We start from the raw sequence: 56,129 nt of genomic DNA on the forward strand, positions 1-56,129 counted from the left end.
CCCCTTGCGCTACGCCGTCGGCGGCGTGGCCCTGGCCATCGTCCTGAACTTGCTGTTGCGCAGCTTCGTCAAGATCGGCGGCATCTTCGCCACCCTGCTGATCGCCGCCGCCACGGCCGCCCTGCTGGCCCTGGCCTTCCGCTTCATCCAGCGCCGCGCACCGCAGTCGGGCGAGCGCTGGCGCATCGTCCTCGGTTACGGCGGCCTGCTCGGGCTGCTCTACCTCGGCCTGCTGGCGATGATGACTCTGCAGGACACCCCCAGCCCCATGGGCGTCCTGCTGTTCCTGGTGCATTACCTCTGCTATCCGCTGATGGCTGCGGTGCTGCTGTCGGAACGGGTGTTCGCCAGATTCCGCTGACGCCACCGCCCCTTCGCGGACCGGTTCATGCACGGCCCGTCGTGGCAGCCGCAGGCAGGGCCGGCCTGGGCTTGCGGAACACCAGGACGTTGCCGGCCATCACCAGGGCCAGGCCGAACAGCGCCGGCAGAGTCCACTGGTAGCCCTCGACGAAAGCCGAGATGTTCAGCGCCACCACCGGGAACAGCACGGTGCAGTAGGCCGCGCGTTCCGGCCCCATGCGGCCGACCAGGGTCAGGTAGGCGGTGAAGCCGATCACCGAACCGGGAATCGCCAGGTAGAGCAGCGAACCGATGTAGCGGGTGTTCCATTCCATGCCGAACGGCGTGCCGCTGACCAGGCACCAGGCGCTGAGCATCAGGGCGCCGTAGAGCATGCCCCAGGCATTGGTGGTCAGCGGCTTGAGGCCGACCTTCTGTTGCAGGCTGGAAAGCATGTTGCCAGCGGAAAAGCACAGGGTGCCGAGCAGGGCCAGTCCCAGGCCGATGAGGGTTTCGCGGCTGGCGCTGTGGTGCGAGAGCTCCGGCCAGAACAGCAGCCCCAGGCCGAGAAGGCCGAGGCCGCCACCGGCGAGCACGTTGGGCGCGATGCGCTGGCCGAAGAGGATCCGTGCATTGAGGGCGTTCCACAGGGTGGCGGTGGAAAACACCACGGCGATCAGGCCGCTGGGGATCCACTGGCTGGCGGTGTAGAAGCACATGAAGTTGACGCAGAACAGGCACAGGCCCTGGGCCAGGCAGATCATCTGGGCGCGGCCGTCGAGCTTCTGCAGGCGGCGGCTGAGCAAGAGGATGGCGAAAAGCACGGCGGCGGCCAGGGCAAAGCGGTAGGCGATGGACGCGGGGATGGCGACGCTGCCCATCTGCAGCTTGATGGCAATCCAGGTGGTACCCCAGATCAGGACGGTGAGCAGGTAGAGGGACAGGTTCATCAGGGTGACTCCGGTTTCGATGCAGCCAGTCTCCGCCCGCCGCCTCTGCCCCGCTTGCACAAACTTGCGCTTATCTCGTCGGGAGACTGCCCGCGTCCGTCCGCGCGCGTTAGCATGAACTCCATTCGCCAACCGGCCGGCCCTGCCCATGTCGCTACTCGATCAGCACCAGGTCTTCCAGTCCCTCAGCAGTTCGCCCAACGCTCGCCTGGAGCATTGCGCGGAGCTGGGCGACGGCCTGGGCGCGGCGCTCTGGAGCAATCATCACGACGCCCGCGACTACCAGGGACCGAAGGTGCACACGCTGTCCTGCTACCTGGCCGGCGGCACCGGCACCTTCCGCCGCGAACGTCCGGATACCAAGGGTGCGCCGGACAAGCTGTGCATCCTGCCTGCCGGGCATGAATCCTCATGGGTGATCAACGGCGAAATCCGCCTGGCCCACCTCTACTTCAGCGCCGAGCATTTCGCCCAGGCCGCGGTCACCCTGCTGGATCGGGAGCCCCGTGAGTTGCAGCTGCGCGAACGTACCTTCCTCGACGATCCGCAGCAGGCGCGGAATTTCCACCAGCTGATCGCCCTGGACTGGGACGAACCCGCCGAACGCCTGCGCGCAACCAGCCTGGCCCACGAGATGATCCACCACAGCCTGCTGACCCAGGCCGGGATACGTGACGGGCTGCGCCTCAAAGGGGGACTGGCGCCGGTGCTGCGCCGGCGCCTCATGGAGTACATCGACAATCGCCTGGCCGAACCCATCAGCCTGGGCGAACTGGCGGCCTACGCGGCGCTGTCGGAATATCACTTCGCGCGGATGTTCCGCGAGAGCTTCGGCATGCCGCCGCACCAGTACGTGCTGGCACGCCGACTGGAACTGGCGCGCAAGCTGCTGCGCGATGGCGAGTTGCCGCTTGGGGAGATTGCCCTGGCGTGCGGCTTCGCCAGTGCCAGTCACTTCAGCAATCGCTTCCGCGCGGCGGTTGGCGCGACGCCGGGAGCCTACCGCGCGGCGTTTCGCTGATCAGAACACCAGGTCGGAAAGGCGCCAGACCTCGAAGGCCGGAGTCTCGTATGGGTGAGCCTTCTTCAGCGCCTTGACCGCGTCGTGGATCAGTTCGTCGGCGACGACCATTTCCACCTTCCATTCGGCTACATGCTCGACGGTTCCGGTCTGGCCCAGATACGGACTGCTGCCCTCGAGCGGACGGAACTGCCCCTGTCCGAGCGCCTGCCAACAGCAGCTGTCATAGCCACCGATGCGCCCCCCGCCGGCTGCGAAAATGGCTTTTTTCACAGGTTCCAGATGGCTTTCCGGAACGTAGAAACACAGCTTGTACATCGGGTTCTCCGCGTGGTTCCAACGAGGGGTTCGTACTCGGCAATGATGGCACTATGACCTCACTTTACCGAGGCGCTGTTCACATACGGCGAGTTGGACCCATGGTGCGCAAAAGCGTTCTCCACGGGAAAGTGCATCTGGCGATAAAGGTGAAGCCATACTCACCTTTCCAGAAACGCCACAGCGTTGTCCGAAGCTGGCGTCGGCGAGCGGCCTTTACATAGGATCTACAGGAAACGAAAAAGGCGGGAGAAGAGTGCCTTCTCCCGCCTTTTTCTGTCGATGTCCGAGCGGGCCAATTACTAGGAGCTGGCTGAAACAACCCTCTCCCGCCCTTCGGGCACCCTCTCCCTGAAGGGAGAGGGTCATCAGATGGCCTGCGGCCTTTTAATCCACCCAGACGCGGGCGTTGCGGAACATGCGCATCCAGCCGCCGTCTTCCTGCCACTCATCCGGGCGCCAGGAGTTCTGCACGGCGCGGAATACGCGTTCCGGGTGCGGCATCATGATGGTCACGCGGCCGTCGCGGCTGGTGAGGCCGGTGATGCCACGGGGCGAGCCGTTGGGGTTGGCCGGGTAGGTCTCGGTGACCTTGCCGTGGGTATCGACGAAGCGCAGGGACACGCAACCAGACAGGTCCGCTTCCAGCAGCGCCTCTTCGCTTTCGAATTCGGCATGGCCTTCGCCGTGGGCGATGGCGATCGGCATGCGCGAACCGGCCATGCCACGCAGGAAGATCGAGGACGACTCCTGGACCTGGACCATGGCCACGCGGGCTTCGAACTGCTCCGAGCGGTTGCGCACGAAGTGCGGCCAGAACTCGGTGCCGGGAATCAGCTCGTGCAGGTTGGACATCATCTGGCAACCGTTGCACACGCCCAGGGCGAAGCTGTCCTTGCGCTCGAAGAAGGCCTGGAAGCCTTCACGGGCACGGCTGTTGAACAGGATCGACTTGGCCCAGCCTTCACCAGCGCCGAGCACGTCGCCGTAGGAGAAGCCGCCGCAGGCCACCAGGCCCTTGAAGTCTTCCAGGCTGACGCGACCGGCGAGGATGTCGCTCATGTGCACGTCGATGGCGGAGAAGCCGGCGCGGTCGAAGGCGGCAGCCATTTCCACCTGGCCGTTGACGCCCTGCTCGCGGAGGATCGCCACCTGCGGACGCACGCCTTTCTTGATGTAGGGCGCAGCGATGTCCTGGTTGACGTCGAAGCTGAGCTTGACCGACAGGCCGGGGTTGTCTTCTTCCAGCAGTGCGTCGAACTCCTGGTCGGCGCAATCGGCGTTGTCACGCAGACGCTGGACACGATAGCTGGTCTCGGACCACTGGCGCTGCAGCATGCGGCGCTCGCCGCCGAACACGGCTTCGCCATTGAAGCTGATGGAAACGTTGGCGCCGTTGAACGGCTGGCCGATGACGGCAACACAATCACCGAGGCCGGCGGCGCTGAACTGGGCCAGCACTTCCGGCGTGGCGTCCTGGCGAACCTGGATGACCGCGCCCAGTTCTTCGTTGAACAGGACGGCGGCCAGGCCTTCACGGTTGTCGGCCAGGGCGTCGAGGTAGAGGTCCAGGCCGCAGTGGCCGGCGAAGGCCATTTCCAGCACGGTGGCCAGCAGGCCGCCGTCGGAGCGGTCGTGATAGGCCAGCAGGTGGCCATCGGCGTTCAGCCCCTGGATCACGGCGAAGAAGGCTTTCAGGTCTTCGGCATCGTCGACGTCCGGTACCTGCTGGCCGATCTTGCTGTAGACCTGGGCGAGGATGGAGCCGCCCATGCGGTTCTGGCCACGGCCGAGGTCGACCAGGATCAGGTCGGTTTCGCCCTTGTCCAGGCGCAGCTGCGGGGTCAGGGTCTTGCGCACATCGGTGACCGGCGCGAAACCGGTGACGATCAGCGACAGCGGCGAGGTGACGGACTTGTCCGCGCCTTCATCCTGCCAGCGGGTCTTCATGGACATGGAGTCCTTGCCCACCGGGATGGTGATGCCCAGCGCCGGGCACAGTTCCATACCCACGGCCTTGACGGTGTCGTACAGGCGCGCGTCTTCGCCCGGGTGGCCGGCAGCGGCCATCCAGTTGGCGGAGAGCTTGATGTCGCCCAGTTTTCCGATCTTCGCGGCCGCCAGGTTGGTGATGGTTTCACCCACGGCCATGCGGCCGGATGCCGGGGCATTCAGCAGGGCCAGCGGAGTGCGCTCGCCCATGGCCATGGCTTCGCCGGTGTAGACGTCGAAGCTGGTGGCGGTGACGGCGCAATCGGCCACCGGGACCTGCCAGGGGCCGACCATCTGATCGCGGGCCACCAGGCCGCTGATGGTGCGGTCACCGATGGTGATCAGGAAGTTCTTGCTGGCCACGGCCGGGTGGTGCAGCACGCGGCTGACCGCTTCCTCGATGTCCAGTTCGGCGGCGGCGAAGTCATCACCCAGCTCGGCCTCGCGGCTGACCGAACGGTGCATGCGCGGCGGCTTGCCGAGCAGGACTTCCAGCGGCATGTCCACCGGCTTGTTGCCGAAGTGGCTGTCGGCCACGGTCAGGTGACGCTCCTGGGTCGCTTCGCCGACCACGGCAAAGGGGCAGCGCTCGCGCTCGCAGATAGCCTTGAAGCGCTCGAAGTCGGCGGCGTCCACGGAGAGCACGTAGCGCTCCTGGGACTCGTTGCACCAGATTTCCAGCGGGCTCATGCCCGGCTCATCGTTGGGCACGGCGCGCAGTTCGAAGCGGCCGCCGCGGCCACCGTCGTTGATCAGTTCCGGCAGGGCGTTGGAGATGCCGCCGGCACCCACGTCGTGGATGAACTTGATGGGGTTTTCCGAGCCCAGCTGCCAGCAGCGGTCGATCACTTCCTGGCAGCGACGCTCCATTTCCGGGTTGTCGCGCTGTACCGAGGCGAAGTCCAGGTCGGCGGAGCTGGCGCCGGTGGCCATGGAGGAAGCCGCGCCACCGCCGAGGCCGATGAGCATGGCCGGGCCGCCGAGGACGATCAGCTTGGCGCCGACGGAAATCTCGCCCTTTTGCACGTGTTCGGCGCGGATGTTGCCCATGCCGCCGGCGAGCATGATCGGCTTGTGATAGCCGCGCACTTCCTCACCGTGGGGGGTGTCGATGGCCTGCTCGAAGGTACGGAAGTAGCCGGTCAGGGCCGGACGGCCGAACTCGTTGTTGAACGCGGCGCCGCCCAGCGGGCCTTCGATCATGATGTCCAGCGGGGTGACAATGCGCTCGGGCTTGCCGTAGGGCTTTTCCCAGGGCTGTTCGAAACCAGGGATCTGCAGGTTGGAAACGGTGAAACCGGTCAGGCCGGCCTTGGGCTTGGCGCCGCGGCCGGTGGCGCCTTCATCGCGAATCTCACCACCGGAGCCGGTGGAAGCGCCGGGGAACGGGGCGATGGCGGTCGGGTGGTTGTGGGTTTCCACCTTCATCAGGATGTGCACCGGCTCCTGGGTGGCGCCGTACTGGCGGGTCACCGGGTCAGGGAAGAAGCGGCCGGCGGTGAAGCCCTCGATCACCGAAGCGTTGTCCTTGTAGGCGGACAGCACGCCTTCGCGGTGCATTTCGTAGGTGTTCTTGATCATGCCGAACAGGCTCTTCTCCTGCGCCTGGCCGTCGATGTCCCAGCTGGCGTTGAAGATCTTGTGGCGGCAGTGCTCGGAGTTCGCCTGGGCGAACATCATCAGCTCGACGTCGTGGGGGTTGCGACCCAGGTCGTTGAAGCTCTTCACCAGGTAGTCGATTTCGTCTTCGGCAAGCGCCAGGCCCAGTTCGACGTTGGCCTTCTCCAGGGCAGCGCGGCCGCCACCGAGGATGTCCACGGCGGTCAGCGGCTTGGGCTGGGCGTGGCTGAACAGGCCGGCGGCCTCTTCCTGGCCGGCCAGCACCAGCTGGGTCATGCGGTCATGCAGGGTGCTGGCGACGAGTTGCGCTTCGGCGTCGCTGAGCTCACCGGCCACGTAGTAGGCGATGCCGCGCTCCAGGCGCTCGATCTTGGCCAGGCCGCAGTTGCGGGCGATGTCGGTGGCCTTGCTCGACCAGGGCGAGATGGTGCCGAAACGCGGTACCACCAGGAACAGGCGGCCGCTTGGCTCCTGTACCGGGACGCTGGGGCCGTATTTGAGCAGGCGGGCCAGAACTTGCTCTTCCTCCCCGCTGAGTACGCCAGTCACTTCGGCGAAGTGGGTGAACTCGGCGTAGAGTCCGCTGACGGCGGGGACCTTTTGGGTCAATTGCTCGAGCAGTTTGCCGTGGCGAAAAGCGGAAAGGGCGGGAGCACCGCGCAGGATCAACATCTTCGGGACAGCCTCTGGGGAAGGGGGTGTGCTTGGAGGCCGTGCATTCTAGCGCAAAGCGCCGCATTCCGGCACCTCTGAAGGTGCCTCGTGTCGCCCGGCAGCTAGCAGAGAAGATGCCCCCTGTCGAGATATGGCGCCCGCCAGGCTTTGCGTATACTCCGTGGATGCTAAATCGACACGTGTTCGGCACACGTCGGGCTTTCTGGGCCCTGGCTACCGGATTCTTCCTGATGCTCGTCGGCTGCAAGCAGCCCACCACCCTCGAGCGCGTACAGGAGGAGGGTGTGCTACGCGTGATCACCCGAAACAGCCCGGCCACCTACTTCGAGGACCGCAACGGCGAGACCGGCTTCGAGTACGAACTGGTCAAGCGCTTCGCCGACGATCTGGGCGTCGAGCTGAAGATCGAGACCGCCGACAAGCTGGACGACCTCTACTTCCGCCTGGGCCAGGCCAACGGTCCGGTGCTCGCAGCCGCCGGGCTGGTGGCCAGCGATGCGCGCAAGCAGGACGTGCGCTTCTCCCATTCCTACCTGGACGTCACCCCCCAGGTCATCTACCGCAACGGTGAACGCCGCCCTACCCGCCCCAACGATCTGGTCGGCCGCCGCATCCTGGTGCTCAAGGGCAGCAGCCACGCCGAACAGCTGGCGGCCCTGAAGGCCACCCTGCCGGGGCTGAAGTACGAGGAATCCGACGAAGTGGAAGTGGTCGACCTGCTGCGCATGGTCGACGAAGGCCAGATCGACCTGACCCTGGTGGACTCCAACGAACTGGCGATGAACCAGGTCTACTTCCCCAACGTGCGAGTGGCCTTCGACCTGGGCGACGCCACCAGCCTGGCCTGGGCCATGGCGCCGGGCGAGGACGACAGCCTCTACAACGAGATCAATGCCTTCCTCGACAAGGCCCGCAAGGATGGCACCCTGCAGCGCCTGAAGGACCGCTATTACGGCCACGTCGACGTACTCGGCTATGTCGGCGCCTACACCTTCGCCAAACACCTGCAGCAGCGCCTGCCCAAGTACGAGCAGCACTTCCGCCAGGCTTCACAGAAGAACGAGGTGGACTGGCGCCTGCTGGCGGCCATCGGCTACCAGGAATCCCTCTGGCAGCCCACCGCCACCTCCAAGACCGGCGTGCGCGGCCTGATGATGCTGACCGAGGGCACAGCCAAGGCCATGGGCGTATCCAACCGTTTGAACGCCAAACAGAGCATCCACGGCGGCGGCAAGTACTTCACCATGATCAAGGACGGTCTCTCCGACGACCTCAAGGACCCCGACCGCACCTGGTTCGCCCTGGCTGCCTACAACATCGGCATCGCCCACCTGGGCGACGCGCGCAAGCTGGCCAAGGCCGAGGGCCTGAACCCGAACAAGTGGCTGGACGTGAAGAAGATGCTGCCGCGCCTGTCGCAGAAGCAGTGGTACCGCAAGACCCGCTACGGCTACGCCCGCGGCGGCGAGACGGTGCACTTCGTGCAGAACGTCCGCCGCTACTACGACATCCTCACCTGGGTGACCCAGCCGCAGATGGAAGGCAGCCAACTGGCCGAGAACGCCAGCCACCTGCCGGGCATCAACAAGACCCGCCCGCAGGAAGACCGGCAGGACGAGAAGCTCTGAGCCCGCCCCTCGGGCTGGTGCCGAGCGAAACCTGAACGCCCGTCCTACTCCTTGCGCGCCGCGCGCCGCGCCTGGAAGAACCCCGACAGCATCTCGCTGCATTCCTGCGCCAGCACCCCGCCCTCCACCAGCACCCGGTGGTTGAGGAATTCCTGCTCGAAGAACTGGCCACGGCTGACCGCCACGCCGGCCTTGGGTTCGGTGGCGCCGTAGACCACGCGGGTGATCCGCGAGTGGACGATGAGCCCGGCGCACATGCTGCAGGGCTCCAGGGTGACGTACAGGGTGCTGCCCACCAGCCGGTAGTTCTCCAGGCGGCTGGCGGCATCGCGCACCGCCACCATTTCCGCATGGGCACTGGGGTCGTGACCGGAGATGGGGCAGTTGAAGCCGCGCCCGACTATCTCGCCATCCTTGACCAGCACCGCGCCCACCGGCACCTCGCCCAGCGCCGCCCCCTGCCGGGCCAGGGCAATGGCCTCGCGCATGAAGTGCTCGTCGCGGCTGCGGTCGATGATCCGGGGTTGGCGCATGGTTGGCTCAGGCTACTTCGATGGCGGCCATCAGGCCGGTTTCCATATGGTCGATGACGTGGCAGTGGAACATCCAGATCCCCGGGTTTTCCGCGACCAGCGCGATGCGCGCGGTCTCGTTCTTGCCCAGCAGATAGGTGTCGGTGAAATAGGGGACGATGGACTTGCGGTCCGAGTCCAGCACCTTGAACGCCATGCCGTGCAGATGGATGGGGTGCAGGTACTGGGCCATGTTGCGCAGCTCGAAGATGTAGTGGCCATCCTTCTTCAGCCGGGCGATGGGACGGTCCGCGCAGGTCTTGTCGTTGATGTCCCAGGCCTTGCCGTTGATCTGCCAGTAGTTGTTCGGCTGCCCGGCCGCGCTGACCAGGGTGGCGGCCCATTCGAAATTGAAGCGCAGCACCTCGGCCTTCTCCAGGTCGGGCTCCGGCACCGGGTTGGCCGGCAACGCCGCTGGCCAGTCGCCGGGCGCCTCGCTGCTGGCCACGCTCTTCAGGGTCGCCAGGCGCAGCGGACCATTGCGCAGGGGCAGCTCGGTACCCTCAGCCGGCACCTTGATGGCCAGTTCGATGCGCATGCCCGGCCCCAGCCAGTACTCCTTGCCCAGGTCACGGGGCTCCACGGGGTGGCCGTCCAGGGAATAGATGCGCACCTCGGCCCCCGGCAGGTTGAGCCGGTAGGTGACGGTGTTGTCCAGGTTCAGGATGCGCAGGCGCACCACCTGGCCCGCCGGCAGGTCCACAGTGGGCAGCGGCTTGCCGTTGATGGTGGTGAGACGGCCACGGGTGCCTTCGCGAGCAGCCTCGCGGGGTACGCTGAAGGCGGTGAAGGCCCCTTCCTGGTCCACGTGCCAGGTCTTCAGGCTGAGCACCTTCTCGTGCCTGAAACCTGTGGGCTCGCGTTCCTCGACGATCAACGGGCCGACCAGGCCGCGCCCCAGCTGTTGGGCGCTGGACAGGTGCGGGTGATACCAGAAACTGCCGGCGTCGTCGGTCTTGAAGCGGTAGTCGAAATATTCGCCAGGCAGCACCGGCAGCTGCGACACATAGGGCACGCCGTCCATTTCCAGCGGCACGCGGATGCCGTGCCAGTGGATGGTGGTGGGTTCGTCGAGCTTGTTGATGAAGCGCACCCGCAACCAGTCGCCCTGGCGGGAACGGAGTTCGACACCCGGCGCCTGGCCGCCATAGCCCCAGGCAGGGGTGTTGTGGCCGGCGACCAGTTCGAGGTCCAGCGGCGCGGCGATCAGTTCGTAGTCGTGGGTCTTGGCATCCAGGCTGCGGCCCAGCCAGTAGCGGGCACCGCCGGCACCCAGGCCGACCACGCCGAGGCCGGCCAGGCCACCGAGAATCTGTCTGCGAGTGAATGACATGGGGGTCAGGCTCCTCTGGGGAAGAACAGGGCTGTCCCATCGGCTAATCGAACCAGCCTCTGCCGGGCCGGCTTTCGGGCGCACAAGATACACCCCGGGACTGCGAAAGATAAGTGAAAGCATCCGTATCAACCGCGACCGATGGGCGCAGCCGCCCTGCCCTGCCGGGCGTAGGATGGGGAAATCGGCCAGAAAGGAGCGCAACCATGCCCCCCACCCGCCGCGAAATGATGCAGTTCTGCCTGGGAGGCTTCGTGCTGCTGAACTGGCCTCGACCGGGTCGTGCCGAAAGCACCGGAGTCTGCCACCTGAGCCCGGAGCAGACAGCCGGGCCCTTCTATCTGGAAGATGCGTTGCTGCGCCAGGACATCACCGACGGCAAGCCGGGCACGCTGCTGAGACTGCAGTTTGAAGTGCTGCAGGCGGACGGTTGTCGCCCCCTGGGCGATGCCGCGCTGGAGATCTGGCACTGCGACGCCCAGGGCGCGTACTCCGGCGTCGGCGCCGATCCGGCGAGCCGCTTCCTGCGTGGCGTGCAGATCACCGACGACGCTGGCCGTGCGGAATTCCGCAGCATCCTCCCCGGCTACTACCCGGGGCGCACCAACCACGTGCACCTGAAGGTGCATCTGGGCGAGCAGGATATCCACACCGGCCAGCTGTACTTCCCGGAAGCGGTGATTCGCCCAGCCATGGCGAGACCGCCATACGCACATCCCGGCCAGGACTGGACGCCGCTGGAGCAGGATTACCTCTATCGCCGCCAGGGCGGGGAACAGTCGGTGGCGGAGCTGGTGGAAGATGAGGAAGGATTCATTGCGCGGCTGACGCTGGTGGTGGATACCCGCGCCAATGCCTGAGCGGAGGTGATGGCTGTGGGGGCGACTTCAGTCGCCGAGCAGGCCGAAGGTCTGCGACGGGAGCATTGGGGCAGCTGCGCTACCCTTGGCGAATGAATTCGCCCCCACAAAGAGCCAACCCGACAAAGACTCGCCCAAAACAAAACCGGCCAGGTTTTGAGGCCTGGCCGGTTCCGTTTCGCTAGCGCTTGCGCACTCGCATCATTCCCACTCGATGGTCGCCGGCGGTTTGCTCGACACGTCGTAGGTGACGCGGGAGATGCCTTCGATTTCGTTGATGATGCGGTTGGAGACGGTCTCCAGCAGCTCATAGGGCAGGTGCGCCCAGCGGGCGGTCATGAAGTCGATGGTTTCCACCGCGCGCAGGGCGACGACCCAGGCGTAGCGACGGCCGTCGCCGACCACGCCGACGGATTTCACCGGCTGGAACACCACGAAGGCCTGGCTGGTCTTGTGGTACCAGTCCGCCTTGTGCAGTTCTTCGATGAAGATGTGGTCGGCAAGACGCAGCAGGTCGGCGTATTCCTTCTTCACTTCGCCGAGGATGCGCACGCCCAGGCCCGGCCCCGGGAACGGGTGGCGGTAGACCATGCTGTAGGGCAGGCCCAGCTCCAGGCCGATCTTGCGCACCTCGTCCTTGAACAGTTCGCGCAGCGGCTCGACCAGCTCGAACTGCATGTCTTCCGGCAGGCCGCCGACGTTGTGGTGCGACTTGATCACATGGGCCTTGCCGGTCTTGGCGCCGGCCGATTCGATCACGTCGGGGTAGATGGTGCCCTGGGCGAGGAACTTCACGTCCTTCAGCTTGGTGGCTTCTTCGTCGAAGACTTCGATGAAAGTGCGGCCAATGATCTTGCGCTTCTCTTCCGGGTCGGAGACGCCGGCCAGGCGAGAGAGGAACTTGTCTTCGGCGTTGGCGCGGATCACGCGTACGCCCATGTTCTCGGCGAACATGGCCATCACGTGGTCGCCCTCGTGCAGGCGTAGCAGGCCGTTGTCGACGAAGACGCAGGTCAGCTGGTCGCCGATGGCCTTGTGCAGCAGGGCCGCAACCACCGAGGAGTCAACGCCGCCGGACAGGCCCAGCAACACCTTGGACGAGCCCACCTGGGCACGTACGGTGGCGATGGCGTCTTCGACGATATTGGACGGGGTCCAGAGGGCGGCGCAGCCGCAGATCTCCAGCACGAAGCGGGAGAGGATGCGCAGGCCCTGCTTGGTGTGGGTCACTTCCGGGTGGAACTGCACGCCGTAGTAGGCGCGGTGATCGTCGGCCATGGCGGCGATCGGGCAGCTCGGGGTGCTGGCCAGGATGTGGAAGCCGGCGGGCATGTCGGTGACCTTGTCGCCGTGGCTCATCCACACGTCGAGGCCGAGGACGCCATCGTCGTCCACATGGTCTTCGATACCGTCCAGCAGGCGGGCCTTGCCCACCACGTCGACGCGGGCATAGCCAAATTCGCGCAGGTCGGAGCCCTGTACCTTGCCGCCCAGTTGCTCGGCCATGGTCTGCATGCCGTAGCAGATGCCGAACAGCGGCACCTTGAGCTCGAACACGGCCTGCGGTGCGCGCGGGCTGTTGGCTTCGTGAACCGACTCCGGACCACCGGCAAGGATGATGCCGCGCGGGGCGAAGGCGCGGATCGCCTCGTTACTCATGTCGAACGGGTGGATCTCGCAGTACACGCCGATCTCGCGCACGCGGCGGGCGATCAGCTGGGTGTACTGGGAACCGAAATCGAGGATCAGGATTCGGTGGGCGTGAATGTCTTGGGACATGGCCATCTCTCGTTACGGAATTCACAAACGACACGGGGCTGAATCGAACAGCCCCGTGACGCACCTGTTTTCAGTCAGCCTCAACCGACGCGATAGTTCGGGGCTTCCTTGGTGATCTGTACGTCGTGGACGTGGGACTCGGCCATGCCGGCGCCGGTGATGCGCACGAACTGCGGCTTGGTGCGCATTTCCTCGATGGTCGAGCAGCCGGTGTAGCCCATGGAAGCGCGCAGGCCGCCCATCAGCTGGTGAACGATGGCGGTCAGGGTGCCCTTGTAGGGAACACGGCCTTCGATGCCTTCCGGAACCAGCTTCTCGGCACCGGCCGAGGAGTCCTGGAAGTAACGGTCGGACGAGCCCTGGGACTGCGACATCGCGCCCAGCGAGCCCATGCCGCGGTAGGCCTTGTAGGAACGGCCCTGGAACAGTTCGACTTCGCCCGGAGCCTCTTCGGTGCCGGCGAACATGGAACCCATCATCACGCAGGAAGCGCCGGCCACGATGGCCTTGGACAGGTCGCCGGAGAAGCGAATGCCGCCGTCCGCGATCAGCGGAATGCCGGAGCCGGCCAGGGCCGCGGCGACGTTGGCGATGGCGGAAATCTGCGGCACGCCAACGCCGGCAACGATACGGGTGGTGCAGATGGAGCCCGGGCCGATGCCGACCTTGACCGCGTCAGCGCCAGCCTCGGCCAGGGCCTTGGCAGCTTCGCCGGTAGCGATGTTGCCGCCGATCACCTGCACCTGCGGGAAGGTGTCCTTGACCCAGCGAACGCGCTCGATCACGCCTTTGGAGTGGCCGTGGGCAGTGTCTACCACCACCACGTCGACACCAGCGGCAACCAGGGCGGCAACGCGCTCGCCGGTGTCGGCGCCGGTGCCCACTGCCGCGCCGACGCGCAGGCGGCCCTGGTCGTCCTTGGACGCCAGCGGGTAGGTCTTGGCCTTCTCGATGTCGCGGAAGGTCACCAGGCCACGCAGGTAGAAGTTCTCGTCGACCACCAGCATCTTCTCGATGCGGTTCTCGTAGAGCTTGGCCTTCATTTCTTCCAGCGGGGTGCCTTCACGGGCTGTGACCAGCTTGTCCTTGGGAGTCATGATCGCGGCAACGGAGTCGCCGACGTTCGGACGGAAGCGCAGGTCGCGGCCGGTCACGATGCCGACCAGCTCGCCCTCTTCCACCACCGGGAAGCCGGAGAAGCCGTATTCACGGGCGATCTGCAGCAGTTCAATGATCTTGGTGGAGGGGGTGACGGTCACCGGGTCACGGACGATGGCGGTCTCGTGACGCTTGACCTTGCGCACTTCGGCAGCCTGCTGCTCGATGGTCATGTTCTTGTGGATGATGCCGATGCCGCCTTCCTGGGCCATGGCGATGGCCAGGCGGGCTTCGGTCACGGTGTCCATCGCTGCGGACACCAGCGGGATGTTCAGTTCGATGCCGCGGGTCAGGCGGGTCTTGAGGCTGACATCCTTGGGCAGAACCTCGGTATAACCCGGGATCAGGAGAACGTCGTCGAAGGTCAGGGCTTCTTGGCTGATGCGCAGCATGGCGGGAGCTCCCAGGCGGGAAAATTGGAAGCGCGCCATTATAACGGGGCCATGGCCGCGGCTCAACGCGACCGAAGGGCTACAGATCGGGTTTCTGGTCGCGGAAGCGATTTAAATCCTCGATGCGCCCCCGTAAAAGACGAAGTGCCGTGATCCCTCCCGTTCAGCGACGGAATTCGCCCTCCCGGTCACCCGTCCGTCCGAACCTGGCGCACCGAGTATCCGAGCCGCTCGCCGAAGGCGTCGAGGAAGGCCCGGGTGAAGCGGGTTTCGCCCCAGCCATTGAAGATGAAACCAAGGTTGGAAAAGCCGCAGGGCTGCAGGAAGAGGAAGCCGTTGATGTCGTCCTCGAAGCCGCATTCCGGGCAGATGAAGTTGTCGGTATGCCCCGGCCACCACTCTTCCAGGCTCTCGAACAGGGGTTCGCCGACTTCCTGGCGGCACTCTGGGCAGCCCGCTTCATTAAAGAAGTCGCGCGTGGGCGTATAGATGCAGCGCTTGTCCACCAGCTCCAGGCCGTTCACCGGCTGGCCATATGGCAGGCGCTCCGGGTGCTCCACCACATCCCGCGCGCCCGGTGCGATGGCGTAGGCCATGCGGTTGCCGCGCAGCCCACAGGTGCTCGGCAGCGCTTCGACCACCTCGCGCTGGGCCAGCCAGCGCAGCATGCGCCCGACCAGGGCCTGGTGCCCGGGAACGGTGGAGATCTGCGGCACGATGATCAACTGGCTCGATTCCATTTCTGACTCCTGCTGCAGTGGGAAGGGCGCGCAGCTTAACCATCGCCCTTTACCCGTCAACTATGGCGCATGGCGGCAAAGCCATTATCATTTCCGCCCATGCTCAAAGACCCCTTCCAACGGCTCGGCCTCGACCGCGAGGTGCTGACCGTCAGCCAGCTCAACCAGCGCGCCCGCCATCTACTGGAGGACGTGTTCCCACAGGTCTGGGTGGAAGGCGAGATCTCCAACCTCGCCCGCCCCGCTTCCGGCCATCTCTATTTCACCCTCAAGGATGCCCAGGCCCAGGTCCGCTGCGCGCTGTTCCGACAGAACGCCCTGCGCGTGCGCCAGGCCCTGCGCGACGGCCTGGCGGTGCGGGTACGCGGCAAAGTCTCGTTGTTCGAGGGCCGTGGCGATTACCAGCTGATCGCCGACGCCGTCGAACCAGCCGGCGACGGCGCCCTGCGCCTGGCCTTCGAAGCCCTGAAGGAAAAGCTGGCCGCCGAAGGGCTGTTCGCCGCCGAGCGCAAGCGCCCGCTGCCCGCTCACCCGCAGCGCATCGGCATCGTCAGCTCGCCCACCGGTGCTGTGATCCGCGACATCATCAGCGTGTTCCGCCGCCGCGCGCCCCAGGTACAGCTGACCCTGATCCCCACCGCGGTGCAGGGCTTTGATGCCACCGCCCAGATCGTCCGCGCCCTGGCGCTGGCCGATGCGCAGGGCTTCGATGCCCTGATCCTGGCCCGGGGCGGCGGCTCGCTGGAGGACCTCTGGTGCTTCAACGAGGAAGCCGTGGCCCGTGCGGTGGCCGCCTGCCGGACGCCCATCGTCAGCGCCGTTGGCCACGAGACGGACGTATCCATCAGCGATTTCGTCGCCGACGTGCGCGCGCCGACTCCCTCCGCCGCCGCCGAACTGCTGGCCCCGGACGCCAGTGACCTGCAGCAGCGCCTGGACGGCCTGCGTCGGCGCCTGGTCCTGCGCATGCGCGAGCACCTGACCCGCGAGCGCCTGCGCCTGGACGGCCTGTTCCGACGCCTGCGCCACCCCGGCGAGCGGCTGCGCCAGCAGGCCCAGCGCCTGGATGACCTGGACATGCGCCTGCGCCGGGCCTTCGAGCGCCAGCTGCAGGTTCGCCACGAACGCCTGGCGCGCCTCGATACCCGCCTTGCCGCGCAGCATCCGGGACGCACCCTGGCACTGTTGCGGCAGCGGCTGGAGAGTCTGGCCGAGCGCCTGCCCCGCGCCGCGCGTAACGCCATCAAGGAGCGTCGGCAGAAGCTCGACGCCCTGGCCCAGACCCTGCACGTGGTCAGTCCCCTTGCCACCCTCGGCCGCGGCTACAGCATCCTGCTGGACGAACGCGGCCAGGCCATCCGCGCCGCCAGCCAGACGCGCCCCGGCCAGCGCCTGAAGGCCCGCCTCGCCGAAGGTGAGCTGGACGTGCGCGTCGAAGACAACCACCTCACTCCCGTGAACCTTTCCCTGCTGGATTGACCATGCGCCTGCTCGCCGCCCTGCTCCTCTGCCTCGCCCTGCCCGCCCATGCCGAAGGCTTCATCACCCGCCTGCTGAACAAGCCGGTACCGGGCGGCGTCGCGGTGATCCAGCTCGGCGCCGCCGCCCAGGCGCCCACCGCGCGCTACCGGGGCAAACCGATACTGGTGATCAAGGAAGACGGCCGCGACTGGATCGCCATCGTCGGCATTCCGCTGGGCACCAAGGCGGGCCCACAGCAGATCGAGGTGAGCGATGGGCGCAAGCTGAGTTTCAGCGTCGGCCCGCGCAGCTATCGCGAGCAGCACATCAAACTGGCCAACCAGCGCCAGGTAAATCCGCTACCGGAAGACCTCAAGCGCATCGAGCGCGAGCTGGCCGAGCAGACTGCCGCCTACCGCCGCTTCAGCCCCGGAACGCCGAGCAACCTGCTGTTCGACAAGCCGGTGAACGGCCCGCTTTCCAGCCCCTTCGGCCTGCGCCGCTTCTTCAATGGCGAGGAACGTAACCCGCATTCCGGCCTGGACTTCGCCGTGGGCGCCGGCACGCCGATCAAGGCACCGGCAGCGGGCAAGGTGATCCTCATCGGCGACTACTTCTTCAACGGCAGGACGGTGTTCGTCGACCACGGCCAGGGCCTGATCAGCATGTTCTGTCACATGTCGAAGGTAGAGGTGAAGCTCGACCAACAGGTGCCACGCGGTGGCGTGGTGGGCCGCGTCGGAGCCACCGGACGCGCCACCGGCCCGCACATGCACTGGAACGTCAGCCTCAACGACGTGCGCGTGGACCCAGCCATTTTCATCGGTGCCTACAAGCCCTGACCGACATCTGCGCTTACAGCACGGATCTGGGGCGGCCCCGGTGGATTTGCTAAGGTCCGGAGCTTTCCGGGGCCCGCCCCGCTCACCAGACTCTGCAAGGGAACGCCGATGCTGAAAGAAGTCACCCCCTGGCTCGCCTGGCTGCGGCAGCATGAAGAGCTGCACACCATCGTCACCACCGTAGTCCTCATCCTCCTCGCGTGGGTATCCAACTGGATCGTCAAGCGCATCCTGATCCGCGGCCTGTTCCGCGTCACCGGAGCGCAAATCCAGGACCACGGCCTGATCAGACGACTCGCCAACATCGTGCCGGCCCTGGTGCTCGCCGGCGGCGTGCGGATAGTGCCGAACCTGCCGCACGTGCTGGTGGAGGTGATCAGCAACGTTTGCGCGGCGTTCATCGTGCTTACCATCGCCCTGGCCCTGAGCGCCGTGCTGGATATCACCAACAGCCTGTACCAGCGGCGCAAGAACGCGCACCTGCGGCCCATCAAGGGTTATGTACAGGTGCTGAAGATCGCCATCTTCGCCATCGCCAGCATCCTGATGATCGCCAGCTTGATCGATCGCTCGCCGCTGATCCTGCTGTCGGGCCTGGGTGCCATGGCCGCGGTGCTGATGCTGATCTTCCAGGACACCCTGCTGTCCCTGGTGGCCAGCGTGCAGATCACCTCCAACGACATCATCCGTGTCGGCGACTGGGTGGAAATGCCGCAGCTCAACGCCGATGGCGACGTCATCGATATCGCCCTGCACACGGTCAAGGTGCAGAACTGGGACAAGACCATCACCACCATTCCCACCAAGCGCTTCATCACCGACGCGTTCAAGAACTGGCGCGGCATGCAGGAGTCGGGCGGCCGGCGGATCAAGCGTTGCCTGTACCTGGACCAGAACAGCGTGCGCTTCCTCAGCCAGGAGGACATCGAGCGACTGCACAAATTCCGCCTGCTGGACAGCTACCTCACCGCCAAGCAGAGCGAGCTGCTGTCCTGGAACAGCCAGCTGGACGAAGAACAGCGGCTGCCGGTCAACAGCCGCCAGCTGACCAACCTCGGCACCTTCCGCGCCTACGTGGAGCACTACCTGCGGGAAAACCATGACATCCGCAAGGACATGACCCTGCTCGTGCGGCAGATGGCCCCCACCGCCGACGGACTGCCCCTGGAGCTGTACTGCTTCACCAACACCACCGCCTGGGCCCGCTACGAGGCCATCCAGTCCGACATCTTCGACCACCTGCTGGCGATCCTTCCGGAATTCGGCCTGCGGGTCTTCCAGCACCCCAGCGGTGCGGACATGCGCGCACTACGCCTGCCACCGACGCAATGAACCGGGCGCTGCCCGCGAATTGCCCGCCAAGGGGCCTTTCGCGGGCCGGCTGCCTCGCACCCAAAAAGCTGCGCAATCATTCACATAATCTCGCCGCACTCACGCAATAATTCATCTACCTACGAATTCCTGCGCTCTTTTTCACCATTTTTTCCGCGATGCTTGCCATATTCACTCACGATGAATAGGGTTAGCCCCTATGAAAACCGCACACACTCTCATCCTTCTGCGTCAACACGCCTGCCTGCGACTGGTCAGCCCCCGACTGCGTGGCTGAATCCCACCTTCGCCGCACCCGCCGATTCCCAATGCCTGGCCGACCATCACGCGGCCCGCAGTAAAAAGGATTTGCCCCATGAGCATGCTGAAAGACCCGTCCAACAAGTACCGTCCGTTCCCGGCCATCAACCTGCCTGACCGTACCTGGCCGTCGAAGACCATCACCGAGGTACCGATCTGGTGCAGCTCCGACCTGCGCGACGGCAACCAGTCGCTGATCGAGCCGATGGACGCGCAGAAGAAGATGCGTTTCTTCAAGACCCTGGTGCAGGTGGGCCTGAAGGAAATCGAGGTGGCCTTCCCGTCCGCCTCGGACACCGATTTCAACTTCGTCCGCGAGCTGATCGAAGGCGGCCACATTCCGGATGACGTGACCATCCAGGTACTGACCCAGGCCCGCGAAGACCTGATCACCCGCACCTTCGAGTCCCTGAAGGGCGCGAAGAAGGCCATCGTCCACGTCTACAACGCCACCGCACCGTCCTTCCGCCGCATCGTCTTCAACCAGGACAAGGCCGGCGTGGTCGACATCGCCGTGAAGGCCGCCACCCTGATCAAGGAACTGGCCGCCAAACAGCCGGAAACCGAATGGACCTTCCAGTACTCCCCGGAAATCTTCAGCTCCACCGAGCTGGAGTTCGCAGTGGAAGTCTGCGACGCAGTGATCAACGTCTGGCAGCCGACGCCCGAGAAGAAGATCATCCTCAACCTGCCGGCCACCGTGGAATGCGCCACGCCGAACGTGTACGCCGACCAGATCGAATGGTTCGGTCGCCACATCAGCCGTCGTGATTCGGTGATCATCAGTCTGCATACCCACAACGACCGCGGTACCGGCGTGGCCGCCACCGAACTGGGCCTGATGGCCGGCGCCGACCGCGTGGAAGGCTGCCTGTTCGGCAACGGCGAGCGCACCGGCAACGTCGACCTGGTGACCCTGGCGCTGAACATGTACACCCAGGGCCTGCACCCGCAGCTGGACTTCTCCGACATCGACGCCGTGCGCAAGGTGGTCGAGGAATGCAACCAGCTGCCGGTCCACCCGCGTCACCCCTACGTGGGCGACCTGGTGCACACCGCCTTCTCCGGCTCCCACCAGGACGCCATCCGCAAGGGCTTCGCCCAGCAGAAGGAAGACGCCATCTGGGAAGTACCCTACCTGCCGATCGACCCGGCCGACATCGGCCGCAGCTACGAGGCGGTGATCCGCGTGAACAGCCAGTCCGGCAAGGGTGGCATCACCTTCCTGCTGGAGCAGGAGTACGGCATCAGCCTGCCGCGCCGCATGCAGATCGAATTCAGCCAGGTGGTGCAGAAGGAGACCGATCGCCTGGGCCTGGAAATGACCGCCGAGCAGATCTACAAGCTGCTGGACGCCGAGTACCTGCAGGCCAACACTCCGTTCGCCCTGAAGGGCCATCGCCTGCAGGAAGAGAACGGCACCAGCGCCGTGGATATCGAAGTCCAGGTCAAGGGTGAGACCCAGCACCTGCGCGGTATGGGCAAGGGCCCGCTGGAAGCCCTGGTGGCCAGCCTGCCGGTGAAGGTGGAGATCATGGACTATTCCGAGCACGCCATCGGCGCCGGCACCAACGCCAAGGCCGCGGCCTACATCGAGCTGCGCGTCAACGGCGGTCGTGCCCTGCACGGTATCGGCATCGACGAGAATCTCACCACCGCCAGCTTCCGCGCCCTGTTCAGCGCCCTCAACCGCGCCCTGAGCCAGGCCGAGGCTGAAGCGGCCTGAGGCTGAGGCTGCAATGAATAACCCCGCCGTCCGGCGGGGTTTTCTTTTGTGGCAACATTGTGAGAGCGAATTCTTTCGCGAATAGATTCGCTAAAACAGACAGAGCTTCAGATCCGGGAAGAAGGCTATCCCTGCTGCTGCCAGTGGCACTTGCCCCAGGCGCACATGGAATCCAGTACCGGCTTCAGGCTGCTGCCGTGCTCCGTCAGGCGGTATTCGACCCGCGGCGGCACTTCGGCATAGACGGTGCGCGAAACGATGCCGTCGCGCTCCAGCTCGCGCAGTTGCTGGGTCAGCATTTTCTCGGTGATGCCAGGCACCAGCCGCTTGAGCTCGGAGAAGCGCCGCGACTCGGGGATCAGGTGATAGACCAGCAGCGACTTCCACTTGCCGCCGATCACCGCCAGGGTGACTTCCACCGGCGTGTTGTAGACCTTCTCCCCCGCCACCAGCAGGTTGCCGTCGGCCGGTAGCGGCTTGTGTTCGCTCATGGTCGCTCCGGGCTCAGAGGTGCAAGTCGAAGGCGTCCGCGTCGCGCATCGCCGGGAAGCGCTCGCGGTATGCCGCCAGTTGCGAAGCGGACAGGCTGGCAAAGAACACGCCGTCGCCATCGCCGGCGTTCAGCAGACTCTCGCCCTGGAAATCCAGCACCTGACTGTCGCCGCTGTAGCCGTGGCCCTTGCCATCGGTCCCCACGCGGTTCACCGCCGCGACAAAGCACAGGTTCTCGATGGCGCGCGCCGGCAGCAGGCGGTTCCAGTGATGGCGACGGGCCGCTGGCCAGTTGGCGGTGTAGAGCAGCAGGTCAGTGTCGTGCGGATCGCGGCTCCACACCGGGAAGCGCAGGTCGTAGCAGATCAGCGGACGCACCCGCCAGCCCTTGAGCTCGAACAGCGCCTGGGTTTCGCCCGGCGTGTAGTGCTTGTGTTCGCCGGCCATGCGGAACAGGTGGCGCTTGTCGTAATGCAGGACTTCGCCGTCCGGGCGGGCCCAGAGCAGGCGGTTGCGATGGCTGCCGTCGGCGGCCTGGATGATGAGGCTGCCGGTGATCACCGCATCCAGGCGCCTGGCCTGCTCACGCAGCCAGGCATGGGTCGGGCCCTGCTCGGGCTCGGCGAGAGCCGCCGAATCCATGGAAAAGCCGGTGGTGAACATCTCCGGCAGGACGATCAGGTCCGCCCCCTTCGCCTGCTCCAGCAAGGCTTCGAAGTGCGCGTGGTTGGCGGAGCAGTCGTGCCAGGCCAGGGCGGTCTGCACCAAGGCCAGCTTGAGGTCGGGCAAGGTGGTCAGATCGCGCATAGCTTTTCCGCCGCCTGACGCAGCGTCTCCTCACGTTTGGCGAAGCAGAAGCGCACCAGACGCAGGTCCTTGGGCGCCTGCTGGTAGAACACCGAAACCGGGATGGCGGCGACGCCATGCTCGCGGGTCAGCCACTCGGACATGGCCACGTCATCCAGGTCGTCGCGGATGGCGCTGTAGTCCACCAGTTGGAAGTAGGTGCCGGCGGCACGGGTGAAGCCGAAGCGCGAGCCGGCCAGCAGGTCGCAGAACAGGTCGCGCTTGGCCTGGTAGAAGGCCGGCAGCTCGGCCAGGTGCTCCGGATGCGCCGCCATGAAGTCGGCCAGCGCCCACTGCAGCGGCGTAACGCCACAGAAGTTCACGTACTGGTGGACCTTGCGCAGCTCGGCAGAGAGCGCCGGCGGGGCGACCACGTAGCCGGTCTTCCAGCCGGTGACGTGATAGGTCTTGCCGAAGGAGCTGACCACGAAGGCGCGGGCGTAGAGCTCGTCATGGGCGAGCACGCTGACGTGGCTGACGCCGTCGAACACCAGATGCTCGTAGACCTCGTCCGACACCAAGTAGATATCGCGATCACGGATCAGCTCGGCCAACTGGTCCAGTTCGGCGCGGGAAATCAGCGCGCCGCTGGGGTTGTGCGGGCTGTTGAGGATGATCATGCGGGTGCGCGGGCTGAGGGCGTCGCGCATGCGCTGCCAGTCGATGGAGAAGCCCGGCAGTGCCAACGGCACATGCACGCAGCGGCCACCGGCCAGCTCCACGGACGGCTCGTAGCTGTCGTAGCAGGGATCGAGGACGATCACCTCGTCGCCGGCGCGGACCACCGCCTGGATGGCGCAGAAGATGGCTTCGGTGGCGCCGGGAGTGATGGTCACTTCGGCATCGGCGCTGACCGCACGGCCATAGAAAGTGGCCACCTTGGCTGCCACCTGTTCGCGCAGCGCAGGCAGGCCGGTCATCGGGGCGTATTGGTTATGTCCGGCGGCGATGTGCCGACCGACCGCATCGCACAGGGCGGCTGGCGCGGAGAAATCCGGGAAGCCCTGGGACAGGTTGATGGCGCCGACTTCTGCGGCGAGCTGGGACATTTGGGTGAAGATGGTGGTGCCGACGTTGGGCAGCTTGCTGGTGATCATTGCAATCCGGCTAATGGCGACTGGGAAGTGGGCCATAGCTTAAGCCCTGAGGGATTTCGCCACCACAGGAATGCCCCTTGCCGGAGCGCGCTCTGCCCGCGAAACCTTGTGCCTGCCCGATTCGCGAGCAGAGCTCGCTCCTACGAAAGGCAGGTTTCACCCGCCAAGTAAAAAGGGCGCCCCGGGGCGCCCTCTTCTTCCAGCCGGTATCAGCGCTTCTTGTCGCGGCGCTTCTTCTCGGCCTTCTTGTGGTGCGACATGAGGCGGCGCTTCTTGTTCACCTGGCGCTCGGTGAGGGTGTTCTTCTTGCCCTCGTACGGGTTCTCGCCGCCCTTGTACTCGATGCGGATCGGCGTGCCGACCAGCTTGAGCACGCGCCTGTAGGTATTCTCCAGGTAGCGCGTGTAGGACTTGGGCACCGATTCCACCTGGTTGCCGTGGATCACGATCAGCGGCGGGTTGGCCCCGCCCAGGTGGGCGTAGCGCAGCTTGATGCGGCGGCCGTTGATCAGCGGCGGCTGGTGTTCCTGCACCGCGTCCTCGAGGATCTGCGTCAGGCGGCTGGTGGGCCAGCGGGTGATGGCGGAGCGGAACGACTCCTGCACCGACCTGTACAGGTGGCCGACGCCGGTGCCATGCAGCGCGGAGATGAAGTGGATGTCGGCGAAGTCGACGAAGAACAGCCGGCGCTCCAGCTCGGTTTTCACGTAGTCGCGCTCGCTGGGCTCCATGCCGTCCCACTTGTTCAGGGCGATGACCAGCGCACGGCCGGTTTCCAGCACGAAGCCCAGCAGGTTGAGGTCGTGCTCGACCACACCCTCGCGGGCGTCCATCACGAAGATCACCACGTTGGCGTCCTGGATGGCCTGCAGGGTTTTCACCACCGAGAACTTTTCCACAGCCTCGAAGATCTTGCCGCGGCGACGCACGCCGGCGGTATCGATCAGGGTGTACTTCTCTTCGTTGCGCTCGAAGGGGATGTAGATGCTGTCGCGGGTCGTGCCGGCCTGGTCGTAAACGATCACCCGATCTTCACCGAGCATGCGGTTGACCAGGGTGGACTTGCCGACATTGGGCCGACCGATGATGGCGATCTTGATGCCGTCCTTCTCGCTCGGACCCGGAATGCGCTTGGCTTCTTCGCCTTCGGCGACTTCCTCAGCGCTGGCCGCTTCCTCTTCGTCGGCGCCTTCGTCACGCGGGAACTCGCCCAGCGCGACCTGCAGCATCTGGCTGATGCCACGGCCGTGAGCGGCAGCGATCGGCAGTGCGTCGCCCAGGCCCAGGGGACTGAACTCGGCGCGTGCGATGTCCGGGTCAACGGTGTCGACCTTGTTGGCCACTAGGAAGCTGCGCTTGTTCCGCTTGCGCAGGTGCTCGGCGATCATCTGGTCGGCGGCGGTCATGCCGGCGCGCGAGTCGACCATGAAGAGCACCGCATCGGCTTCTTCGATGGCCTGCAGCGACTGCTCGGCCATCTTCGCGTCGATGCCTTCCTCATCGCCCGAGATACCCCCGGTGTCGATGACGATATAGGTGCGACCCTGCCATTTCGCCTCGCCGTACTGGCGGTCACGGGTCAGACCCGCGTATTCCGCGACAATCGCGTTGCGGGTCTTGGTCAGGCGGTTGAACAGGGTGGACTTGCCGACGTTGGGCCGACCCACCAGGGCAATTACGGGAACCATGAGGCTCTCCACTCGTTATTTCAGAAAACACAAAGGCCGCTGCCGTTTGACGACAGCGGCCCGACATCAGGCTCCAGCTTAGCGGATGGTCAGGCCAACCAGCTTGCCGCCGTTGCCATAGGCATACATCCACTCACCGACCACCAGCGGACGGGCACGCAGGCCGTCGCCATCGATCTTCACGCGACCGACGAAGTGACCGTCCACCTGACTCAGCAGGTGCAGGTAACCTTCGAAGTCGCCCACAGCCACGTAGCTGGAGAAGACTTCCGGTGCGGACAGCTGGCGGCGGGCCAGGGCGTCGTTGCTCCACAGGGCGGAGGCGGAACGCTCATCCACGCCTTCCACGGTGCCATTGGCCAGGCTCACGTAGACGTTGCCGAAGCCCTGGGCGACGCCGGCGTAGCTGGAGGCGTCACGCTGCCAGAGCACACGGCCGCTTTCCAGATCCAGGGCAGCGACACGGCCCTGATAGGTGGCGACGTAGAGGGTACCGCCGGAGAGCAGCAGGCCACCGTCGATGTCGACCACGCGATCCAGCTCGGAGCGGCCCTGGGGCACGGCCACGCGCTGTTCCCAGACCGGAATACCGCGCCGGATATCCAGCGCGAGCACCTTGCCGGTGGACAGGCCGGCCACGGCCAGATTGTTGGTCACGATGGGCGCGCCAGTACCCCGCAGGGTCAGCACAGCCGGGGTGTTCTCGTAGATCCACAGCTGGTTGCCGGTGGCGGCATCGAAACCGAGCAGGGTGTCGTTCTGGGTCTGCACGACCACCACGTCACCGTTGTTGGCCGGCGGGGCCAGCACTTCGCCATTGACACGGGCGCGCCATCTTTCTTCACCATTGGTGGCGTCCAGGGCTACGATTTCACCCTTCAGGGTACCGACCATCACCAGGCCATAGCCAACGCCCACGGCGCCGGACACCGGCAGTTCCAGGTCCTGCTTCCAGATCACGTCGCCATTGAAGCGATCGAGCGCCATGACCTCGCCGTTGACGTCCGAGGCGTAGATAGTGTCGCCATCGACGGCGGGTACCAGCAGGTTGTAGGTCTCGCCCTGGCCATCGCCAATGGAGCGGCTCCAGCCCTTGTTCAGACTCACCTCTTCGGTGAAATCGGGCAGCTCGGCCGGCGGCAGTTCCTTCTTGCTGTTGCTGCTGCAGCCCACGGCCAGAACGGCCAGGGCCAGCACTGCGGCATTCTTCCAGCGCATCACGTCATGCGTCCCCTTTTGCCAGGTCGTCGAGCTTCATCTGCAGGCCACCTACGGCGGCATCTTCGGGCAGTGCGGCCTTGGCTTTCAGGTAGGCAGCATGCGCGTCATCGGTGCGACCCAGCTGCACCAGCAGGTCGCCCTTGAGTTCTTCGCGGCTGGCGGCGAAGGCCTTGTCGGCGTCGCCTTCCAGCAGCTTGATGGCATCTTCGGCCTTGCCCTGGGCAGCCAGGACACGGGCCAGGCGCTGGCGGGCCAGTTCGCCCAGGGTCGCATCGGCCGGCTTGTCGAGCACGGCCTTGAGTTCAGCGGCGGCGTCGTCCAGCTTGCCCGCCTCGACCGCGACCTTGGCCACGAACAGGCTGCCGTACTGGGCGTAATGGGTGCCGCCGAAGTCACTTTTCAGCTTGCCGGCCAGTTCGGCGACCTTGGCCGAATCCGGTGTGCCGCTGGGGTTCAGAGCGGTTTCCAGCAATTGCTGGTAAATGATCGAGGCGCCCTGGGCCTGATTGGTCTGGTACTTCTGCCAGGCCTGCCAACCGAAGACCACCGCCAGCGCCAGTGCGCCGCCAGTGAGCATGGGTTTGCCGTTGCGCTGCCACCAGTCCTTGATCTGCGCAATCTGTTCTTCTTCAGTCTGCATGCTTAACCCCGTACTCCTGATCTCTGGATGCTCAAGCCCGCTTCAGGCAGGCAGCGAGATGCTCGGCCAGAGCATCCCAGGCAATGTTTTGTTGTTCGCTGTCGTCGCGAAGCGGCTTGCAACCTACCACGCGCTTGGCCAGTTCGTCGTCCCCCAGGATCAACGCGTACCGGGCGCCGCTCTTGTCGGCCTTTTTGAACTGGCTCTTGAAACTGCCGGCACCGGCATTGACCAGCAGGCGCAGGCCCGGAATGGCATCGCGCAGCTGCTCGGAAAGGCCGAGTGCGGCCAGCTCGGCGGCTTCGCCGAAGGCACAGATATAAACGTCGGCCGGACTGTTCAGCTCCTCCGGCACCAGGCCAAGGGTTTCCAGCAGCAACACCAGGCGCTCGACACCCATGGCATAGCCCACACCCGGAGTCGGCTTGCCGCCGAACTGGGTGACCAGGCCATCGTAGCGGCCACCGGCACAGACAGTGCCCTGGGAACCGAGCTTGTCGGTCACCCACTCGAAGACGGTACGGCTGTAGTAGTCGAGGCCGCGTACCAGCTTCTGGTTGATTTCGTAGCGGATACCCACGGCATCCAGGCGCGCCTTGAGGCCTGCGAAGTGGGCCAGGGACTCTTCGTCGAGATAATCGTGGAGGGTCGGCGCATCCACCAGCAGGGCCTGGGTGCCACCATCCTTGCTGTCAAGAATGCGCAGCGGGTTGGTGGTCAGGCGACGCTGGCTGTCTTCGTCCAGCAGGTCGTAACGCTGCTGCAGGTAGGCCACCAGGGCATCGCGATAGCGGGCGCGGGCCTCGCTGGAACCCAGGCTGTTCAGCTGCAGGGTCACGGCATCGGCCAGGCCGAGCTTCTTCCACAGGCGCCAGGTGAGCACGATCAGCTCGGCGTCGATGTCCGGGCCGGGCAGGTTGAAGACTTCCACGCCCATCTGGTGGAACTGGCGGTAGCGGCCCTTCTGCGGCTTCTCGTAGCGGAACATGGGGCCGGCATACCACAGTTTCTGCACCTGGCCGCCGCCGGTGAGGCCATGCTCGAGTACGGCGCGCACGCAGCCCGCGGTACCTTCCGGGCGCATGGTCAGCGACTCTTCGTTGCGATCGAGGAAGGTGTACATCTCCTTGTCGACCACATCGGTGCCTTCGCCGATACCGCGGGCGAACAGCTCGGTGAACTCGAGGATCGGCAGGCGGATTTCCTTGTAGCCGTAGCTATCCAGCAGGTCGGCGACGGTGTTTTCCAGATAGCGCCACGCGGGCGTCTGCTCCGGCAGGATGTCGTTCATGCCACGAATGGCTTGCAGGGTCTTGCTCACGTGGGTTCCTTGTTTCAGCTACGGGCGATCAGCGCCGCGTCAGCTTCGGCCTTTGCCGCCGCCTTTTCGCGGATGAGCCGTTCCAGCTCGTCCACCAGGTTGTCGTTGTTCAGCTTCTGGGCCGGTTTGCCGTCGATGTAGACCAGATTGTTCGGCGTACCGCCGGTCAGGCCGATATGGGCCTCCTTGGCTTCGCCCGGCCCGTTGACCACGCAACCGATCACGGCCACATCCATCGGTACCAGCAGGTCTTCGAGGCGCCCTTCCAGCTCGTTCATGGTCTTGACCACATCGAAGTTCTGCCGCGAGCAGCTCGGGCAGGCGATGAAGTTGATGCCACGGGAGCGCAGGTGCAGGGACTTGAGAATGTCGAAGCCGACCTTGACCTCTTCCACCGGGTCCGCCGCCAGGGAGATGCGGATGGTGTCGCCGATGCCTTCTGCCAGCAGCATGCCCAGGCCCACCGCGGACTTCACGGTGCCGGAGCGCAGGCCGCCGGCTTCGGTGATGCCCAGATGCAGCGGCTGCACGATCTGCTTGGCCAGCAGGCGATAGGCTTCGACGGCCATGAACACGTCGGAGGCCTTCACGCTGACCTTGAAGTCCTGGAAGTCCAGCTTGTCGAGGTGCTCGACATGGCGCAGGGCGGATTCGACCAGGGCTTGCGGGGTCGGCTCGCCGTACTTCTTCTGCAGGTCCTTTTCCAGGGAACCGGCGTTGACGCCGATGCGGATCGGGATGCCCTTGTCGCGGGCGGCATCGACTACGGCCTTGACCCGGTCTTCACGGCCGATGTTGCCCGGGTTGATGCGCAGGCAGTCGACGCCCAGTTCGGCGACGCGCAGGGCGATCTTGTAGTCGAAGTGGATGTCCGCCACCAGCGGTACCTGGACCTGCTGCCTGATGCGGCCAAAGGCCTCCGCGGCGTCCATGTCCGGTACGGAGACCCGAACGATGTCGACGCCGGCATCCACCAGGCGCTGGATCTGGCCCACGGTGGCGGCGACGTCGCAGGTGTCGGTGTTGGTCATGCTCTGTACGGCGATGGGCGCATCACCACCCACCGGCACGGAGCCGACCCAGATTTTCCGCGAAACGCGGCGTTTGATCGGAGATTCGCAATGCATGGCTTATTGCCCCAACTTCAGGCGGGCGGTCTCGCCGCGGACATGAGGCGATACATCGACCGACTGGCCGTTGTAACTGACTTGCGCGCCGCGGGCGAAGCCCAGACGAACTTCCAGCGGCGCCTTGCCGGCCAGCTCGACGCTGTCACCGGTACGCTTGAGGGCGCTGACCAGTACCTTGCCGTTGGCATCAGTGACCTGGGTCCAGCAATTGGCGGTGAACTGGATACGCACCACGCCCTGGCCCTCTTGGGCAACCACGGGGGCCGGTGCCTCGCCGGCGGGAGCCGGTGTGGCGGCAGGCGCGGCCGCAACGGCCGGAGCTGCCGGCTGGGTGGCGGCAGCTGCGGGAGCAGTCGCCACCGGAGCAATCGGCGCGGCCGGTTGGGCAGCCGACGCGGCAGGCGCGTCGCTTGCCGGAGCCTGCTCCGCAGCGGCCGGGGCGGCGGCAGGCGCGGTCTCGCCAGCCGGGGCAACAGGGGCAGCGTCTGCGGCAACCTGCTGTTCCGGTTGGGCAGCCGCTTCCGGGGATACTTCTGCCGGGGCCGGCGCTTCGCCTTCCTGGGCCTCGGCCACGGCCTGGTCTTCCGGCTCGTCGAGGGGGTGGATCTGGGTGGTGCCATCGGCACTTTCCACTTCCACATGCTCCAGGTTCACGCTGGCCGCTTCTTCGCTGTTGCCGCTGGAATGCTCCTGCCACCAGAAGAAGCCGACGGCGCCAAGGGCCACCAGGATGATGAAGCTGACGATACGCAGCACGCTCTGGGACAGGCGCACGGGCTCTTCGATGCGGCCCAGGCTGTGCACATTGCTGCCCTTGGCATCGGTACCGGTGTATTGGTCGAACTCGGCGACCAGGACAGTCTGGTCCATGCCCAGCAGCTTGGCGTAGGCACGCACGTAGCCACGGGCGAAGGTGTGCCCCGGCAACTGCTCGAAATCACCCGCCTCGAGCTGACGCAGGGCGTGCTCGGTCAGGTTCAGCTGGCGAGCGACCTCGCCCAGTGACCAATGCTTGCCCTCGCGGGCCTGACGCAGGGTTTCGCCCGGGTTGGCTCGGGTCGCCGCTACAGCTTCGGGATGCGACGCTTTCATCTTTGCTCCGACAGATATTGCTGATATTCCGGCGTGCCGGGATAGAGTCGCTTGAGTTGCAGACCGAGGCTGGCGGCCTGGTCGCGGTCTTCGAATATGGTCGCCAGACGCGATCCGAGCAGCAGGCTCTGGGCGGTCTGATCGGCAATCCGGGAATAACGCTGGTAGTAGTCACGAGCCGGCACGTATTGCTTCTCTTCAAAGGACAGCCGGGCCATTTCCAGCAGCGCCGTGGGCTGCTGGCGATTCAGGCGCAGGGACTTTTCGAAGTGCTGCTTGGCCAGCGCCGGATTGTTCATCTTCAGAGCGGTCAGGCCGAGATTCTCGAACACGCGCGAGCGCTCGGGATAGAGGTTATCGCTCGCCGCCTGCTGGAAGCGTTCGTAGGCATCCTGGTAACGGCCCTGCTCGTAGAGGAAGCTGCCGTAGTTGTTGAGGATGCGCGCATCGGTACGGGAGGACAGGGCCTTGCGGTAGTGCTGGCCGGCCAGCTCCGGCTCGATCTCGGTCTGGAACACCAGGGCGAGGGCCGCGTTGGCGTCAGCATTGGACGGATCCAGTTCGAGGGCCTTTTTCAGCGGCACCTTGGCGCGCTCGGTGGCCCCTTGCTTCAGGTAGCCGATACCCAGCTCGATGTAGGCGTCACGCGCTGCATCACGACCCTTGTCGGTCTTCATCGGATCGACCTGGCCGGTGGAGACACAGGCCGCGAGCAATGCGGAGGAAACGAGGAGCAGCGCAGCGCGCAGGGTCATGGGGTGTCCTTCTCTAGTTCCGGTTCGCGGCGTTGTTGGACGCCTCCGCTTCGGCATTCAGCTGGCGCACGGCGATATAGCGCTCGCTGCGGCGGGTACGGTCCATGACCTGGCCGACCAACTGGCCGCAGGCAGCGTCGATGTCGTCGCCGCGGGTGGTGCGGACGGTGACATTGTGCCCGGCCTTGTGCAACAGGTCCTGGAAGCGGCGAATCGCATTATTGCTCGGCCGCTCGTAACCCGAGTGCGGGAAGGGGTTGAACGGAATCAGGTTGATCTTGCAGGGGAAGTCCTTGAGCAGCTCGATCATCTGGGCGGCGTGTTCGGGCTGGTCGTTGACGTCTTTGAGCAGGGTGTACTCGATGGTCAGCACGCGCTTCTCGCCGAGGCGGGAGATGTAGCGGCGGCAGGCGTCGAGCACCACTTCGAGGGGGTACTTCTTGTTGATCGGCACCAGCTGGTTGCGCAGCGGGTCGTTCGGCGCGTGCAGCGACAGCGCGAGGGAAACGTCGATCACCTCGCCCAGCTTGTCGATCATCGGCGCCACACCCGAGGTGGACAGGGTCACCTTGCGCTTGGAAATGCCGTAACCGAGGTCGTCCATCATGATGTTCATGGCGGCGACCACGTTGTCGAAATTCAGCAGCGGCTCGCCCATGCCCATCATCACCACGTTGGTGATGGCACGGTCGATCTTCGCGGGGACGGTCCCGAAGGACTTGTTGGCGATCCACACCTGGCCGATCACTTCGGCGGCAGTGAGGTCGCTGTTGAAACCTTGTTTGCCGGTGGAGCAGAAGCTGCAGTCCAGGGCGCAACCAGCCTGGGACGAGACACACAGGGTGCCGCGGCCACCTTGTGGGATATACACGGTTTCGACGCAGCTGCCGGAGGCGACGCGGACCACCCACTTGCGGGTGCCATCGCTGGAGATGTCCTGACTGACCACCTCCGGGCCGCGAATCTCGGCACAGGCCTTGAGCTTGTCGCGCAAGGCCTTGCCGATATTGCTCATGGCGTCGAAATCATCGACGCCGAAGTGGTGAATCCACTTCATCACCTGGCCGGCGCGGAAGCGTTTCTCCCCGATGGACTCGAAGAAGCTTTCCAGTTGCGGCTGGGTCAGACCCAGCAGGTTCACTTTACCGGTCGATTCAGTCATGGCTTCACCCTCTCCCATTCGCGATCAGCGGATGCGAGCGCACACCTCGGTGGCGGCGAAGAAGTAGGCGATTTCGCGAGCAGCGGAAGCCTCGGAGTCGGAACCGTGCACGGCGTTCTCGTCGATGGAAACGGCGTAGTCGGCGCGGATGGTGCCGGCGTCGGCTTTCTTCGGATCGGTGGCGCCCATCAGCTCACGGTTCTTGGCGATGGCGTTCTCGCCTTCCAGGACCTGAACGACAACCGGGCCGGAGGTCATGAAAGCAACCAGATCCTTGAAGAAGCCGCGCTCTTTGTGCTCAGCGTAGAAACCGCCGGCTTCGCGCTCGGACAGCTGGACCATCTTGGCGGCCACGACGCGCAGGCCGGCCTTTTCGAAGCGGGTGATGATCTCGCCCACAACGTTCTTGGCAACGGCGTCCGGCTTGATGATGGAGAGAGTACGTTCGACAGCCATGGAAAAACTCCAGAAACAAGGATTAAAGCGAAAAATTAAACCCGCGAATTATACGCGGGTCAGGGGGAAATGCGTAGGGCCGCAGCCCGGGGGCGGAAGCCGTTCAGTCGGCCTCTTCGATCCAGGCAGCCTGAACGGCTTCCAGAACCTTCTCGCCACCGCGCTGGGGATCGTCGGAGAACTCCGGCAGGGCCACGATCCAGTTGTGCAGATCGACGAAGTTCACGTAGCGCGGGTCGACATCCGGCTTGGCTTCAGCGAGCTGGATGGCAATTTCCAGTACGTCGGTCCATTTAAGGCTCATATGGCGCTCCAAAGGCGGTTTCGAGTCTCGCCAGCCAGGCAGAGCAAGGATGGCGAGGATGCGCAGTTTACAGATTCTAGCGAGCGGCGCTCAGCGAAGTTCGCCCTTGCGGGCGAGCTTCTGACGCGACCGACGCGCGGCCAGCTCCGAACCGCGTCTCAGTGACCTTCCGACACCTGATTGATGGTGTACTTCGGAATTTCCACCACCAGGTCCTCATCCGCGACCAGGGCTTGGCACGACAGACGGGAAGTGGGCTCCAGGCCCCAGGCCTTGTCGAGCATGTCGTCTTCCAGTTCGTCGGACGCTTCCAGGGAATTGAAGCCCTCACGCACCACCACGTGGCAGGTGGTACAGGCGCAGGACTTCTCGCAGGCGTGTTCGATATCGATGCCGCTGCGCAGGGCGGCATCCAGGATGCTTTCGCCCGGCTTCGCTTCGATCACAGCACCCTCGGGGCAATGCTCGGCGTGGGGCAGGATGATGATCTGCGGCATTTCTGGGTCAATCCTCGATTTCGTTGAGTCGGCGGCCGGACAGGGCGGCCTTGACGGCGGCGTCCATACGACGCGCGGCAAAGGCATCGGTCACCTGGGACAGGCGCTTGATCTGGGCTTCGATGGCGGCGACATCACTGCCGAGCGCAATCTCGCGAAGGGTTTGCATGCTATCCAGGATGGCCGCGCGCTCGGTTTCATCCAGCAGGCGCTCACCATCGGCCTCCAGGGCAGCCTGGACCGCCTCCAGCAGGCGATCGGCCTCGACCTGTTGCTCGCGCAGGGCTCGGGCGTTCTTGTCTTCGCCGGCGTACTGGAAGGAATCCTGCAGCATCCGCGAGATTTCGCCATCGGTCAGGCCATAGGACGGCTTGACCTGGATGCTCGCCTCGACGCCGGAAGCCAGTTCGCGGGCGGTCACGCCCAGCAGACCGTCCGCGTCCACCTGGAAGGTCACGCGAATCTTCGCCGCCCCCGCCACCATGGGCGGGATGCCGCGCAACTCGAAGCGTGCCAGGGAGCGGCAATCCTTGATCAGTTCGCGCTCACCCTGGAGCACGTGGATCATCATGGCCGTCTGGCCATCCTTGTAGGTGGTGAAATCCTGGGCGCGCGCCACCGGGATGGTGGTATTGCGCGGAATCACCTTCTCCATCAGCCCGCCCATGGTTTCCAGGCCGAGCGACAGGGGGATCACATCCAGCAGCAGCAACTCTTCGCCGCGCTTGTTGCCGGCCAGGATATCGGCCTGTACGGCAGCGCCGATGGCCACCACCTGGTCGGGATCGATATCGGTAAGAGGCTGGCGACCGAACATTTCCGCCACCGCTTCACGCACGCGCGGCACGCGGGTGGAGCCACCCACCATGACCACGGCCTCGACCTCTTCCAGCTCGATGCCGGAATCACGCACGGCGCGGCGGCAGGCCTTGAGGCTACGGGCCACCATGGGCTCGATCAGTGCATCGAATTGTTCACGGGTCAGCACACCGCGCCAGTCGCCATGGGCCAGTTCGACACTATCGGCATCGGTCAGCGCTTCCTTGGCCTCGCAGGCGGCGCGCAGCAAGCTGCGCTGGGCACCCGGGTCCAGATCGGCGGACAGACCGGCCTGCTGCACCATCCAGCTGGCGATGGCGTGATCGAAATCATCGCCACCCAGGGCACTGTCGCCGCCAGTAGCCATGACCTCGAAGACGCCGCGGGTCAGGCGCAGGATGGAAATGTCGAAGGTACCGCCACCCAGGTCGTAGATGGCGACCACGCCTTCGGCCTGCTTGTCCAGGCCATAGGCCACGGCGGCGGCGGTCGGCTCATTGAGCAGGCGCAGCACGTTGAGGCCGGCAAGGCGCGCGGCGTCCTTGGTGGCCTGGCGCTGGGCTTCATCGAAGTACGCCGGCACGGTGATCACCGCACCGACCAGTTCGCCACCCAAGGTGTTCTCGGCGCGCTGGCGCAGGGCCTTGAGAATGTCGGCCGAGACTTCCACCGGGCTCTTGGCGCCCTGGACGGTCTCGATGAAGGGCATATGCGATTCGCCACCGACGAAACGGTAAGGCAGTTGCTCACCCAGTTGCTTGACATCTTCCAGGCCGCGCCCCATGAAGCGCTTGACCGAGATGATGGTATTCAGGGGGTCGCTGGAGGCAGCCTGCTTGGCGCTGCGACCGACCTCGATGTGATCCGCGTGATAGCGGACCGCGGACGGCAGGATGACCTGACCATCGGCATCCGGCAGGGGCTCGGCGACACCGCTGCGCACAGCGGCGACCAGCGAATTGGTGGTACCCAGGTCAATGCCCACCGCCAGGCGGCGCTGGTGCGGTTGGGGGCTCATCCCGGGTTCGGCGATCTGCAGTAGGGCCATGCTTGTCTATTTATCAGGCGTACCGGCAACCAAGACGGCATCGCGGGTTAATCGTCGAGGCGCTCTTCCAGTTGGCGCACTTCTTGGGTCAGCTTGTCGAGGAACTGCATGCGGCGCACCAGACGCTCGGCATCTTCGCGGCGCTCGGCATCATCCCAGCACTCGCCGAACTCGACGTCGAGCTCGGTCTGCGCAGCCTTGAGCCGGCGCTTGAAGGCAGCGACACCCGCCAGGTCGGCGCTGTCGTGCAACTCTTCCAGCTCTTCCCGCCACTGCATCTGCTGCAGGAGAAACTGCGGGTCCTGCACCGTGACTTCGAGCGGCAGCTCGCGCCCTTTCAGGGCCAGCAGGTACAAGGCTCGCCGCGGTGCGCTCTTCAGTGTCTGGTAGGCGTCGTTGAGCTGCGCCGCACGCTCCAGCGCCAGGCGCTGCTCGCGCTCGGAAGCATCAGCGAATCGGTCGGGATGGACGGTGCGCGCCAGCTCGCGATAACGCGCCGCAAGCTGGTCGAGATCCAGTCGGTAACCCGGCTTCAGGTCAAACAGCGCAAAATGACAGGGAGTTCCCACACACGCCTCAGACGTTGAAGCTCTCGCCGCAGCCGCATTCGCCGCGCACGTTCGGGTTATTGAACTTGAAGCCCTCGTTGAGCCCTTCGCGAACGAAGTCCAGCTCGGTGCCGTCGAGGTAGGTCAGACTCTTGGGATCGATGATTACCTTGACGCCATAACTCTCGAAAACCAGGTCTTCCGCACTCAGCTCGTCGACGAACTCCAGCACGTAGGCGAGACCGGAGCAGCCAGTCGTACGCACCCCCAGACGGATACCTTCACCCTTGCCGCGCCCCTCGATGGAACGCTGCACGTGACGGGCGGCGGATTCAGTCATGCTGATGGCCATTGCAACTCCTTACTCGTTCGAGCGCTTAGAGCAGACCCTTCTTCTGCTTGTAGTCGTGGACGGCCGCCTTGATGGCGTCCTCGGCCAGCACCGAGCAGTGGATCTTCACCGGCGGCAGGGCCAGTTCTTCGGCGATGGTGGTGTTCTTGATGGCAGCCGCCTCATCCAGGGTCTTGCCCTTCATCCACTCGGTGGCGAGGGAGCTGGAAGCGATGGCGGAGCCGCAGCCGTAGGTCTTGAACTTGGCGTCTTCGATCACGCCCTGCTCGTTGACCTTGATCTGCAGGCGCATCACGTCGCCGCAGGCCGGGGCGCCGACCATGCCAGTCCCCACATTCGGGTCCTGGGCGTCGAGCTTGCCCACGTTACGCGGATTTTCGTAGTGGTCGATGACCTTGTCGCTGTAAGCCATGGTAACTATTCCTCACTCATCAGGGTGGCGTCAGTGCGCCTGCCATTCGACCTGGGAAAGGTCGACGCCCTCTTTATACATATCCCACAGCGGGGACAGTTCACGGAGCTTGACTACCGCTTCGCGCACCTTGGCAGCGGCGTAGTCCACTTCTTCCTCCGTGGTGAAACGGCCGAAGGTGAAGCGGATGGAACTGTGCGCCAGTTCGTCGTTGCGACCCAGGGCGCGCAGCACGTAGGACGGTTCAAGGGAGGCCGAGGTGCAGGCGGAACCGGAAGAGACCGCGAGGTCCTTGAGCGCCATGATCAGCGACTCGCCTTCGACATAGTTGAAGCTGACGTTCAGGTTGTGCGGTACGCGGGAAGTAGCGCTGCCGTTCAGGTAGAGCTCTTCCATGTCTTCGATCTGGGCCCAGAAGCGATCAGCCAGGGCCTTGATGCGTTTGTTCTCGCTGGCCATTTCCTGCTTGGCGATGTGGAAGGCTTCACCCATGCCGACGATCTGGTGGGTCGCCAGGGTGCCGGAGCGCATGCCGCGCTCGTGGCCGCCGCCGTGCATCTGGGCTTCCAGGCGTACGCGGGGCTTGCGACGAACGTACAGGGCGCCGATGCCTTTCGGGCCATAGGTCTTGTGGGCGGAGAAGGACATCAGGTCGACCTTCAGCTTCTCCAGGTCGATCTCGACCTTGCCGGTGGATTGTGCAGCATCCACGTGGAACAGGATGCCGCGGGCACGGGTCAGCTCACCGATGGCGGCGATGTCGTTGATGGTGCCGATCTCGTTGTTCACGTGCATGACCGAAACCAGGATGGTGTCGTCACGCAGTGCAGCCTCGACCATGGCCGGAGTGATCAGGCCGTCTTCGCCCGGCTCCAGGTAGGTCACTTCGAAACCTTCGCGCTCCAGCTGGCGGGTGGTGTCCAGCACCGCCTTGTGCTCGATTTTCGAGGTGATGATGTGCTTGCCCTTGCCGCTGTAGAAATGCGCGACGCCCTTGATGGCCAGGTTGTCGGATTCAGTGGCACCGGAAGTCCAGACGATTTCGCGCGGGTCGGCATTGACCAGCTCCGCCACCTGACGACGGGCATTCTCCACCGCTTCTTCGGCTTTCCAGCCAAACACGTGAGAACGCGAGGCCGGGTTACCGAAGTTGCCGTCCACCAGCAGGCACTCGCTCATCTTCTGAGCGACGCGCGGGTCCACCGGCGTAGTGGCGGAGTAGTCGAGGTAGATCGGCAATTTCATCGGGGCTCTCCTATCAGGTATCGAGGCCAATCACGGGCCGGCGCCCTGCTCAATCGATGGCAGACGCTTCAATCTTATCGAGGTTCGGCATCCTGCCATTGCTTCCACTGCGGCGCTGATCCTGCCGCTGAGCGACCTCCTGGACCTCGCGACGGTTGACCAGATCGGCCAGACTGATGCCGCTGAGGAAATCATGGATCTGCAAGCTCAGATCGCACCAGAGGTGGTGAGTGAGGCAGGTGTCGCCGGAATGGCAATCACCCAGCCCCTGGCAACGGGTGGCGTCCACTGACTCGTTCACCGCATCGATTACCTGGGCGACGTGAATGCCATGCATGTCACGGGAAAGCTGGTAGCCACCGCCCGGACCGCGCACACTGCTGACCAGGTTGCCGCGGCGGAGCTTGGCGAAAAGCTGTTCGAGGTAAGACAGGGAAATGCCCTGCCGCTCGGAAATATCTGCCAGAGACACCGGCCCGTGCTGCGCATGTAGCGCCAAGTCGAGCATGGCGGTGACGGCGTATCGGCCTTTGGTGGTCAGTCGCATGGTGGGGTACCACGGGATCGCTGGAATGCAGCGAGTATGCAATTCCCGACTATTTAAGTCAACTATAAGCCTGATCAAAATAGTCGGGATTACATCTTGCAGGGGCCTGCATGATAGCAGAGGCACATCCCGTTAGCATCCTGATAACCCGCCCCCGCTCCACTGGACCAAGGTCGAACAAGCCATCCTCAAGCAGCCGGCTTGGGTTCGTCGTCCTTGACCCCGGCGAAGTCTTCGTCGCGCAGCTCCGGGAGGGCCTTGGCAGAGTAATCGCTGCCCAGCGCAGTGAGCGCCTTGCACATGCCATCCAGGCGCTCGTCCACTGCCTGCACATGATCCAGCAGCTGGCCGATCGCACGCGCTACCGGGTCCGGCATGTCCTGCCCCAGGCCGTAGGCATCGAAGCCGAAGCGCTCGGCAATGGCCTGGCGCTTGGCTTCCTGCTCGGGATCGGCCTTGACGATGATCCGCCCCGGGATGCCGACTGCGGTGGCGCCCGCCGGAACCGCCTTGGTCACCACGGCATTGGAGCCGATCTTGGCGCCGGCGCCGACAGTGAAAGGACCAAGCACCTTGGCGCCCGCCCCCACCACCACGCCATCCTCCAGCGTCGGATGGCGCTTGCCCTGGTTCCAGCTGGTGCCGCCGAGGGTCACGCCCTGATAGAGGGTGACGTCGTTGCCGATCTCGGCCGTTTCGCCGATGACGATACCCATGCCATGGTCGATGAAGAAGCGGCGACCGATCTTCGCGCCCGGATGGATCTCGATGCCGGTCAGCCAGCGGCTGAAGTTGGAAACCAGCCGCGCCAGCCACTTCCAGCCTGCAATCCAGAGGGCATGGGCCACACGATGCAGCCAGATGGCATGCAGCCCCGGATAACAGGTGAGCACCTCGAAGGCATTGCGCGCAGCCGGGTCACGGTGGAATACGCTCTGAATGTCTTCTCGAATGCTGTCGAACATCACGTGTCACTCCGCTTGCTTGTTTCGCCCCGCACGGCCTTCTGCGTCTCAGTGAGGATGCCGCGCAGGATATTCATTTCCAGCTTGCTGATATTGGCTCGCCCATAGAGACGACGCAGCCGGGACATCAGGTGCCGGGGCTTCTCCGGATCGAGGAAGCCGATCTCCACCAGAGTACTCTCCAGGTGTTCGTAGTAGCGCTCCAGCTCATCGACGGTCACCGGCTGGGCGTTGAGCATGGCGGTGGTTTCGACCTTCTCCACCTTGCTCGGCAGTCCTTCCACTTCCAGCCAGGCCATGCGCGCTTCGTAGGCCAGCACCTGGACCGCAGCGGCCAGGTTCAGCGAGGAGAACTCCGGATTGGAAGGGATATGCACGTGGTACTGGCAGCGCTGCAGCTCTTCATTGGTCAAGCCGGCATATTCGCGACCGAACACCAGGGCGACTTCACCGCCGCCCCGGGCCTGCTCCACCGAGGTCTTGCCGCACTCGCGCGGATCGAGCAGGGGCCAGGGAATGCGGCGGTCACGGGCACTGGTTCCAACCACCAGGCTGCAGCCCACCAGCGCCTCTTCCAGCGTGGTGACCACCTGGGCGGCATCAAGAATGTCGTCGGCACCGGAGGCACGGGCCCGTGCTTCGGGGCTGGGGAAATCCTCAGGATCCACCAGCACCAGCTTCGACAGGCCCATGTTCTTCATGGCGCGGGCGGCACCACCGATATTGCCGGGGTGACTGGTATTGACCAGTACCACGCGAATGTTCTGCAGCAACGCTCTAGTCTCTCAGCGGAAGCTATAAGGGAGCGGAATATTACCGGACGCCCCGACGCAACGCCACGAATCACGCTGCCTCCCCTGCCTGCTTCGAGCTTTTTCTGATACCATGTGCGGCTTTCTTCTTTAACGACCCAGGTGAACTCCCCATGCAGCCCATGCTGAATATCGCCCTGCGCGCCGCTCGCAGCGCCGGTGAACTGATTTTCCGCTCTATCGAGCGCCTGGACGTTATCTCCGTCAACGAGAAGGACGCCAAGGACTACGTCACCGAGGTCGATCGCGCCGCCGAGCTGTCCATCGTGCAGGCACTGCGCAAGGCCTACCCGAACCACGGCATCCTCGGCGAGGAAGGCGGCCTGCTGGAAGGCAAGGGCGAAGGCGCCGACTACCTGTGGATCATTGATCCGCTGGATGGCACCACCAACTTCATCCGCGGCGTGCCGCACTTCGCCGTCAGCATCGCCTGCAAATACAAGGGCCGCCTGGAACACGCCGTGGTCCTGGATCCGGTACGCCAGGAAGAGTTCACCGCCAGCCGCGGCCGTGGCGCCGCCCTCAACGGTCGCCGTCTGCGCGTGAGCCCGCGCAAGAGCCTGGAAGGCGCCCTGCTCGGCACCGGCTTCCCCTTCCGCGACAACCAGATCGACAACCTCGACAACTACCTGGGCATGTTCCGCAGCCTGGTCGGCCAGACCGCCGGCATCCGCCGCGCCGGCTCCGCCAGCCTGGACCTGGCCTACGTCGCGGCCGGCCGTTTCGATGCCTTCTGGGAATTCGGCCTGTCCGAGTGGGACATGGCGGCCGGCGCCCTGCTGGTACAGGAAGCAGGCGGCCTGGTGAGCGACTTCACCGGCGGCCACGACTTCCTCGAGAAGGGCCACGTGGTAGCGGGCAACACCAAATGCTTCAAGGCCGTGCTGACCGCCATCCAGCCGCACCTGCCGCCATCGCTGAAGCGCTGATCGCGTTTCACGCGACCACAAAAAACCCGGCCTTGGCCGGGTTTTTCGTTTTTTGGACGCTAATTATTCCTGCACGCCCGCAACGCCGCCCTGGGGCTGTACGGCACTCTGCTGACCGAGGATCAGCTGGCCATCCTTGCCGACCGGGATCTGCCGGCCCGGATCGTGGTCCATGCGCACCTGGCCGACCTTGCCGTCGAGCTGGTACTTCACGTCATAACCCACCAATTTCTCGCTGGTATCGGTAACCGTCTTGCAGCGGGTTTCAGTGGTGGTGTAGGTGTCGCTTTCCTGCATGTGCTCCTGCACCTTGTTGCCGGCGTAACCACCACCTACGGCACCTGCGACCGTGGCGATCTTCTTGCCGGTACCACCACCCACCTGGTTGCCCAGCAGACCACCTGCCACCGCACCCAGCACGGTACCGGCGATCTGATGCTGATCCTTGACCGGACGCTGGCGGGTCACCGCCACGTCGTTGCAAACCTCGCGCGGGGTCTTCACGGTTTCATTGATCGGCTGGACAGCGAGCACTTCCGCATACTCCGGGCCACTGTTGCCTACCAGATTGTAGGTGGCCACGGCGCCGCCGGCCGTTACACCAACAGCACCCAAAACAGCACCGACGAGCATCGACTTGTTCACTTGAACCTCCTGATTCTTCCATCGCGGGCCTGCATGCCCTACTCCCTGCCTTGGATGGGCGAAGAAAACCCGAGTTCCCGAACCTATAGGATTATTCCGACAAGTGGGACGCCAGTCTCATACAGCAGAAACGACGAGGCCCGGCATTGCCGGGCCTCGTACATGGCACCTGAGCACCTCAGGGACGGTCGTCCACCTCGGCGGTATTCGCCGGCGGAATCAGGTCCTCGGAGGTCAGCTTCAGCCAGATCAGCACCGGGGCGCTGATGTAGATGGAGGAATAGGTACCCACCACCACACCGACCAGCAGCGACAAGGCGAAGCCATGCAGGCTGTCGCCACCGAAAATCAGCAGGGCGACCAGCGCCAGCGCGGTGGAAACCGAGGTCGCGATGGTCCGCAGCAAGGTCTGGGTGCAGGACACGTCGATGTTCTCGATCAGGTCCGCACGGCGCAGTACGCGGAAGTTCTCGCGGATACGGTCGAAGATGATGATGGTGTCGTTCAGCGAGTAGCCGATCATCGCCAGGACCGCGGCGAGCACGGTGAGGTCGAAGGGCACCTGGAAGAACGCCAGGATACCCAGGGTGACGATCACGTCGTGCACCAGCGACGCAATGGCGCCCACGCCGAACTTCCACTGGAAGCGAAAGGCCAGGTACAGCAGGATGCCGCCCAGGGCCAGGAGCATGGCCAGGCCGCCCTGGTCACGCAGCTCCTCGCCCACCTGCGGGCCGACGAACTCGACGCGCTTGAGCTCGAACTTACTCTCGGCATCGACCTTGCGCAGGGATTCGGCAATCTTGTTGCCCAGCTGCGGGTCGTCGCCAGCCAGACGCACCAGCACGTCGGTGGAGGCACCGAAGCTCTGCACCACGGCATCCGGATAGCCCACCTGACCCAGCTCCTGCTTGATCAGTTCAAGGTTCGCCGGTTTCTCGTAGGACAGCTCGATCAGGGTTCCGCCAGTGAAGTCCAGGCCGAAGTTCAGGCCCTTGGCGAACAGGCTGCCGATACCGACCAGGCTGATGAGCACGGTAATGGCGAACGCAACGTTGCGTATCGCCATGAAACGGATGGTTGACTTGATCATGGCAGGCCTCAAATCCACAGTTTCTTGAAGTTGCGGCCACCGAAGATCAGGTTGACCATGCCGCGGGTGAACATGATGGCAGTGAACATCGAGGTGATGATCCCGAGCGACATGGTCACGGCAAAGCCCTTGATCGGACCGGTACCGAGGGCGAACAGGATGCCGCCCACCAGCAGGGTGGTGAGGTTACTGTCGACGATCGCGGTGTAGGCACGGTCGAAGCCTTCGTGGATCGCACGCTGAACCGACAGGCCGTTGCCCAGCTCTTCGCGTATCCGCGAGTAGATGAGCACGTTGGCGTCCACCGCCATACCCAGGGTCAGCACGATACCGGCGATGCCCGGCAGGGTCAGGGTGGCCCCGATCACCGACATCAGGCCCACCAGCAGCACCAGGTTGAACGCCAGGGCGATGGTGGCCAGGAAGCCGAAGAACCGGTAGATGGCGATGATGAACAGCGACACGAAGACCATCGCCCACTCGGTGGATTCGATGCCCTTGAGGATGTTCTCGGCGCCAAGGCTCGGACCGATGGTGCGTTCTTCGGCGAAGTACATCGGTGCGGCCAAGCCACCGGCACGCAGCAGCAGGGCCAGTTCCGAGGACTCTCCCTGACCGTCCAGGCCAGTGATGCGGAACTGGCTGCCCAGCGGCGACTGGATGGTCGCCAGGCTGATGATCTTCTTCTCTTCCTTGAAGCTCTGTACCGCCACTTCCTTCTGGACGCCGTCGACCTCCTGGGTCACGTAGCGGGTAACCGGGCGCTGCTCGATGAAGATCACCGCCATGCTGCGACCCACGTTGTTGCGGGTGGCGCGGCTCATCAGCTCGCCGCCGTGGCCGTCGAGACGGATGTTCACCTGCGGACGACCGTTTTCGTCGTAGCTGGCCTGGGCGTCGGTCACCTGGTCACCGGTGATGATCAGCCCGCGCTCCAGTGCCACGGCGGGACGGCCGGGCTCACGGAACTCGAAGGATTCGGTCGACGCCTTGCTGGCAGTCGGCTCGGCAGCGAGGCGGAACTCCAGGTTGGCGGTCTTGCCGAGGATACGCTTGGCTTCGGCGGTATCCTGCACGCCCGGCAGCTCGACCACGATGCGGTTGGCACCCTGACGCTGCACCAGCGGCTCGGCCACGCCCAGTTCATTGACGCGGTTGCGGACGGTGGTCAGGTTCTGCTTGATGGAGTATTCGCGGATCTCCGCCAGCTTGGCCTGGGTCAGGCTCAGCTGCAGGACCTGCTGGCCACCACGAACGGAGGTGGTGATGTCGAAGTCGTTGAAGCTCTTGCGGATCAGCGACAGGGCCTTGTCCAGGGACTCCTGGTCGGCGAAGCCGAGCTGGAAGCCGTTCTTCTGGGCCGGCAGACTGCGATAGCGGACACGCTCCTTGCGCAGCAGGGTACGGACTTCGCCTTCGGAGACCTTCAGGCGCGCATCGACGGCCTTCTCCATGTCCACTTCCAGCAGGAAGTGCACACCACCCGAGAGGTCCAGACCGAGCTTCATCGGTGCGGCGCCCAGCTTGCGCAGCCAGTCCGGAGTGGTCGGAGCCAGGTTCAGCGCGACCACGTAGTCGTCGCCAAGGGCCTTGCGCACCACGTCCTTGGCCGGGAGCTGGTCACCCAGCCTGGTCAGGCGCAGCAGGCCGCCGGTCTGGCCGACGCTGGCGGATTTGAGTTCGATGCCGGCCTGTTTCAGCGCTTCGCTTGCCTTGTCCAGATCCGCTTGCTGGATCTTCAGCGCGGTACTGGTGCCGCTGATCTGGATCGCCGGATCATCCGGATAGAGATTGGGTGCGGAATAGACCAGGCCGATCGCCAGCACCGCCAGGATCAGCAGATATTTCCACAGTGGGTACTTGTTGAGCATGACTCCGCCCGTTATGACGCGGGGCGCCAGTTGGCGCCCCGTCGGTGTTGATCCATGGATCCTCAGATGGCTTTCAGGGTGCCCTTCGGCAGGGTCGCCGCGATAGCCGCCTTCTGGAACTTCAGCTCTACGTTGTCGGACACTTCGATGACTACGAAGTCATCGGCAACCTTGGTGACCTTGCCGGCGATGCCGCCGGAGGTGACCACTTCGTCACCCTTCTGCAGGCTGCCGAGGAGGTTCTTGTGCTCCTTGGCGCGCTTGGCCTGGGGACGCCAGATCATCAGATAGAAGATGACCAGGAAACCGATCAGGAAAACCCACTCGAAGCCGGTACCGGCGGGGCCGGCGGCAGCCGGTGCGGCAGCATCGGCGTAGGCGGCGGGAATCAGAAAGCTCATGTAGCACTCCTGTTGCGGAAATATGAAAAATCGACTCGGAAGAATGCAGCTTTATCAGTCCAGGGGCGGAGTCGGTAGTCCGCGCTTGGCATAGAAGGCATCGACAAAGGCGGCCAATTTACCCTGTTGAATTGCCTCGCGCAAACTAGCCATCAGGCGCTGGTAATGCCGCAAGTTGTGGATTGTATTCAACATGCTGCCGAGCATTTCGCCGCATTTGTCCAGATGGTGCAGATAGGCGCGGGAGAAGTGTTTGCAGGTGTAACAGTCGCAGGTCGGGTCCAGCGTGGACTCGTCATGCTTGTGCACCGAATTGCGGATTTTCAGCACGCCGGTGTCGATGAACAGGTGGCCGTTTCGCGCGTTACGGGTAGGCATTACGCAGTCGAACATATCCACACCGCGACGCACGCCCTCCACCAGGTCTTCCGGCTTGCCGACGCCCATCAGGTAGCGCGGCTTGTCCGCCGGCATCTGGCCGGGCAGGTAGTCCAGCACGCGAATCATCTCTTCCTTCGGCTCGCCCACGGAGAGACCACCAATGGCCAGGCCGTCGAAGCCGATCTCGCTGAGGCCTTCCAGGGAGCGCAGGCGTAGTTCTTCGTGCATGCCGCCCTGGACGATGCCGAAGAGCGCGGCGGTGTTTTCACCGTGAGCCACCTTGGAACGCCTGGCCCAACGCAACGACAACTCCATGGAACGCCTGGCGGTATCGAAGTCCGCCGGATAGGGCGTGCACTCGTCGAAGATCATCACGATGTCGGAGCCCAGGTCGCGCTGGACCTGCATCGATTCCTCGGGGCCCATGAACACCTTGGCGCCGTCCACCGGAGAGGCGAAGGTCACGCCCTCCTCCTTGATCTTGCGCATGGCGCCCAGGCTGAACACCTGGAAACCACCGGAGTCAGTGAGGATGGGGCCCTGCCATTGCATGAAGTCATGCAGGTCACCATGGCGCTTGATCACCTCCATGCCCGGACGCAGCCAGAGGTGGAAAGTGTTGCCGAGGATGATCTGCGCGCCGATGCCTTCGATATCGCGCGGCAGCATCCCCTTCACGGTACCGTAGGTTCCTACAGGCATGAAGGCGGGCGTCTCGACCACACCCCGGGGGAAGGTCAGGCGGCCGCGACGGGCCTTGCCGTCGGTGGCCAGCAACTCGAAGTTCATCCGGCAGGTGCGCGTCATGCTTGGTCCTCGGGTCCGCGCGGGGCGGGATTGCGGGTGATGAACATCGCATCACCGTAACTGAAGAATCGGTAGCCCTGCTCCACTGCGGCGGCGTAGGCAGCCATGGTCTCCGGATAACCGGCGAAGGCCGACACCAGCATCAGCAAGGTGGATTCGGGCAAGTGGAAGTTGGTGACCAGGGCATCGACCACATGGAAGGGCCGACCCGGGTACAGGAATATGTCGGTATCGCCGCTGAAGGCCTTGAGCTGGCCATCCCGTGCAGCGCTTTCCAGGGAACGCACACTGGTGGTGCCGACAGCGATGACCCGTCCGCCGCGAGCATGGCAGGCAGCCACGGCATCCACCACGTCCTGGCCTACTTCGAGCCATTCGTGGTGCATGTGGTGATCCTCGATGCGCTCTACCCGCACCGGCTGGAACGTACCGGCGCCCACATGCAGGGTGACGAAAGCGCTCTCCACGCCCTTCGCGGCGATGGCGTCCAGCAGGGCCTGGTCGAAGTGCAGCCCGGCGGTCGGCGCTGCGACGGCGCCCGAGTGGCGGGCGTAGACGGTCTGGTAACGCTCGCGGTCGGCGTCCTCGTCAGGCCTGTCTATATAGGGAGGCAACGGCATGTGGCCGACGCGCTCCAGCAGCGGCAGCACTTCCTCGGCGAACTTCAGCTCGAACAGGGCATCATGCCGGGCGAGCATCTCAGCTTCGCCGCCACCGTCGATCAGCAGGGTCGAACCCGGCTTGGGCGACTTGCTGGAACGCACGTGGGCCAGCACGCGATGGCTGTCCAGCACCCGCTCGACGAGGATTTCCAGCTTGCCGCCGGAAGCCTTCTGGCCGAACAGCCGCGCCGGAATCACCCGGGTATTGTTGAACACCATCAGATCGCCGGGGCGCAGGTACTCCAGCAGGTCAGTGAAATGGCGATGGTTCAGGGCGCCGGTTTCGCCATCCAGCACGAGGAGACGGCTGGCGCGGCGCTCGGCCAGGGGATGACGGGCGATAAGAGCTTCAGGAAGCTCGAAGTGGAAGTCGGCTACGCGCATGGGTGGGGGTCGTGTCGCAGGGGCGCAGATAGTACAGGAAATGCCCGATCCTGACCACGAAGACGGATTGACCGGCCCAGAGCGCCTCCCTATACTGCGCGGCCATCGTGCCTCGGTGGCGGAATGGTAGACGCGGCGGATTCAAAATCCGTTTCTGGCGACAGAGTGAGAGTTCGAGTCTCTCCCGGGGCACCACGATATCTCCAGGCCTGAAAGGGCCTCCCTCCCGTATTTCCCGCTCGTTCGCAAGGCAATCTACCGCCGGTAAAGTTTGGCCTGACGGGGATTGGCAATTCCTCAAAAACTACGTAGAGTTGGCCAACTGTGTTTGCATGGGTCGCTGTTGAATCGTGACCTGATGCGGTAGATCACCAGATCCGCTACATCCCGCTCGACTTCTCTTACCTCTTTGCAACCAGTTTCCAGCCCTTCTGCCGCGTCAGTGAACAGCAGGCTGTCATCAACTTCAGTTTCAAGGAAAAAGATATGTCGAATCGTCAAACCGGCACCGTCAAGTGGTTCAACGACGAGAAAGGTTTTGGTTTCATCACCCCGGAAAGCGGCCCGGATCTGTTCGTTCACTTCCGCGCCATCGAAGGCTCGGGCTTCCGTAGCCTGAAAGAAGGCCAGAAGGTCACCTTCGAAGCCGTACAAGGCCAGAAAGGCATGCAGGCTGACAAGGTTCAAGTAGTCAACTGATTACCTGAGCGTCGCCGAAGGCCCCTGATGGAATCATCAGGGGCTTTTTTGTGCCTGCGAATCGGCTGTTAGAATGGCGCGCCCTCCACACGCCAAGAGCCCGCAATGCCGAAACATCAGCTGCGCCCCCAGGGCGATTTCCCCGCCGCCGGGCTTATTCGCCGCTTCGCCGCGATCTTCTACGACTTCCTCCTCTGCGTCGCCCTGCTGATGGTGGTCACCCTGATCTACCAGCAGGTAGTGCTGCGCCTGATCTACGGCGGCGAACGTCTGCGTCAACTGGCCGACCAGGGCGCCCTGTCGGGCGATCCGCTGCTTTCCACGCTGCTGGTCTTCGCGCTGTTCGGCTTCTTCGCCAAGTTCTGGACCCACAACGGCCAGACCCTCGGCATGCAGGTCTGGGGCATCCGCGTACAGAACAGGGACGGCTCGGCCATCAGCCTGTGGCAGGCGCTGCTGCGGTTCGTAATCGCCATCGGTTCCTGGCTGGCGCTGGGCCTTGGTTTCTTCTGGTGCCTCAGGGACAAGCAGAAGCGCACCTGGCACGACATTTACTCGGAAAGCGAGGTGGTCCGTATCCCCAAGGATGCCCACAAGAAATAACCCATGAAAAAGCCGGCGAAAGCCTGATGCTGTTCAGTCACGCAGCGCCAACTGCGGTGTAGCTGTTGTTGTAGGAGCGAGCTTGCTCGCGAAGCTTTCCCATTCGCCAGCAAGCTGGCTCCTACAGCGTTCCCCGCTGCAGAAAGCAGCAACGCCGCTTACCCGGAGGGATAAGCGGCGTTCTTATGTGTACAGCATTACGGCGAAAGCCGGCTTTTTCTTGCGTCGATGGGGAATCAGCCCGCGCGCCTCAGCAACCAGAGGCCAGCCAGGGCACAGACGCCCGCCGGCACCAGCACCGCGAACAGCGGCGAGAAGCCGAACACCAGGCTGGACGGTCCGAGCAGGTCCTGACTGATGCGCACCACGAAGCCGATCACCACGCCGGTGAACACCCGCTGCCCCAGGGTCACCGAGCGCAGCGGACCGAAGATGAACGAAATCGCCATCAGCACGAGGGCCCCGGTGACCAACGGCTGCAGGACCTTGGTCCAGAACGCCAGCCAGTAACGGCCGTTGTTCAGCCCCTGTTCCGCCAGATAGTGGGTGTAGCGCCAGAGGCCGGTGATCGACAGCGCCTCGGGCTCCATGACCACGGTGCCGAGCAGCTCCGGCTTGAGTTCGACATCCCAGCGTTCGCTGACGTTGTTGACCACTTCGGTGTGATCGCCACGGAAATGGGTCGTGGTCACATCCTCCAGCTGCCAGTACTCGCCCTGATACAGCGCACGCCTGGCGAAGCTGGCCGATTGCATGTGACGCTCGCCATCGAAGCGATAGCGTGTCACGCCGTAGAGCACGCCGTTTGGCTGCACGGCGTTGATATGGACGAACTCTTCGCCCTGGCGATGCCAGAGACCGCGCTTGGAGCTCTGCGCATCCCCGCCACCCTGGGCCAGGGAGCGATTGGCCTGGGCCAGGTTTTCACTCCAGGGGGCGACATACTCGCCAATCAGCACGCCAGCCAGCATCAGCACCAGCATGGGCTTCATCACCGCCCAGACGATGCGACCAATGGACACGCCGGCGGCACGCATCACCGTCAGCTCGCTGCTGCTGGCCAGCGCACCGAGACCGATCAGGCTGCCGATCAGGGCCGCCATGGGCAGCATGTCGTAGACACGGCGCGGCAGGGTGAGGAAAACGTACCAGGCGGCGGCCATCACGCCGTAATCGCCCCCCACATCGCCCAGTTCGTCGATGAAGGCGAACAGCGCAGCGAGGCTGACTATGATCCCCAGCACCGCGAGGATGCCGAAGAAAACGCTGGTGCCGATGTAACGATCCAACCTAACCATGGGCCACCTCACGGGCATCACGACGAGCCGCCCACTTCAGGCGCAGAGGCTCCCAGTACAACATCAAGAGGCCGACGGCGAAGAACAGGCCATGCACCCACCACAGGCCAAGCGCCATGGGAATGCGTGCCTTGTCCAGCTGGCCACGCGCGGCGATCAGCAGGGCCAGGTAGGCCATATAAAGCAGGATCGCCGGCAGCAGCTTGAGGAAGCGGCCCTGGCGCGGATTGACCCTGGACAGCGGCACCGCCAGCAGCGTGACCACGAACACCAGCAGCGGAATGGACAGGCGCCACTGCAGCTCGGCCTGATAGCGCGGGTCCTTGCTGCCGATCAGTTCGGAGGTGGGCACCGCCTCGCGCTCGCCGATCTCGGAGCTGATCTCCGGCTTGGGCAGCAGCACGCCGTAGGTTTCGTACTGAATGATGCGGTAGTCCGCCTTGCCGGGATTGCCGTCGTAGCGGTAGCCGTTCTTGAGGATCAGGTAGCGGCTGCCGTCCGGCTGGATCTCCTGGTGGCCCTTCTCCGCCACCAGCACACCAATGCCACGGTCCTTGCCATCCTGCCGCGAAATGCGCTTCTCCGAGATGAATACGCCGCCCAGCTCGCCGCGATCACTGGACAGGGTTTCGGTATAGGTCACCCGGCCACCACCCTTGAGGGCCTGGAAGCGTCCGGGAACCAGGGTATCCAGTTCGGTCAGGGCATCCTGCTCATTGAGGATGCGCGCCACCTGGGATACACCCTGGGGCGCCAGGCCCAGGCTCAGCCAGGCCACGAGCAGCGCGACCAGCAGGGCCGGCGCCAGGCTGTAGGCCATCAGGCGCTGCTGGCTCATGCCCGTGGCGCTCAGGACGGTCATTTCGCTTTCGAGGTAGAGCCGGCCATAGGCCAGCAGGAAACCGAGGAACAACCCGAGGGGCAGGATCAGTTGGAGGAAGCCGGGAATCCGGAAGCCCATGATCAGGAACAGCACACTGGGGTCCAGGGCTCCCTGTGCGGCCTGCGCCAGATACTTGATGAAACGGCCGCTCATGATGATCACCAGCAGCACGGCACTGACCGCGCTCAGGGTAACCAGGACCTCGCGGGAGAGATAACGGAAGACAATCAAAACCAGACACTCCAGGGTTGTCAGGCTCGGGCGGCTACGCTCAAACTAGCCGCTTTATGGCCAGCCCGCCGTTCTGACGGGCCACTGAAAAAATAGCCGGCATTATCCTGCAATCCCGGCTCTTTGTCTTGGGGACACATGTCATGGAATTCCTAGTCAAAAGCGCCCGTCTGGAAACCCTGAAAACCGCCACGCTGGTCGTCGCCGTCGGCGAAGGACGCAAGCTCGGCGCAGCCGCTCAGGCCGTGGACGCTGCAGCTGGCGGTGCCATCAGCACCCTGCTCAAGCGCGGCGACCTGGCCGGCAAGGTGGGCCAGACCCTGCTCCTGCACAGCCTCCCCAACCTCAAGGCCGAACGCGTGCTGCTGGTGGGCAGTGGCAAGGAGCGCGAGCTCTCTGACCGCCAATTCCGCAAAATGATCGCCGCAGCCAACGGCGTACTGAAAGGCCTCGGCGGCAGCGATGCGACCCTGTCCCTGTCCGAGCTCGCTGTGAAAGGCCGCGATGCCTATGGCAAGGCTCGCCTGATGGTGGAAACCCTGGCCGACGGAGCCTACGTCTTCGACCGCTTCAAGAGCCAGAAGGCCGATCCCAAGGCCCTCAAGAAAGTCACCCTGCTGGTGGAGAAGGCCGACCAGGCCGAGGTCGAACGTGGCAGCCTGCATGCCCAGGCCATCGCCAACGGCATGGCCTTCACCCGCGACCTCGGCAACCTGCCGCCGAACCTCTGCCACCCGAGCTTTATCGCCGAACAAGCCAAGGCCCTGGCCAAGGCGCACAAGAACCTCAAGGTAGAGGTGCTGGACGAGAAGAAACTCAAGGAACTGGGCGCCGGCGCCTTCCTCGCCGTGGCCCAGGGCAGCGCCCAGCCGCCGCGGATGATCGTGCTCAACTACCAGGGCGGCAAGAAGGACGACAAGCCCTTCGCCCTGGTCGGCAAAGGCATCACCTTCGACACCGGCGGCATCAGCATCAAGCCGGCTGCCGGCATGGACGAGATGAAGTACGACATGTGCGGCGCCGCCAGCGTGCTCGGCACCTTCCGCGCCGTGCTCGAGCTGCAGCTGCCGATCAACCTGGTGGGCCTGCTGGCCTGTGCCGAGAACATGCCCAGCGGCGGCGCCACCCGCCCGGGCGACATCGTCACCAGCATGAGCGGCCAGACCGTCGAGATCCTCAACACCGACGCCGAAGGCCGCCTGGTGCTGTGCGACACCCTGACCTACGCCGAGCGCTTCAAGCCCCAGGCCGTGATCGACATCGCCACCCTCACCGGCGCCTGCATCGTCGCCCTGGGCAGCAATACCTCGGGCCTGATGGGCAACAACGACGCGCTGGTGAAGCAGATCCTCAAGGCCGGCGAATACGCCGACGACCGTGCCTGGCAGCTGCCGCTGTTCGACGAATACCAAGAGCAGCTGGACAGCCCCTTCGCCGACATCGCCAACATTGGCGGTCCGAAGGCCGGCACCATCACCGCTGGCTGCTTCCTGTCGCGCTTCGCCAAGAAGTACCACTGGGCGCACCTGGACATCGCCGGCACCGCCTGGGTCAGCGGTGGCAAGGACAAGGGCGCCACGGGTCGTCCGGTGCCGCTGCTCACCCAGTACCTGCTGGACCGCATCAAGTGAGGATAGAGTTCTACGTACTCTCCTCGGCCAACCCGGCGGACCGCCTGCGCGCGGCCTGCCAGTTGGCCGCCAAGGGCTGGCGGCATGGGCTGCCGGTCCTCCTGCGCTGCACCGATACCGCCCAGCGTGATGAGCTGGACGAACTGCTCTGGCGCTTCCGCGCCGAAAGCTTCATCCCCCACTGCCTTATCGACGACGACGCCACGGCCCCGGTGGTGCTGGCCCTGGACGAGGCACCGGCCACCCAGCAGGGCCTGCTGATCAACCTCGCCCCGACCATTTCCCCCCACGTCGACCGTTTCAGCCGGGTCATCGAGATCGTCAACCAGGAACCTACCCTGCTTGCCGCCTGCCGGGAGAATTTCCGCAGCTACCGCCAGCGGGGCTATGATCCGAAACGAGTCGAACTCTAGCCGTAGCCGTACCATGGATACCCCCAAGCCTCCCCCCAAGCCGGCACACTTGCTGGACGACCTCGAGTCCATCCGGGCCCTGCTCGATAACGAGCCCGGCGGCGCCGAGCCTCCCCTGCTCACCGACACCCTGGATGCCGACGGCATTCCACTGCTGTCCGAGATCGTCGAGCCCGCGCCGGTGCCTCCGGCTAGCGAGACGCCACCAGCCCAGCAGCCCCTGTTCCAGGCCGCCCCGGTCGCTCCGACGGCAACCCTGACGCAGCCAGCCGAAGCCGCACCGGTGCCCGCAGCCACCCAGCCGCTGGCGAACGCCATCCGCCAGCGCATAACACCTGCCGGCAACCCGGAGCTGATGCAGCTGGACAATGAGCTGCGCGCCGCCGCGCAGTTGATCCTGCAGGATGTGATCGACGATTTCGTGCCGCAGATCGAAGCCGAATTCAAGCGCCGCCTCGAAGCCCGGCTGACGCGCCTGCTGCCGCCACGCCGCCAGTGATCCAACGCGCCCGGCACCTCCGGGCACGTCCGCAACGCACCAATTCTTTCGCCGCCCCGTTGCCGCTATACTCCCCCGTTTTCCCGTTCAGTTGCCTCTAGGGTCCCCGCCGAACCATGGACAAGACCTACCAGCCCCACGCCATCGAAACTTCCTGGTACCAGACCTGGGAGAAGAACAACTACTTCGCCCCGCAAGGTTCCGGCGAGCCCTACACCATCATGATCCCGCCGCCGAACGTGACCGGCAGCCTGCACATGGGTCATGGCTTCAACAACGCCATCATGGATGCCCTGATCCGCTTCCGCCGCATGCAGGGTCGCAACACCCTGTGGCAGCCGGGCACCGACCACGCCGGTATCGCCACCCAGATGGTGGTGGAGCGCCAGCTGGCCGCCCAGGGCATCAGCCGCCATGACCTCGGCCGCGAGAAATTCCTCGAGAAGGTCTGGGAGTGGAAGGAACAGTCCGGCGGCACCATCACCCGCCAGATCCGCCGCCTGGGCTCCTCCGTGGACTGGACGCGCGAGCGCTTCACCATGGATGAGGGCCTGTCCGACGCGGTGAAGGAAGCCTTCGTGCGCCTGCACGAAGACGGCCTGATCTACCGCGGCAAGCGCCTGGTCAACTGGGACACCAAGTTCCACACCGCCATCTCCGACCTCGAAGTGGAGAACCACGACGAGAAGGGCAGCCTGTGGAACCTGCGCTACCCGCTGGCCGACGGCCACAAGACCGCCGACGGCAAGGACTACCTGATCGTCGCCACCACCCGTCCGGAAACCATGCTCGGCGACAGCGCCGTTGCCGTGCACCCGGAAGACGAGCGCTACAAGAACCTGATCGGCACCTTCGTCGAGCTGCCCCTGGTGGGCCGCCGCATCCCGATCGTCGCGGACGAGTACTGCGACCCCGAGTTCGGCACCGGCTGCGTGAAGATCACCCCGGCCCACGACTTCAACGACTATGAAGTCGGCAAGCGCCACAACCTGCCGCTGATCAACATCTTCGACAAGAACGCCGCCGTGCTGGCCCAGGCCCAGGTGTTCAACCTCGACGGCAGCGTCAATCACGAGCTGGACGGCAGCCTGCCCGCGCAATTCGCCGGCCTCGACCGTTTCGAGGCGCGCAAGCAGATCGTCGCCGCCTTCGAGCAGCTCGGCCTGCTGGAGAAGATCGAAGACCACGCGCTGAAAGTGCCCAAGGGCGACCGCTCCGGCACTGTCATCGAGCCCTGGCTGACCGACCAGTGGTACGTCTCCACCAAGCCGCTGGCCGAACCGGCCATCGCCGCCGTGGAAGACGGCCGCATCCAGTTCGTGCCCAAGCAGTACGAAAACATGTACTTCTCCTGGATGCGCGACATCCAGGACTGGTGCATCAGCCGCCAGCTGTGGTGGGGCCACCGCATCCCGGCCTGGTACGACGAAGAAGGCAATGTCTACGTCGGCCGCAACGAAGCCGAAGTCCGCGCCAAGCACAACCTGGGCGAGCGCCCCCTGACCCAGGACGAAGACGTGCTCGACACCTGGTTCAGCTCGGGCCTGTGGACCTTCTCCACCCTGGGCTGGCCGGAACAGACCGAGTTCCTCAAAACCTTCCACCCCACCGACGTGCTGGTCACCGGCTTTGACATCATCTTCTTCTGGGTTGCGCGCATGATCATGCTGACCATGCACCTGGTGAAGAACGAGGACGGCAGCGCCCAGGTTCCGTTCAAGACCGTCTACGTCCATGGCCTGGTGCGCGACTCCCAGGGCCACAAGATGTCCAAGTCCAAGGGCAACGTGCTCGACCCGCTGGACATCGTCGACGGTATCGACCTGGACACCCTGCTGGAAAAACGCACCAGCGGCATGATGCAGCCGAAGCTCGCCGAGAAGATCGCCAAGCAGACCCGGGCGGAATTCCCCGAAGGTATCAACAGCTACGGCACCGACGCCCTGCGCTTCACCTTCCTGTCGCTGGCCTCCACCGGCCGCGACGTGAAGTTCGACATGGGCCGCGTCGAAGGCTACCGCAACTTCTGCAACAAGCTGTGGAACGCCGCCAACTTCGTCATCGAGAACACCGATGGCCGGGACACCGGCGTCAACGACGAGCCGGTCGAGCTGTCCTCCGTGGACCGCTGGATCATCTCCGCCCTGCAACGCACCGAGGCCGAAGTAACCCGCCACCTTGACGGTTTCCGCTTCGACCTGGCCGCCCA

53 protein-coding genes and 1 tRNA gene (2 of these 54 cut by a window edge) are annotated in these 56,129 nt (G+C 64.6%); 16 read left to right on the top strand and 38 right to left on the bottom strand.

Translation table 11 applies throughout. The features are described 5' to 3' along the window. Positions 1-361, top strand: the 3' portion of a protein-coding gene (locus ACFW0B_RS01030) for a hypothetical protein (protein ID WP_449146102.1). The gene continues 8 nt to the left of window position 1, outside the view; the window shows 361 of its 369 coding nt (coding positions 9-369); its start codon lies beyond the left edge, outside the window; it ends in the stop codon at positions 359-361. Positions 362-386: 25 nt separating this feature from the next. Here the strand turns inward: ACFW0B_RS01030 and ACFW0B_RS01035 are convergent, their stop codons facing one another. Continuing rightward, positions 387-1,292: a DMT family transporter gene (locus ACFW0B_RS01035; protein WP_449146103.1), complete on the bottom strand. Its 906-nt coding sequence runs from the start codon at positions 1,290-1,292 to the stop codon at positions 387-389. A gap of 148 nt (positions 1,293-1,440) precedes the next feature. On the opposite strand from ACFW0B_RS01035, the gene ACFW0B_RS01040 reads away from it, so the two are divergent. Then, a complete protein-coding gene (locus ACFW0B_RS01040; RefSeq protein ID WP_449146104.1) occupies positions 1,441-2,313 on the top strand; it encodes a helix-turn-helix domain-containing protein in 873 nt (290 codons plus the stop codon). Here ACFW0B_RS01040 and ACFW0B_RS01045 read toward each other — a convergent pair whose 3' ends face one another. Both ACFW0B_RS01045 and purL read right to left on the bottom strand, forming a co-directional pair. Continuing rightward, positions 2,314-2,631: a YqfO family protein gene (locus tag ACFW0B_RS01045; RefSeq protein ID WP_449146105.1), complete on the bottom strand. Its 318-nt coding sequence runs from the start codon at positions 2,629-2,631 to the stop codon at positions 2,314-2,316. It abuts the gene before it with no gap. A gap of 387 nt (positions 2,632-3,018) precedes the next feature. After that, a complete protein-coding gene (gene purL / locus ACFW0B_RS01050; protein WP_449146106.1) occupies positions 3,019-6,915 on the bottom strand; it encodes a phosphoribosylformylglycinamidine synthase in 3,897 nt (1,298 codons plus the stop codon). A gap of 167 nt (positions 6,916-7,082) precedes the next feature. On the opposite strand from purL, the gene mltF reads away from it, so the two are divergent. Further along, complete coding sequence (gene mltF / locus ACFW0B_RS01055; RefSeq protein ID WP_449146107.1) at positions 7,083-8,546, top strand: membrane-bound lytic murein transglycosylase MltF; 1,464 nt, start codon at positions 7,083-7,085, stop codon at positions 8,544-8,546. A gap of 44 nt (positions 8,547-8,590) precedes the next feature. Here the strand turns inward: mltF and tadA are convergent, their stop codons facing one another. Further along, positions 8,591-9,079, bottom strand: coding sequence for a tRNA adenosine(34) deaminase TadA (tadA, locus tag ACFW0B_RS01060; protein ID WP_449146108.1), 489 nt, complete (start codon positions 9,077-9,079; stop codon positions 8,591-8,593). Between the two features lie 7 nt (positions 9,080-9,086). Continuing rightward, positions 9,087-10,451, bottom strand: a complete 1,365-nt coding sequence (locus tag ACFW0B_RS01065) for a multicopper oxidase family protein (protein WP_449146109.1) — start codon at positions 10,449-10,451, stop codon at positions 9,087-9,089. A gap of 206 nt (positions 10,452-10,657) precedes the next feature. Here ACFW0B_RS01065 and ACFW0B_RS01070 point away from each other — a divergent pair, with 206 nt between their 5' ends. Continuing rightward, a complete protein-coding gene (locus ACFW0B_RS01070) occupies positions 10,658-11,311 on the top strand; it encodes an intradiol ring-cleavage dioxygenase (RefSeq protein WP_449146110.1) in 654 nt (217 codons plus the stop codon). 201 nt (positions 11,312-11,512) lie between these two features. Here ACFW0B_RS01070 and guaA read toward each other — a convergent pair whose 3' ends face one another. The 3 genes from guaA to ACFW0B_RS01085 form a co-directional block, all read right to left on the bottom strand. Continuing rightward, positions 11,513-13,090 (bottom strand): glutamine-hydrolyzing GMP synthase, encoded by a 1,578-nt coding sequence (gene guaA, locus ACFW0B_RS01075; protein ID WP_449146111.1) that lies wholly within the window; start codon positions 13,088-13,090, stop codon positions 11,513-11,515. Positions 13,091-13,170: 80 nt separating this feature from the next. Beyond that, complete coding sequence (gene guaB, locus ACFW0B_RS01080) at positions 13,171-14,640, bottom strand: IMP dehydrogenase (protein ID WP_449146112.1); 1,470 nt, start codon at positions 14,638-14,640, stop codon at positions 13,171-13,173. A 188-nt stretch (positions 14,641-14,828) separates the two neighbouring features. Next, on the bottom strand, positions 14,829-15,380 hold the full coding sequence (locus ACFW0B_RS01085) for a sugar ABC transporter ATPase (RefSeq protein ID WP_449146113.1): 552 nt from the start codon (positions 15,378-15,380) through the stop codon (positions 14,829-14,831). Between the two features lie 99 nt (positions 15,381-15,479). Here ACFW0B_RS01085 and xseA point away from each other — a divergent pair, with 99 nt between their 5' ends. The 4 genes from xseA to leuA all read left to right on the top strand — a co-directional run bounded on the left by xseA (position 15,480) and on the right by leuA (position 21,041). After that, positions 15,480-16,859 carry an exodeoxyribonuclease VII large subunit gene (gene xseA / locus ACFW0B_RS01090; RefSeq protein ID WP_449146114.1) on the top strand — a complete coding sequence of 460 codons (1,380 nt, stop codon included), beginning with the start codon at positions 15,480-15,482 and terminating at the stop codon, positions 16,857-16,859. Positions 16,860-16,861: 2 nt separating this feature from the next. Continuing rightward, positions 16,862-17,683, top strand: coding sequence for a peptidoglycan DD-metalloendopeptidase family protein (locus tag ACFW0B_RS01095; RefSeq protein WP_449146115.1), 822 nt, complete (start codon positions 16,862-16,864; stop codon positions 17,681-17,683). Positions 17,684-17,791: 108 nt separating this feature from the next. Continuing rightward, positions 17,792-19,015, top strand: coding sequence for a mechanosensitive ion channel family protein (locus ACFW0B_RS01100; protein WP_449146116.1), 1,224 nt, complete (start codon positions 17,792-17,794; stop codon positions 19,013-19,015). Positions 19,016-19,370: 355 nt separating this feature from the next. Further along, positions 19,371-21,041 (top strand): 2-isopropylmalate synthase, encoded by a 1,671-nt coding sequence (gene leuA / locus ACFW0B_RS01105; protein WP_449146117.1) that lies wholly within the window; start codon positions 19,371-19,373, stop codon positions 21,039-21,041. A gap of 125 nt (positions 21,042-21,166) precedes the next feature. On the opposite strand, the gene ACFW0B_RS01110 is transcribed toward leuA, so the two are convergent. The 22 genes from ACFW0B_RS01110 to trmJ all read right to left on the bottom strand — a co-directional run bounded on the left by ACFW0B_RS01110 (position 21,167) and on the right by trmJ (position 40,451). Then, the gene (locus ACFW0B_RS01110; protein ID WP_449146118.1) at positions 21,167-21,532 is read right to left on the bottom strand and encodes a winged helix-turn-helix transcriptional regulator; all 366 of its coding nucleotides are present in this window, start codon (positions 21,530-21,532) and stop codon (positions 21,167-21,169) included. A gap of 13 nt (positions 21,533-21,545) precedes the next feature. After that, positions 21,546-22,340: an amidohydrolase gene (locus ACFW0B_RS01115; RefSeq protein WP_449146119.1), complete on the bottom strand. Its 795-nt coding sequence runs from the start codon at positions 22,338-22,340 to the stop codon at positions 21,546-21,548. Then, on the bottom strand, positions 22,328-23,476 hold the full coding sequence (locus ACFW0B_RS01120) for a pyridoxal phosphate-dependent aminotransferase (protein ID WP_449146120.1): 1,149 nt from the start codon (positions 23,474-23,476) through the stop codon (positions 22,328-22,330). The genes ACFW0B_RS01115 and ACFW0B_RS01120 overlap by 13 nt, the downstream gene beginning before the upstream one ends. 209 nt (positions 23,477-23,685) lie before the next feature. Beyond that, complete coding sequence (der, locus tag ACFW0B_RS01125) at positions 23,686-25,164, bottom strand: ribosome biogenesis GTPase Der (protein WP_449146121.1); 1,479 nt, start codon at positions 25,162-25,164, stop codon at positions 23,686-23,688. Between the two features lie 78 nt (positions 25,165-25,242). Next, the gene (gene bamB / locus ACFW0B_RS01130; RefSeq protein WP_449146122.1) at positions 25,243-26,385 is read right to left on the bottom strand and encodes an outer membrane protein assembly factor BamB; all 1,143 of its coding nucleotides are present in this window, start codon (positions 26,383-26,385) and stop codon (positions 25,243-25,245) included. 1 nt (position 26,386) lies between these two features. After that, positions 26,387-27,025, bottom strand: coding sequence for a YfgM family protein (locus ACFW0B_RS01135; RefSeq protein WP_449146123.1), 639 nt, complete (start codon positions 27,023-27,025; stop codon positions 26,387-26,389). A 31-nt stretch (positions 27,026-27,056) separates the two neighbouring features. Further along, entirely contained in the window at positions 27,057-28,346 is a 1,290-nt protein-coding gene (hisS, locus tag ACFW0B_RS01140) for a histidine--tRNA ligase (protein WP_449146124.1), read from the bottom strand. A gap of 14 nt (positions 28,347-28,360) precedes the next feature. Continuing rightward, the gene (ispG, locus tag ACFW0B_RS01145) at positions 28,361-29,473 is read right to left on the bottom strand and encodes a flavodoxin-dependent (E)-4-hydroxy-3-methylbut-2-enyl-diphosphate synthase (protein ID WP_449146125.1); all 1,113 of its coding nucleotides are present in this window, start codon (positions 29,471-29,473) and stop codon (positions 28,361-28,363) included. Positions 29,474-29,476: 3 nt separating this feature from the next. Continuing rightward, positions 29,477-30,568: a RodZ domain-containing protein gene (locus ACFW0B_RS01150; protein WP_449146126.1), complete on the bottom strand. Its 1,092-nt coding sequence runs from the start codon at positions 30,566-30,568 to the stop codon at positions 29,477-29,479. Beyond that, entirely contained in the window at positions 30,565-31,323 is a 759-nt protein-coding gene (gene pilW, locus ACFW0B_RS01155; RefSeq protein ID WP_449146127.1) for a type IV pilus biogenesis/stability protein PilW, read from the bottom strand. Before pilW ends, ACFW0B_RS01150 begins: the two co-directional genes overlap by 4 nt. Positions 31,324-31,336: 13 nt before the next feature. Further along, positions 31,337-32,485, bottom strand: coding sequence for a dual-specificity RNA methyltransferase RlmN (rlmN, locus tag ACFW0B_RS01160; RefSeq protein ID WP_449146128.1), 1,149 nt, complete (start codon positions 32,483-32,485; stop codon positions 31,337-31,339). A gap of 24 nt (positions 32,486-32,509) precedes the next feature. Next, positions 32,510-32,941, bottom strand: coding sequence for a nucleoside-diphosphate kinase (gene ndk, locus ACFW0B_RS01165; protein ID WP_044871949.1), 432 nt, complete (start codon positions 32,939-32,941; stop codon positions 32,510-32,512). A gap of 103 nt (positions 32,942-33,044) precedes the next feature. After that, positions 33,045-33,245 carry a Fe-S cluster assembly protein IscX gene (iscX, locus tag ACFW0B_RS01170; RefSeq protein ID WP_280374350.1) on the bottom strand — a complete coding sequence of 67 codons (201 nt, stop codon included), beginning with the start codon at positions 33,243-33,245 and terminating at the stop codon, positions 33,045-33,047. A gap of 158 nt (positions 33,246-33,403) precedes the next feature. Beyond that, positions 33,404-33,742, bottom strand: a complete 339-nt coding sequence (gene fdx, locus ACFW0B_RS01175; RefSeq protein WP_151132047.1) for an ISC system 2Fe-2S type ferredoxin — start codon at positions 33,740-33,742, stop codon at positions 33,404-33,406. Between the two features lie 7 nt (positions 33,743-33,749). Further along, the gene (gene hscA / locus ACFW0B_RS01180; RefSeq protein WP_449146129.1) at positions 33,750-35,609 is read right to left on the bottom strand and encodes a Fe-S protein assembly chaperone HscA; all 1,860 of its coding nucleotides are present in this window, start codon (positions 35,607-35,609) and stop codon (positions 33,750-33,752) included. A 47-nt stretch (positions 35,610-35,656) separates the two neighbouring features. Next, positions 35,657-36,178 carry a co-chaperone HscB gene (gene hscB / locus ACFW0B_RS01185; protein WP_449146130.1) on the bottom strand — a complete coding sequence of 174 codons (522 nt, stop codon included), beginning with the start codon at positions 36,176-36,178 and terminating at the stop codon, positions 35,657-35,659. Positions 36,179-36,185: 7 nt separating this feature from the next. Continuing rightward, positions 36,186-36,509 (bottom strand): iron-sulfur cluster assembly protein IscA, encoded by a 324-nt coding sequence (iscA, locus tag ACFW0B_RS01190; RefSeq protein WP_449146131.1) that lies wholly within the window; start codon positions 36,507-36,509, stop codon positions 36,186-36,188. Positions 36,510-36,534: 25 nt separating this feature from the next. Next, complete coding sequence (iscU, locus tag ACFW0B_RS01195; protein WP_151132043.1) at positions 36,535-36,921, bottom strand: Fe-S cluster assembly scaffold IscU; 387 nt, start codon at positions 36,919-36,921, stop codon at positions 36,535-36,537. Positions 36,922-36,951: 30 nt separating this feature from the next. Continuing rightward, positions 36,952-38,166, bottom strand: a complete 1,215-nt coding sequence (locus ACFW0B_RS01200; RefSeq protein WP_449146132.1) for an IscS subfamily cysteine desulfurase — start codon at positions 38,164-38,166, stop codon at positions 36,952-36,954. A 49-nt stretch (positions 38,167-38,215) separates the two neighbouring features. Next, the gene (iscR, locus tag ACFW0B_RS01205) at positions 38,216-38,713 is read right to left on the bottom strand and encodes a Fe-S cluster assembly transcriptional regulator IscR (protein WP_449146133.1); all 498 of its coding nucleotides are present in this window, start codon (positions 38,711-38,713) and stop codon (positions 38,216-38,218) included. 188 nt (positions 38,714-38,901) lie between these two features. After that, positions 38,902-39,678, bottom strand: coding sequence for a serine O-acetyltransferase (cysE, locus tag ACFW0B_RS01210; RefSeq protein WP_449146134.1), 777 nt, complete (start codon positions 39,676-39,678; stop codon positions 38,902-38,904). Next, complete coding sequence (trmJ, locus tag ACFW0B_RS01215) at positions 39,678-40,451, bottom strand: tRNA (cytosine(32)/uridine(32)-2'-O)-methyltransferase TrmJ (RefSeq protein ID WP_449146135.1); 774 nt, start codon at positions 40,449-40,451, stop codon at positions 39,678-39,680. Before trmJ ends, cysE begins: the two co-directional genes overlap by 1 nt. Before the next feature lie 152 nt (positions 40,452-40,603). Here trmJ and suhB point away from each other — a divergent pair, with 152 nt between their 5' ends. Further along, positions 40,604-41,419 carry a type III secretion system regulator SuhB gene (suhB, locus tag ACFW0B_RS01220; protein ID WP_449146136.1) on the top strand — a complete coding sequence of 272 codons (816 nt, stop codon included), beginning with the start codon at positions 40,604-40,606 and terminating at the stop codon, positions 41,417-41,419. Positions 41,420-41,482: 63 nt separating this feature from the next. On the opposite strand, the gene ACFW0B_RS01225 is transcribed toward suhB, so the two are convergent. From ACFW0B_RS01225 to queA, 6 genes are all read right to left on the bottom strand, one after another. Continuing rightward, positions 41,483-42,064, bottom strand: coding sequence for a glycine zipper 2TM domain-containing protein (locus ACFW0B_RS01225; protein WP_449146137.1), 582 nt, complete (start codon positions 42,062-42,064; stop codon positions 41,483-41,485). 178 nt (positions 42,065-42,242) lie between these two features. Further along, positions 42,243-43,157: a protein translocase subunit SecF gene (gene secF / locus ACFW0B_RS01230; protein WP_449146138.1), complete on the bottom strand. Its 915-nt coding sequence runs from the start codon at positions 43,155-43,157 to the stop codon at positions 42,243-42,245. A gap of 8 nt (positions 43,158-43,165) precedes the next feature. Then, positions 43,166-45,028 carry a protein translocase subunit SecD gene (gene secD / locus ACFW0B_RS01235; RefSeq protein WP_449146139.1) on the bottom strand — a complete coding sequence of 621 codons (1,863 nt, stop codon included), beginning with the start codon at positions 45,026-45,028 and terminating at the stop codon, positions 43,166-43,168. 62 nt (positions 45,029-45,090) lie between these two features. Beyond that, positions 45,091-45,429 (bottom strand): preprotein translocase subunit YajC, encoded by a 339-nt coding sequence (yajC, locus tag ACFW0B_RS01240; RefSeq protein ID WP_449146140.1) that lies wholly within the window; start codon positions 45,427-45,429, stop codon positions 45,091-45,093. 54 nt (positions 45,430-45,483) lie between these two features. Next, entirely contained in the window at positions 45,484-46,599 is a 1,116-nt protein-coding gene (gene tgt / locus ACFW0B_RS01245; RefSeq protein WP_449146295.1) for a tRNA guanosine(34) transglycosylase Tgt, read from the bottom strand. A 14-nt stretch (positions 46,600-46,613) separates the two neighbouring features. Continuing rightward, on the bottom strand, positions 46,614-47,663 hold the full coding sequence (queA, locus tag ACFW0B_RS01250) for a tRNA preQ1(34) S-adenosylmethionine ribosyltransferase-isomerase QueA (RefSeq protein ID WP_449146141.1): 1,050 nt from the start codon (positions 47,661-47,663) through the stop codon (positions 46,614-46,616). Positions 47,664-47,772: 109 nt separating this feature from the next. Here queA and ACFW0B_RS01255 point away from each other — a divergent pair. The 3 genes from ACFW0B_RS01255 (at position 47,773) to ACFW0B_RS01265 (ending at position 48,965) form a co-directional block, all read left to right on the top strand. Continuing rightward, positions 47,773-47,858 (top strand) — tRNA-Leu (locus tag ACFW0B_RS01255). 291 nt (positions 47,859-48,149) lie between these two features. After that, on the top strand, positions 48,150-48,362 hold the full coding sequence (locus ACFW0B_RS01260; protein ID WP_016491057.1) for a cold-shock protein: 213 nt from the start codon (positions 48,150-48,152) through the stop codon (positions 48,360-48,362). A 105-nt stretch (positions 48,363-48,467) separates the two neighbouring features. Beyond that, positions 48,468-48,965: an RDD family protein gene (locus ACFW0B_RS01265; protein WP_449146142.1), complete on the top strand. Its 498-nt coding sequence runs from the start codon at positions 48,468-48,470 to the stop codon at positions 48,963-48,965. 236 nt (positions 48,966-49,201) lie between these two features. Here ACFW0B_RS01265 and lptG read toward each other — a convergent pair whose 3' ends face one another. Both lptG and lptF read right to left on the bottom strand, forming a co-directional pair. Continuing rightward, positions 49,202-50,263, bottom strand: coding sequence for an LPS export ABC transporter permease LptG (gene lptG / locus ACFW0B_RS01270; RefSeq protein ID WP_449146143.1), 1,062 nt, complete (start codon positions 50,261-50,263; stop codon positions 49,202-49,204). Then, the gene (lptF, locus tag ACFW0B_RS01275) at positions 50,256-51,377 is read right to left on the bottom strand and encodes an LPS export ABC transporter permease LptF (RefSeq protein ID WP_449146144.1); all 1,122 of its coding nucleotides are present in this window, start codon (positions 51,375-51,377) and stop codon (positions 50,256-50,258) included. Before lptF ends, lptG begins: the two co-directional genes overlap by 8 nt. A gap of 143 nt (positions 51,378-51,520) precedes the next feature. On the opposite strand from lptF, the gene ACFW0B_RS01280 reads away from it, so the two are divergent. From ACFW0B_RS01280 to ACFW0B_RS01295, 4 genes are all read left to right on the top strand, one after another. Continuing rightward, positions 51,521-53,008, top strand: a complete 1,488-nt coding sequence (locus ACFW0B_RS01280; RefSeq protein ID WP_449146145.1) for a leucyl aminopeptidase — start codon at positions 51,521-51,523, stop codon at positions 53,006-53,008. Next, on the top strand, positions 53,005-53,421 hold the full coding sequence (locus ACFW0B_RS01285; protein ID WP_449146146.1) for a DNA polymerase III subunit chi: 417 nt from the start codon (positions 53,005-53,007) through the stop codon (positions 53,419-53,421). Before ACFW0B_RS01280 ends, ACFW0B_RS01285 begins: the two co-directional genes overlap by 4 nt. 13 nt (positions 53,422-53,434) lie before the next feature. Then, positions 53,435-53,920: a DNA polymerase III subunit chi gene (locus ACFW0B_RS01290; protein ID WP_449146147.1), complete on the top strand. Its 486-nt coding sequence runs from the start codon at positions 53,435-53,437 to the stop codon at positions 53,918-53,920. A gap of 116 nt (positions 53,921-54,036) precedes the next feature. Next, on the top strand, positions 54,037-56,129 hold the 5' portion of the coding sequence (locus ACFW0B_RS01295) for a valine--tRNA ligase (protein WP_449146148.1). It continues 757 nt past the right edge of the window; 2,093 of the gene's 2,850 nt are visible here — the first part of the coding sequence; the start codon lies at positions 54,037-54,039; its stop codon lies beyond the right edge, outside the window.

The sequence above is a fragment of the Metapseudomonas phytobenefica genome, from assembly GCF_043392685.1.
Classification (GTDB): domain Bacteria; phylum Pseudomonadota; class Gammaproteobacteria; order Pseudomonadales; family Pseudomonadaceae; genus Metapseudomonas.

What these genes read in the sequence shown, in the direction of transcription:
- ACFW0B_RS01100 (WP_449146116.1), top strand. Translation starts at nt 17,792, where the DNA reads ATGCTGAAAGAAGTCACCCCCTGGCTCGCCTGGCTGCGGCAGCATGAA.
- ACFW0B_RS01265 (WP_449146142.1), top strand. Translation starts at nt 48,468, where the DNA reads ATGCCGAAACATCAGCTGCGCCCCCAGGGCGATTTCCCCGCCGCCGGG.
- ACFW0B_RS01135 (WP_449146123.1), bottom strand. Translation starts at nt 27,025, where the DNA reads ATGCAGACTGAAGAAGAACAGATTGCGCAGATCAAGGACTGGTGGCAG.
- ACFW0B_RS01045 (WP_449146105.1), bottom strand. Translation starts at nt 2,631, where the DNA reads ATGTACAAGCTGTGTTTCTACGTTCCGGAAAGCCATCTGGAACCTGTG.
- ACFW0B_RS01070 (WP_449146110.1), top strand. Translation starts at nt 10,658, where the DNA reads ATGCCCCCCACCCGCCGCGAAATGATGCAGTTCTGCCTGGGAGGCTTC.
- ACFW0B_RS01115 (WP_449146119.1), bottom strand. Translation starts at nt 22,340, where the DNA reads ATGCGCGATCTGACCACCTTGCCCGACCTCAAGCTGGCCTTGGTGCAG.
- ACFW0B_RS01260 (WP_016491057.1), top strand. Translation starts at nt 48,150, where the DNA reads ATGTCGAATCGTCAAACCGGCACCGTCAAGTGGTTCAACGACGAGAAA.
- ACFW0B_RS01065 (WP_449146109.1), bottom strand. Translation starts at nt 10,451, where the DNA reads ATGTCATTCACTCGCAGACAGATTCTCGGTGGCCTGGCCGGCCTCGGC.
- ACFW0B_RS01110 (WP_449146118.1), bottom strand. Translation starts at nt 21,532, where the DNA reads ATGAGCGAACACAAGCCGCTACCGGCCGACGGCAACCTGCTGGTGGCG.
- purL (WP_449146106.1), bottom strand. Translation starts at nt 6,915, where the DNA reads ATGTTGATCCTGCGCGGTGCTCCCGCCCTTTCCGCTTTTCGCCACGGC.
- rlmN (WP_449146128.1), bottom strand. Translation starts at nt 32,485, where the DNA reads ATGACTGAATCGACCGGTAAAGTGAACCTGCTGGGTCTGACCCAGCCG.
- iscU (WP_151132043.1), bottom strand. Translation starts at nt 36,921, where the DNA reads ATGGCTTACAGCGACAAGGTCATCGACCACTACGAAAATCCGCGTAAC.
- cysE (WP_449146134.1), bottom strand. Translation starts at nt 39,678, where the DNA reads ATGTTCGACAGCATTCGAGAAGACATTCAGAGCGTATTCCACCGTGAC.
- pilW (WP_449146127.1), bottom strand. Translation starts at nt 31,323, where the DNA reads ATGACCCTGCGCGCTGCGCTGCTCCTCGTTTCCTCCGCATTGCTCGCG.
- secD (WP_449146139.1), bottom strand. Translation starts at nt 45,028, where the DNA reads ATGCTCAACAAGTACCCACTGTGGAAATATCTGCTGATCCTGGCGGTG.
- ACFW0B_RS01095 (WP_449146115.1), top strand. Translation starts at nt 16,862, where the DNA reads ATGCGCCTGCTCGCCGCCCTGCTCCTCTGCCTCGCCCTGCCCGCCCAT.
- lptG (WP_449146143.1), bottom strand. Translation starts at nt 50,263, where the DNA reads ATGGTTAGGTTGGATCGTTACATCGGCACCAGCGTTTTCTTCGGCATC.
- secF (WP_449146138.1), bottom strand. Translation starts at nt 43,157, where the DNA reads ATGATCAAGTCAACCATCCGTTTCATGGCGATACGCAACGTTGCGTTC.
- iscX (WP_280374350.1), bottom strand. Translation starts at nt 33,245, where the DNA reads ATGAGCCTTAAATGGACCGACGTACTGGAAATTGCCATCCAGCTCGCT.
- leuA (WP_449146117.1), top strand. Translation starts at nt 19,371, where the DNA reads ATGAGCATGCTGAAAGACCCGTCCAACAAGTACCGTCCGTTCCCGGCC.
- iscA (WP_449146131.1), bottom strand. Translation starts at nt 36,509, where the DNA reads ATGGCCATCAGCATGACTGAATCCGCCGCCCGTCACGTGCAGCGTTCC.
- ACFW0B_RS01085 (WP_449146113.1), bottom strand. Translation starts at nt 15,380, where the DNA reads ATGGAATCGAGCCAGTTGATCATCGTGCCGCAGATCTCCACCGTTCCC.
- mltF (WP_449146107.1), top strand. Translation starts at nt 7,083, where the DNA reads ATGCTAAATCGACACGTGTTCGGCACACGTCGGGCTTTCTGGGCCCTG.
- ACFW0B_RS01035 (WP_449146103.1), bottom strand. Translation starts at nt 1,292, where the DNA reads ATGAACCTGTCCCTCTACCTGCTCACCGTCCTGATCTGGGGTACCACC.
- ACFW0B_RS01200 (WP_449146132.1), bottom strand. Translation starts at nt 38,166, where the DNA reads ATGAAATTGCCGATCTACCTCGACTACTCCGCCACTACGCCGGTGGAC.
- der (WP_449146121.1), bottom strand. Translation starts at nt 25,164, where the DNA reads ATGGTTCCCGTAATTGCCCTGGTGGGTCGGCCCAACGTCGGCAAGTCC.
- xseA (WP_449146114.1), top strand. Translation starts at nt 15,480, where the DNA reads ATGCTCAAAGACCCCTTCCAACGGCTCGGCCTCGACCGCGAGGTGCTG.
- yajC (WP_449146140.1), bottom strand. Translation starts at nt 45,429, where the DNA reads ATGAGCTTTCTGATTCCCGCCGCCTACGCCGATGCTGCCGCACCGGCT.
- suhB (WP_449146136.1), top strand. Translation starts at nt 40,604, where the DNA reads ATGCAGCCCATGCTGAATATCGCCCTGCGCGCCGCTCGCAGCGCCGGT.
- ACFW0B_RS01280 (WP_449146145.1), top strand. Translation starts at nt 51,521, where the DNA reads ATGGAATTCCTAGTCAAAAGCGCCCGTCTGGAAACCCTGAAAACCGCC.
- hscA (WP_449146129.1), bottom strand. Translation starts at nt 35,609, where the DNA reads ATGGCCCTACTGCAGATCGCCGAACCCGGGATGAGCCCCCAACCGCAC.
- guaB (WP_449146112.1), bottom strand. Translation starts at nt 14,640, where the DNA reads ATGCTGCGCATCAGCCAAGAAGCCCTGACCTTCGACGACGTTCTCCTG.
- tadA (WP_449146108.1), bottom strand. Translation starts at nt 9,079, where the DNA reads ATGCGCCAACCCCGGATCATCGACCGCAGCCGCGACGAGCACTTCATG.
- queA (WP_449146141.1), bottom strand. Translation starts at nt 47,663, where the DNA reads ATGCGCGTAGCCGACTTCCACTTCGAGCTTCCTGAAGCTCTTATCGCC.
- tgt (WP_449146295.1), bottom strand. Translation starts at nt 46,599, where the DNA reads ATGAACTTCGAGTTGCTGGCCACCGACGGCAAGGCCCGTCGCGGCCGC.
- fdx (WP_151132047.1), bottom strand. Translation starts at nt 33,742, where the DNA reads ATGCCGCAGATCATCATCCTGCCCCACGCCGAGCATTGCCCCGAGGGT.
- ACFW0B_RS01120 (WP_449146120.1), bottom strand. Translation starts at nt 23,476, where the DNA reads ATGATCACCAGCAAGCTGCCCAACGTCGGCACCACCATCTTCACCCAA.
- iscR (WP_449146133.1), bottom strand. Translation starts at nt 38,713, where the DNA reads ATGCGACTGACCACCAAAGGCCGATACGCCGTCACCGCCATGCTCGAC.
- guaA (WP_449146111.1), bottom strand. Translation starts at nt 13,090, where the DNA reads ATGTCCCAAGACATTCACGCCCACCGAATCCTGATCCTCGATTTCGGT.
- ispG (WP_449146125.1), bottom strand. Translation starts at nt 29,473, where the DNA reads ATGCATTGCGAATCTCCGATCAAACGCCGCGTTTCGCGGAAAATCTGG.
- ACFW0B_RS01150 (WP_449146126.1), bottom strand. Translation starts at nt 30,568, where the DNA reads ATGAAAGCGTCGCATCCCGAAGCTGTAGCGGCGACCCGAGCCAACCCG.
- ACFW0B_RS01040 (WP_449146104.1), top strand. Translation starts at nt 1,441, where the DNA reads ATGTCGCTACTCGATCAGCACCAGGTCTTCCAGTCCCTCAGCAGTTCG.
- ndk (WP_044871949.1), bottom strand. Translation starts at nt 32,941, where the DNA reads ATGGCTGTCGAACGTACTCTCTCCATCATCAAGCCGGACGCCGTTGCC.
- ACFW0B_RS01290 (WP_449146147.1), top strand. Translation starts at nt 53,435, where the DNA reads ATGGATACCCCCAAGCCTCCCCCCAAGCCGGCACACTTGCTGGACGAC.